The following is a 43410-nucleotide window of genomic DNA, read 5'->3' as shown; positions in this document are numbered from 1 at the left end:
TCCAGCGCGGAGACCGCTCGCACCCACCCCTCCGCGTCCCGCTCCAGGACGTGCACCTGCGCGACGCGGCGCCGCCCGCTCCGGTCCCGTACGAGATGCAGCACCACCGACACCGCGGCCGCCAACTGGCTGTGCAGCGCCGCACGGTCGAGTCCGGCCGCCGTCCCCAACGCCTCCAGCCGGACCGGGACGTCGCTCGCCGCGTTGGCGTGCACCGTGCCGCAGCCGCCTTCGTGCCCGGTGTTCAGCGCGGCCAGGAGGGCGACCACCTCGGCGCCGCGCACCTCGCCGACCACGAGCCGGTCGGGCCGCATCCGCAGCGCCTGACGCACCAGGTCGTCCAGGGCGACGGCGCCGGCCCCCTCCTGGTTCGCGGGTCGCGCCTCCAGCCGCACCACGTGCGGGTGCTCCGGCCGCAACTCGGCCGAGTCCTCGGCCAGGACGATCCGCTCCCGCGGCCCGACGAGCCCGAGCAGCGCACTCAGCAGCGTCGTCTTGCCGCTGCCCGTGCCGCCGCTGATCAGGAACGAGAGCCGCGCGTCGAGCAGTGCCCGCAGCACCCGGTCCCCGCCCGGCGGCACCGTCCCCGCGGCCACCAGTTCCTCCAGGGTGAAGGCCCGGGGACGGACGACCCGCAGGGACAGGCACGTGCAGCCCACCGCGATCGGTGGCAGCACCGCGTGCAGCCGTGTCCCGTCGGGCAGCCGCGCGTCCACCCAGGGCCGGGCGTCGTCCAGGCGCCGCCCCACCACGGCCGCGAGGCGCTGCGCCAACCGCCGTACCGCGGCGGCGCTTTCGAAGGACACGTCGGCCGGTTCGAGGCCGCCGCCCCGGTCGACCCACACCCGGTCGGGCGCGGACACCAGGACGTCCGTCACCGAGGGGTCGGCGAGCAGCGGCTCCAGCGGGCCCGCGCCCACCAGTTCGGACCGCAACCGGCCGGACACGCCCAGGACTTCCGCGTCGCCCAGGATCCGGCCCTGGGCCCTGAGCGCCTCGGCGACCCGCGCGGGTGTCGCCTCCGCCCCGTTCTCCGCGAGCCACTGCCGGACGCCGTCCAGCATCCGCGCGCCGACCACCGCACCCGCGACGCCTCCCGCCGCCGGGGCCACCGGCCCCCTCACCGCACTCATACGCCCCCTCCCTCAGCTGCCGGCATCCGCTCCCAGAACCCGGCGCAGAACTTCCCCAACGGCCCACCCAGCCGAGGTCCGGGCCCGACCCCCGACCTCGGCTTCGATCCCGAACCGGAAGCCGAACCCGGCCCCGCACCGGATCCAGCACCCGCACCCGCACCGAAGGCCCGCCCCGCCGACACCCCGCTGTCCAGCGGCAGTTCACCGGCGAGCGGCAGCCCCATCAGGCGGGCCACCTCGTCCGCGTCGAGCTCTGCCGAACCGCGCACGGGCGCCGTCACCACCCGCAGGTCCCGCACGACCATCCCCACCGCGCCGGCCACCCGCCGGGCCGCCGCGACGGCGCGCAGCTCCGGTGGCACCAGGAGCAGCGCCAGGTCGAGCTGGGCCAGTGCCTCGACCGAACCGGCGTCGACCCGGCGCGGCAGGTCCACCACGACGGCGCCGCCCCTGCGCCGCCCCGCGGCGAGCACCGCCCGTACGGCTTCGGGCGGCACCGTGGCCAGGTCACCGCGGTCCCAGCTGAGCAGCCTGAGGTCGTGCAGACGCGGCAGCGACTCCTCCAGGGCGGTGCTCCCGACCCGCCCCCGTGACTGGGCGAAGGCCGGCCAGCGCAGTCCGTCCGCCGCTTCGGCGCCGAGCAGCACGTCCAGGCCGCCGCCGAGCGGGTCCGCGTCGACCAGGAGGGTGCGCCGCCCGGCCCGCGCGGACGCCACCGCCAGGGCGCAGGCCAGCGTGGAGGCCCCGGCACCGCCCCGGCCGCCGATGACTCCGACGGTCAGCGCGGGCCGCCCCACGCCCTCGACGACATCGGCGATCCGGTCCATCAGCCACTGCTCGCCGTCCGGGAGCATCAGCACGTGGTCGGCGCCGATCTCGACGGCCCGCTTCCACACCCCGGAATCGTCCTGATCACGGCCGACGAGGACGACGCCCCGCCGCCGTGGCACCCCGCGCAGCCGTCCCGCGGCATCGTCCCCGACCAGCACGAGGGGAGCCGCCTCCCAGCCCCCTCTGCCCTCCGGCGCCCCGTGCCCGACCTCGGGCCGCACGCCCGCCGCCGCGCACAGCCGCAGCAGGTCGTCCAGCAGTCCCACGTCCTCCGTCACGATCAGCGGTGCGCGCCGCACGCCCCGCGCGTCACACGCCATGGCTCCCGTCACGATCCGTCCCCCTCTCGACCCGCTCGCCCGCGGCGCGGGCGATCCGACGCACCGCGAAGTCGCCGGCGCCGAAGCGCCGAATACCGGCCGCGCCTTCGCGTGTCGGCCAAAACGAACCGGCCATGAACGCCGGTCCGGACTTCGCGTGCGGAATCACCGTGCAGCGATCCCGGAAATCGTGTGGATCTTGGTCAATAACTGTGGACGCGAGAAGGGTTGTGAATATCCCCGTGCCCCATACCGGTGAGCCCTGGGGACAGGGCCCGAACCTCCGCAGAGCAGCCCTTCGGTCACGCACCGTGACGGATCGGCGACGGGCGGGCAGCGGCCCGCGGACCCGGAATCAGGGGCGAAGAGGCAACAAAAAAGGACCCGAAAACGGGTCCGGACATGCGACGACCCCCGCCGGGGGGGAGAGCGGGGGTCGTCCCCACGGTCCGACTCGGGGGGGGAGGAGCCAGACCGGGTTAGCACGGTCGCGAACGATCCGTGACTTCCATGGTGTACCCGAGAGCCTTCTCAGGCAAACCCACGCGCCCCAGCTTACGCCGAATGGTGGGCGCCTATGCTCGGGCTCGTGGAAAACCACTCCTTGACCCACTCCATGGCTCACTCGATGCCGCGCACAGCGGCGTTCTTTGACCTGGACAAGACGGTCATCGCAAAGTCGAGCACGCTCACGTTCAGCAAGTCGTTCTACCAAGGCGGGCTGATCAACCGCAGGGCCGTGCTGCGCACCGCCTACGCGCAGTTCGTCTTCCTGGCCGGCGGCGCCGATCACGACCAGATGGAGCGGATGCGCCAGTACCTCTCGGCGCTGTGCCGCGGCTGGAACGTGCAGCAGGTGAAGGAGATCGTCGCCGAGACGCTGCACGACCTGATCGACCCGATCATCTACGACGAGGCGGCGTCCCTCATCGAGGAGCACCACACCGCGGGCCGGGACGTCGTCATCGTCTCGACCTCGGGCGCGGAGGTCGTCGAGCCGATCGGTGAGCTCCTGGGCGCGGACCGGGTGGTCGCCACGCGCATGGTCGTCGGGGACGACGGCTGCTTCACGGGCGAGGTGGAGTACTACGCGTACGGGCCGACCAAGGCGGAGGCCGTCAAGGAGCTGGCGCTGTCCGAGGGGTACGACCTCGCGCGCTGCTACGCGTACAGCGACTCGGCGACGGACCTGCCGATGCTGAGCGCCGTCGGACATCCGTACGCGGTCAATCCGGACCGGGCGCTGCGCCGCGAGGCGCTCGCGCGCGAGTGGCCGATTCTGGACTTCCACAAGCCGGTCAGGCTCAAGCAGCGGCTGCCGAACCTCTCCTCGCCGTCCCGCCCGGCCCTGGTCGCGGCGGCCGCGGTCGGTGCGGCGGCGGCCACGGCCGGCCTGGTCTGGTACGCCAGCCGGCGCCGGGCCCTCACCGCCTCCCGCTGACTCCCCCCACACGGGCGCCCGTTTCACCCGTGTTTGAACCTAAAAGTAAAGAAGTGCAGCCAGGGCTTCCGCTTCCCTCAGGGGAGGAGTACAAAGGAGTCAACGGCCCGCGAGACCAAGGACATCCGAGAGGATCACCTTCAAACGCAACCAAGGCCCCACGGACCGAAGCATGAACACCAGGCACCCACGCGACGTCGACCCGTCGATTACGGGCCAGCCGCACCAGGTGACGGGCGAAGCTCCCGACCTGATGGGCAACTTTTCGAGGACGCTTGGTAACCCGGTGGACATGCCAGCGGCGGTACGAGAACTCGTACCGCCGCAACCCTGTTCGGGGTCCTTTCAGGCAGCGCCGCGCTGCAGCGCCTCGCACACCGCGGTCGACTCCCTGACGCCCAGCTCGACAGCCTTGCCGCAGTGGGCGATCCAGGCGGCCATCCCCTCCGGCGTACCGGAGACGTAGCCCTCGAGCGCCGCCGCGTACGCCGCGCGCCCCTGCTCCGCGTGGCCCACCTCGGCGGGGCAGATCGACTTCGGGTCGAGGCCGCTGCCCACCAGGACGATGCGCTCGGCGGCGCGCGCGACCAGCCCGTTGTGCGAGCCGAACGGGCGCAGTGCGAGCAGTTCGCCGTGCACGACGGCGGCGCTCACGAGGGCGGGCGCCTTGCTCCCCGCGATGATCAGCTGCGCGAGCCCGTCGAGCCGGCCCGCGACCTCGTCCGCGTCCGGCACCGGCAGCTCCACGAGCGGCTCGTCGACCGGCTCGCCCGCCTTGCGCGGCCGGCCCACCGTGTCGTCCTGGGCGGCGGCCGCCACCAGGTGCAGCCGCGCGAGCACCCGAAGGGGCGACTGCCGCCAGATGGACAGGAGTTGACCCGCCTCCGCGGTCAGCCGCAGGGCCGCGCCGACCGTGCGGGCCTCCGCGTCGCCGTCGCCGCCGCTGAAGTCGCTGCGCCTGCGCACCTCTTCGAGCGCCCAGTCGGCACCCGAGAGCGCCGCGCTGCCGCGCGCGCCGCGCAGGGCGGCCTCGGAGGTGACCTCGGTGCTGCGGCGCCGCATGACCCGGTGCCCGTAGACGCGGTCCACGGCCTTGCGCACGGAGTCCACGGAGTCGGCCACGCCCGGCAGGGTCCCCAGGGTGGCGAGGGGATCGGCTGTCGTACTCATGAGTACGACATTACGGGCCGTGGGGCGCCGCCCCACGAAGGAGTGGTCTTCTTCACGTCGACGGGGCACGGAAGGTGACCTCACCACTACCCTTAGTGAACATGAAGATCGCTTTCGTAGGGAAGGGCGGCAGCGGGAAGACCACGCTGTCCTCCCTGTTCATCCGCCATCTCGCCACCACCGGCTCCCCGGTCGTCGCCGTGGACGCGGACATCAACCAGCACCTGGGCGCCGCGCTCGGGCTCGACGACGAGGTCGCCGCCGAACTGCCCGCCATGGGCGCCCGGCTGCCGCTCATCAAGGACTATCTGCGCGGCTCGAACCCGCGGATCGCCTCGGCCGACACGATGATCAAGACGACTCCCCCCGGGGAGGGCTCGCGGCTGCTGCGGGTGCGCGAGAACAATCCGGTGTACGACGCCTGCGCCCGCAGTGTGGAACTCGACGGCGACGCCGTGCGTTTGATGGTCACCGGGCCGTTCACCGAAGCCGACCTCGGTGTCGCCTGCTACCACTCCAAGACGGGAGCGGTGGAGCTGTGTCTGAACCATCTGGTCGACGGCCGCGACGAGTACGTGGTGGTCGACATGACAGCGGGCTCCGACTCCTTCGCGTCCGGCATGTTCACCCGCTTCGACGTGACGTTCCTCGTCGCCGAGCCGACGCGCAAGGGGATCTCGGTCTATCGCCAGTACAAGGAGTACGCACAGGACTTTGACATCAGCCTGAAGGTCGTGGGGAACAAGGTGCAGGGCGAGGACGACCTCGACTTCCTCCGCTCCGAGGTCGGGGACGACCTGCTCACGACCGTCGGGCACTCCGACTGGGTGCGCGCGATGGAGAAGGGGCGCCCGCCGCGCTTCGACCTCCTCGAAGAGGCCAACAGGGCGTCCCTGCAAGCACTCCAGGCCGCCGCCGACGCCACGTACACGGCCCGCGACTGGGAGCGCTACACGCGCCAGATGGTCCACTTCCACCTGCGGAACGCACAGAGCTGGGGGAACGAGAAGACCGGGGCCGACCTGGCTTCCCAGGTCGACCCCGACTTCATCCTGCGCGAGAGCGTCGCCGCAACGGCCTGACGCGGGCTACGACTTGGTGGCCGGTGCGCCCGGCACCCCCTTGGGGGCCGGGGCCGGCTCGCCGGTCAGGAAGGACGCCCAGCCCTGCCCGGGCGCCTTGCCGACGCCGAGCGTGGTCAGCTTGTGCAGCATCTTGGGGTCCTGCGCGTCGAGCCAGTCGGCGAGCTGCCGGAAGGAGACGCAGCGGACCTCGGGCTTGTTGCAGACCGTGTGGACGGTCTCCTCGATGGCCCGCATGTAGGTGCCGCCGTTCCACGACTCGAAGTGGTTGCCGATGATCAGCGGCGCGCGGTTGCCCTGGTAGGCGCGGTCGAAGCCCTGGAGCAGGCCGTCGCGCATCTGGTCGCCCCAGTACGCGTGCTTGTCCGGGTCGCCCTGTGACGTGGTGCCCGACTGGTTGACCATGAAGTTGTAGTCCATGGTCAGCGTCTCGAAGGCGCGGCCCGGGACCGGCACGAGCTGCATGGACAGGTCCCACAGGCCGTTCTTCTTCTTGGGCCAGATCTGGTCGTTGACCCCACTGGTGTCATAGCGGAAGCCCAGGTCGTGGGCCGCGCGCATGAAGTTCTTCTGGCCTTCGAGGCAGGGGGTGCGGGCGCCGATGAGCTCCTTGTCGTAGTCGAAGGGCAGCGGCGCCGCGTTCTTCAGGCCCGTGTTGGTCTTCCACGCCTTCACGAACGACTTGGCCTGCTGGATCTCGCTCTTCCACTCGGCGACCGACCACTGGCCGACGCCCCCGCCGCTGCCGCAGAAGTGGCCGTTGAAGTGGGTGCCGATCTCGTTGCCCTCGAGCCAGGCGCCGCGCAGCTGGTCGACGGTGTCCTTGATTCCGCGGGCGTCGTTGAAGCCGATGTCCGAGCGGCCCGGCGAGTGCTGCGGCGGGTGGTACTGGCTCGCCTTGCTCTCCGGGAGCATGTACACGCCGCTGAGGAAGTACGTCATCGTCGCGTTGTTCCTCTTGGCGACCTTGCGGAAGTGGGAGAACAGCTTCTGGCTGTCCTCGCCCGCGCCGTCCCAGGAGAACACCACGAACTGCGGCGGCTTCTGCCCCGGTCTGAGGCGCTCGGCTCTCGGCAGGTGCGGCTGCCGGCCGGTGTACGCGGTCGAGCCGTCGCCGATCAGCCGGACCACGCTGCCGGGGGCGGCCGGTGCCGCCTTCTTCGGGCCGGGGGCGCCCTGCGGGGGTGTCGATCCGGAGTCGCCGCCGGCGCAGCCGGCGAGGACCGCGGAGCAGGCCGCGGCGGCGATGACGCCCGCGACGAGCCGCCGGGTGGCGTGGCTGGCGGACCTGGGGGTGGCGGCCATCTTCCGCCCACCTTCTTCCTGGGTGTCGGCTTACCGGACGATGAATGCGAGGAATGCCCGCTATGCGCGAGCGGCGGCGCCCAACGTCGCACGCGGTCCGCGCGGAATTTGTCCGACAAGCCGACCAGGATTCCTATTCACTCCCAGGGGTGAATCATTGCCCCATTTGCCCCGATAATCCGTCCAGAGACTTTACTCTGCATTACGATCCATTTACCGAACGTTACCGAGCGTTGATCTTCATCCCGCCGCTGCACGCCGTGAACCACGGCCGCGATCGACCCCACCCACCACCCAGGGGTCCTCCCACATTCCGCGACCGCGCTGCACCCCGGAGGAGACGGGAACCATGTCAGCCTGCGTACCCACCCGCGCCAGTGACTCCGACCGGTCGGACGAGCCCACAGCGGCCGTCCGCAACGCCCACAGTCCGCCACCGGCGCCCCGCCGCCGCTTCCGCATCGCGGGCGCCGACCTGTCCGCGTCCGTCGCGGTCTTCCTGATCGCCCTGCCCCTGTCCCTCGGCATCGCCCTGGCGACCGGCGCGCCCCTGGAGTCCGGGCTCGTCGCCGCGGCCGTCGGCGGACTCGTCGCCGGTTTCCTGGGCGGCTCCCCGCTCCAGGTCAGCGGCCCCGCCGCCGGCCTCACCGTGGTCACCGCCGAGCTGATCCAGCGCTACGGCTGGCGCACCACCTGCGCGATCACCGTGATGGCGGGGATCGCCCAACTCGGCCTCGGCTGCCTGCGGGTGGCCCGCACGGCACTCGCCGTCAGCCCCGCCGTCGTGCACGGCATGCTCGCCGGCATCGGCGTCACCATCGCCGTCGCCCAGCTGCACATCGTGCTGGGCGGCACCCCCGAGAGCTCGGTGCTCGACAACCTCCGGGCGCTGCCCGCCCAAGTGGCGAACATCCACCCGGCCGCCTTCGCCATGAGCGCCCTCACCCTCGCTGTACTCTTCGCCTGGCCCCGCATCCCCGGGCGCGTGGGCCGCGGCACCCGCAAGGTCCCGGCCGCCCTCGTCGCCGTGACCGCCTCGACCGCCACCGCCGCGCTGCTCGGCCTGAGCCTGCCCGAGGTCGATCTGCCGTCCTGGAGCAGCCACGCCCTCGCCGGGCTGCCCGACGGACCGGTGCTCGGGATCGCCGCGGCCGTCCTGACCACCACCCTGGTGTGCAGCGTGCAGTCGCTCCTCGGAGCCGTCGCCGCCGACAAGCTGGCCACGGGGCGGCCCGACCTGCCGCCCGAGATGCGCCGCTCGAACCTGGACAGGGAACTGCTGTCGCAGGGCGCGTCGAACATCGTCTCCGGATCGCTCGGCGGGCTGCCCGTCGCCGGCGTCGCGGTACGCACCACGGCGAACATCAACGCGGGCGCGGCGAGCGGGAACTCCTCGATGCTGCACGGCGTTTGGGTGGTAGCGGCCACCCTGCTCCTGGTCCCCGTCCTGGAGCTCATCCCGCTCGCCTCGCTCGGCGCCCTGGTGATGGCGGTCGGCATCCAGATGGTGTCGCTGAACCACATCCGCACGGTGACCCGCCACCGCGAGGTGCTGGTGTACATCGTGACCACCCTCGGCGTCGTCCTGTTCGGCGTGCTCCAAGGGGTCGGGCTCGGTGTCGCGGTCGCCGTCGGCGTCGCCCTGCACCGCCTCGCGCGCACCCGCATCACGCACGAGACGGATGCGCGCGGCGTCCATCACGTGCGGGTGCGCGGCCAGTTGACGTTCCTCGCCGTGCCCCGGCTCAGCCGCGCCCTGCACCAGGTACCCCAAGGGGAGGACTGCGTCGTGGAGCTGGACGGGTCGTTCATGGACCACGGCGCGTTCGAGGCGCTGCAGGACTGGCAGAAGTCGCACGCCGCGCAGGGCGGCCAGGTCGAGGTGACCGGGCGCGGCGGGGCACGGATCGCCGAGCCGGCGAGCGCGAGCCACTCGTGCTGCCGCCCGTGGACCCCGTGGCGCAACCACCACTGTGACGACCGGCCGCAGGCGCCCGCGCCCGAGAGCGCCGAGCCGGTGGCACAGCGGCGCGGCAGCCATCAACTGGCCAGCGGGATCAGCGCGTTCCAGCGGAACACGGCGCCGCTGGTGCGCGGCGAGCTGGCCCGCCTGGCCCGCGAGGGTCAGCAGCCCACCCAGCTCTTCCTCACCTGCGCCGACTCCCGGCTCGTCACCTCGATGATCACGTCGAGCGGCCCCGGCGACCTCTTCGTCGTACGGAACGTGGGCAATCTCGTGCCGCTGCCCGGCGCCGAGAGCGGGGACGACTCGGTCGCCGCCGCCATCGAGTACGCCGTCGACGTGCTGAAGGTGCAGTCGATCACCGTGTGCGGGCACTCCGGGTGCGGGGCCATGCAGGCCCTGCTCAGCAGTCCGCCGACCGGCGCCGGGGCGCTCACCCCGCTCAAGCGGTGGCTGCGGCACGGGCTGCCGAGCCTGGAGCGGATGGGCGACAAGGGGCTGCCGTGGGCCCGGCTCGCGGGCCGGGCGCCGGCCGACGCGGTCGAGCAGCTCTGTCTGACCAATGTGGTCCAGCAGCTGGACCACCTGCGCGCCCACGAGTCGGTCGCCAGGGCACTGGAGCAGGGCGCGCTGGAGCTGCACGGGATGTACTTCCACGTCGGTGAGGCCCAGGCGTATCTGCTCGACGACTGCGATCCGGTGTTCGGGCAGGTCGCGGCCGCCACCCACGAGGACACGCGGGCCTGAACCGACCCTCCTCCGCATCCGTGCCAAGAATGAGAGCGTGTGGCTCCCGGCTCGCCGGGAGCCACACGCATGAGAACCGGCACACAGGTCTAAACCAATTGTCGGGCACCCCTTGTCACCAGGGGTCGAGGTCTGATGAGCTGTGGCCTGGGACACAACGGACACCCTGGGAATGGGAGAAGCGTCGTGAGCAACGAAAGCCTGGCCAACCTTCTTAAGGAGGAGCGACGCTTCGCGCCGCCCGCTGACCTGGCCGCGAACGCCAACGTCACGGCCGAGGCGTACGAGCAGGCCAAGGCTGACCGGCTCGGTTTCTGGGCCGAGCAGGCCCGCCGCCTCACCTGGGCGACCGAGCCGACCGAGATCCTGGACTGGTCGAACCCGCCGTTCGCCAAGTGGTTCGCCGACGGCAAGCTGAACGTCGCGTACAACTGCGTCGACCGGCACGTCGAGGCGGGCAACGGCGACCGCGTCGCCATCCACTTCGAGGGCGAGCCGGGCGACAGCCGCGCCATCACCTACGCCGAGCTGAAGGACGAGGTCAGCCGGGCCGCGAACGCGCTGACCGAGCTGGGCGTCCAGGCCGGCGACCGGGTCGCCGTCTACCTGCCGATGATCCCCGAGGCCGTCATCTCGATGCTGGCCTGCGCCCGCATCGGCGCCGCGCACTCCGTGGTCTTCGGCGGCTTCTCGGCCGACGCCATCGCCACCCGCATCCAGGACGCGGACGCCAAGGTCGTCATCACGGCCGACGGCGGCTACCGCCGCGGCAAGCCGTCCGCGCTGAAGCCGGCCGTCGACGACGCGCTCACCCGCGTGGACGGCGTCGCCAAGGTGCTCGTCGTCCAGCGCACCGAGCAGGACGTCGCCTGGACCGAGGGCCGCGACCTGTGGTGGCACGAGGTCGTCGGCCGCCAGTCCGCCGACCACACGCCGCAGGCCTTCGACGCCGAGCAGCCGCTCTTCATCCTCTACACGTCGGGCACGACGGGTAAGCCGAAGGGCATCCTGCACACGTCCGGCGGCTACCTGACGCAGGCCAGCTACACGCACCACGCCGTCTTCGACCTCAAGCCGGAGACCGACGTCTACTGGTGCACGGCCGACATCGGCTGGGTCACGGGCCACTCGTACATCACGTACGGGCCGCTCTCGAACGGTGCGACGCAGGTCATCTACGAGGGCACCCCGGACACCCCGCACCAGGGCCGGTTCTGGGAGATCGTGCAGAAGTACGGCGTCTCGATCCTCTACACGGCGCCGACCGCGATCCGCACGTTCATGAAGTGGGGCGACGACATCCCCGCGAAGTTCGACCTGAGCAGCCTGCGCGTGCTGGGGTCCGTGGGCGAGCCGATCAACCCCGAGGCGTGGGTCTGGTACCGGAAGAACATCGGCGCCGACACCTGCCCCGTCGTGGACACCTGGTGGCAGACCGAGACCGGCGCGATCATGATCTCGCCGCTGCCGGGCGTCACCGAGACCAAGCCGGGCTCCGCCCAGCGCGCGCTCCCGGGCATCTCCGCGACCGTCGTCGACGACGAGGCGAACGAGGTGCCGAACGGCGGCGGTGGCTACCTGGTGCTCACCGAGCCGTGGCCGTCGATGCTGCGCACCATCTGGGGCGACGACCAGCGGTTCATCGACACGTACTGGTCCCGCTTCGAGGGCAAGTACTTCGCCGGTGACGGTGCCAAGAAGGACGAGGACGGCGACATCTGGCTGCTCGGCCGGGTCGACGACGTGATGCTCGTCTCCGGGCACAACATCTCGACCACCGAGGTCGAGTCGGCGCTCGTCTCCCACCCGGCCGTCGCCGAGGCCGCCGTGGTCGGCGCGGCCGACGAGACGACCGGCCAGGCGATCGTCGCCTTCGTGATCCTGCGCGGCAGCGCGAACGCGGAGGACGCGTCGCTCGTCGCCGACCTGCGCAACCACGTGGGTGCCACCCTCGGCCCGATCGCCAAGCCGAAGCGGATCCTGCCGGTCGCCGAGCTGCCCAAGACGCGGTCCGGCAAGATCATGCGCCGGCTGCTGCGCGACGTCGCGGAGAACCGGGCGGTGGGCGACGTCACCACGCTCGCCGACTCCTCCGTGATGGACCTGATCCAGGCGGAGCTCCCTGCGGCGTCCAGCGAGGACTGATCCGGCCACCTGACACGGCCTCCGCACACCTGTGACGGGCACTCGGCGAACGCGCCGGGTGCCCGTTTCGTGCGTATCGTGAAGATCACCAGGTACGCCGTGCGTACACCCGGTAGGGTGAAGGGCGCGTCAAGGACGCGACAGGAAGTCCACAGGGTGTGCCGGGAAGTCTGGTCGGCGGTGTCTACAGCCGTATCTGACCGGAGGTCGCACGACGTGAGCGCGCCGAAGAAGAACGACCGCAAGGTGCTCGGCAGGCTGTCCCTGCCCGAGCGCAACTTCGTGGCCGACGCCCTGCGCACCGAGACGGTCGGCGGCGTACTGCTCCTGGTGGCCGCCGTCGCCGCGCTCGTCTGGGCGAACATCCCCGCCCTGCGGCACAGCTACGAGGCCGTCAGCGACTTCCACCTCGGACCCGCCGCGCTCGGTCTCGACCTCTCGGTCGCGCACTGGGCCGCCGACGGACTCCTCGCGATCTTCTTCTTCGTCGCCGGCATCGAGCTCAAGCGCGAACTCGTCGCCGGTGACCTGCGCGACCCCAAGGCCGCCGCCCTGCCGGTGGTCGCCGCGCTCTGCGGCATGGCCGTGCCCGCGATCGTCTACGTCGTGGTGAACACGGCCGGCGGCGGGTCGATGGACGGCTGGGCCGTGCCGACCGCCACCGACATCGCGTTCGCGCTCGCCGTGCTCGCCGTCATCGGTACATCGCTGCCGGGCGCCCTGCGCGCCTTCCTGCTCACCCTCGCCGTCGTCGACGACCTCTTCGCGATCATGATCATCGCGATCTTCTTCACCAGCGAGCTCAACTTCGCGGCGCTCGGCGGCTCCGTCGTCGGCCTCGCCGTCTTCTGGCTGCTGCTCAGGAAGGGCGTGCGCGGCTGGTACGTCTACGTGCCGCTCGCCGTCACCATCTGGGCGCTGATGTACAACTCCGGCATCCACGCCACCATCGCCGGTGTCGCCATGGGCCTGATGCTGCGCTGCACCCGGCACGAGGGCGAGGAGCACTCCCCGGGCGAGCACATCGAGCACCTGGTCCGGCCGCTCTCCGCGGGGCTCGCGGTACCGCTGTTCGCCCTGTTCAGCGCCGGTGTGGTCGTGTCGGGCGGCGCGCTGGGAGACGTGTTCACCCGGCCGGAGACGCTCGGTGTCGTGCTCGGCCTCGTCGTCGGCAAGGCGGTCGGCATCTTCGGCGGCACCTGGCTGACGGCCCGGTTCACCAAGGCGTCGCTCTCCGACGAGCTGGCCTGGCCGGACGTCTTCGCGGTCGCCTCCCTCGCCGGCATCGGCTTCACCGTCTCCCTCCTCATCGACGAACTCGCCTTCAGCGACGACCCCGTGCTGACCGCCGAGGTCAAGGCGGCCATCCTGATCGGCTCGCTGATCGCGGCCGTGCTCAGCGGCGTCCTGCTGAAGGTGCGCAACGCCAAGTACCGCGCCCTGTGGGAGCACGAGGAGCGCGACGAGGACGCCGACGGCATCCCCGACGTCTACGAGCAGGACAAGCCGGACTACCACCTCCGGATGGCCGAGATCTACGAGAAGAAGGCCGCGGAGCACCGCAGGCTTGCCGAAGTGGCGGCCGGGGCAAGCGACGAGGACGAGCGTCCGGCATGATCTGACACCAGGACAGGACGTGCGGACTCGTACGGACTGCTCCTTCAGATGGCCCTCCACAGGAGAACAGGGAGAAAGCGATGAGCGCACCCGACGGCAGCCCGGTCGGCGCCGAACGCAGCATCGGCCAGCTGTTCGCCTCGGCGACGACCGAGATGTCCGCGCTGGTGCACGACGAGATCGCCCTCGCGAAGGCGCAGCTCAAGCAGGACGTGAAGAAGGGGGCGGTGAGCGGCGGCGCGTTCTCGGCGGCGCTGATGGTGCTGGTGTTCTCGCTGCCGATGCTGAGCTTCGCGCTCGCCTACGGCATCCGGACCTGGTCGCACTGGAACATGGCGATCTGCTTCCTGCTCTCCTTCGCCGCGAACGTGCTGGTCGCCGCGGTCCTCGCGCTGATCGGCACCGTCTTCGCCAAGAAGGCCAAGAAGGGCAAGGGCCCGCAGAAGGTCGCCGCCTCGGTCAAGGAGTCGGCGGGCGTACTGCAGAACGCCAAGCCGCACCCCCGTCAGGTGACGCCGGGCGACCGTGTCCCCGAGGCCATCGAGGCTGTGGCACGCTCGTCTTCATGACGGACCCCGCCACCCCTTCGGCTCAACCGCCCTCCTCGGTCGTACGACTTGATGGTCCCTGGACCCATCGGGACGTCGCGGCCAACGGCGCGCGCTTCCACATCGCCGAGATGGGGGACGGCCCGCTGGTCCTCCTCCTGCACGGCTTCCCGCAGTTCTGGTGGTCGTGGCGGCACCAGCTCGTCGCGCTCGCCGACGCCGGGTTCCGGGCCGTCGCGATGGACCTGCGCGGCGTGGGCGGCAGCGACCGTACGCCACGGGGTTACGACCCGGCGAACCTCGCGCTCGACATCACGGGCGTCGTCCGCTCCCTCGGCGAGCCGGACGCCGCGCTCGTCGGGCACGACCTCGGCGGCTACCTCGCGTGGACCGCGGCGGTGATGCGGCCCAAGCTGGTGCGGCGGCTCGCGGTGTCGTCGATGCCGCATCCGCGGCGCTGGCGCTCGGCGATGCTCGCGGACTACCGGCAGACGCGCTCGGGTTCGTTCGTCTGGGGCTTCCAGCGGCCGTGGCTGCCGGAGCGTCAACTGGTGGCGAACGACGGCGCGTTGGTGGGCGACCTGGTCCGCGACTGGTCGGGCCCGCGCCAGCCCGACGACAAGACCGTCCAGACGTACCAGCAGGCTATGTGCATCCCGTCGACCGCACACTGCTCGATCGAGCCGTACCGCTGGATGGTGCGGTCGCTCGCGCGGCCGGACGGAATCCAGTTCAACCGGCGGATGAAGCGCCCGGTCCGGGTGCCGACGCTGCACCTGCACGGCTCGCTCGACCCCGTGATGCGCACCCGCAGCGCGGCCGGCTCCGGCGAGTACGTCGAAGCGCCGTACCGCTGGCGCCTGTTCGACGGCCTCGGACACTTCCCGCATGAGGAGGACCCGGTCGCCTTCTCCACCGAACTGGTCAACTGGCTGAAGGATCCCGAGCCCGATCGGTGAGCATCCGTGAGCTCTCGGTGAGCTTCGGGTGAGTGACCGGTATGCGGGCGGGAACGTCTGTCCTACGAACAGCCAAATGCCTGGCGCATACGCCAATTGGGGGCCGTGGGGGCGGTTACCGACCATGAGGCACGGGCACACGTCGGTGTATGGGCTGGACGCACGACTACAGTGACGCAGCACGCAATCGCCGCCCAGCGATGACGCTGGGCTCTCCCCAGAGGGGGGCGCCGCAGGAGCACGTGGCGCACGATCCCCGGCTGGGCATTCCGCGCATCCTGCGCCGTCGGGCCCGGTGGGTCTCGGCGCGGCTGCGCCACACAAGTCGCGGCTGAGACTCCGCCCCGCCCCAGGCCCTAGAGCGCGCAGGCGTCCGTGTCCACCTGCTGGACCGCCGAGCGGCCCTGGGTGATGTCGGTGCGGATCTCGTCCCCGGTCAGTGCGTACCCCGTGTCCGCGTTGTCCAGGGACTTGGCGAAGACGACGCCGTAGACCCTGCCGTCGGGGGTGAGCAGCGGTCCGCCGGAGTTGCCCTGACGGACCGTCGCGTACAGCGAGTACACGTCGCGCTGGACCGTGCCGCGGTGGTAGATGTCCGGGCCCGACGCGTCGATCCGGCCGCGCACGCGCGCGGGGCGGACGTCGTACGCGCCGTTCTCCGGGAAGCCCGCGACGATCGCGTCGCCGGCACGCTCCGCGTCGGTCTGCGTGAACTGGAGCGGGGGCGCCTTCAGCGCGGGCACGTCCAGGACCGCGATGTCGCGCTTCCAGTCGTAGAGCACGACCTTCGCGTCGTACTTGATGCCCTCGCCGCCTATCTGGACGGTGGGCTCGTCGACGCCGCCGACCACGTGCGCGTTCGTCATCACGCGGCGGTCGGAGAAGACGAAGCCGGTGCCCTCCAGAACCTTGCCGCAACTGGGCGCCTGGCCCACGACCTTGACGATGGACCGCTTGGCGTTCGACGCGACCCGGCTGTTCGCCAGGGCCGGGTCGGGCGGCCGGACCTCGGTGATCGGCTCGTTCGCGAACGGGCTGAAGACCTGCGGGAACCCGTTCTGCGCGAGGGTGGAGGAGAAGTCGGCGAACCAGGTGTCCGCCTGCGCGGGCAGCGCCCTGGAGACCCCGAGCAGCACCTTGGAGCTGCGGACCTCCTTGCCGAGCGTGGGCAGCGTGGTGCCGGCGAGGGCGGAACCTATCAGCCAGGCGACCAGCAGCATCGCCGCCACGTTCACCAGCGCGCCGCCGGTCGCGTCGAGCGCGCGGGCCGGGGACCAGGTGATGTATCTGCGGAGCTTGTTCCCCAGGTGGGTGGTGAAGGCCTGGCCGACCGAGGCGCAGACGATCACCACGACCACGGCCACGACCGCGGCGGTCGTGGTGACCTCCGCGTCGTCGGTGGCCGCGCCCCAGATGACGGGCAGCGCGTAGACCGCGACGAGGCCGCCGCCGAGGAAACCGATCACCGACAGGATGCCGACGACGAAACCCTGGCGGTAACCGACGATCGCGAACCACACGGCAGCGGCGAGCAGCAGGATGTCCAGCACGTTCACCGATTCAAGCCTCGCCTAACGTCTCGCTTCGCCACTTCCGGCCGGGGCCCGGGGGTGCCCGGGGCGACACGGCACGGGGGCCAGCCTGTCATGACCGCCAGTCGAGCGGCACCGTGTTCTCCCTGTCCCAGGGGCGCTCCCAGCCCGCGTAGTGCAGGATCCGGTCGATCACGCCGGCCGTGAAACCCCAGACCAGCGCGGATTCCACGAGGAACGCCGGGCCCTTGTGACCGCTCGGGTGGACCGTCGTCGCCCGGTTCGCCGGGTCCGTGAGATCGGCCACGGGGACCGTGAAGACCCGGGCCGTCTCCGCGGGGTCGACGGCGGCGACGGGGCTCGGCACCCGCCACCATCCCAGTACGGGCGTGACGACGAATCCGCTCACCGGGATGTACAGCTTCGGCAGCACGCCGAAGAGCTGGACGCCGCGCGGATCGAGGCCGGTCTCCTCCCAGGCCTCCCGCAGGGCGGCTCTCAGCGGGCCGTCGGCGCGCGGGTCGCCGTCCTCCGGGTCGAGGGCGCCGCCGGGGAACGACGGCTGGCCCGCGTGCGATCTGAGCGAGCCGGAGCGCTCCATCAGCAGCAGCTCGGGGCCGCGCTCGCCCTCGCCGAACAGGATGAGGACGGCGGACTGCCGGCCCGCTCCGTCCTTCGGCGGCAGGAAGCGGCTGAGCTGGTCCCCGCTGACGGTCTCGGCGGCACGGGCCACCGGGGCCAGCCACTGCGGCAGGCCCTCCGTGCGCAGCGAGACGTCCGCGTCCGCGGCTCCGCCGCCTCCCGGCCCGCCGGACCCGCTCGGCCCGCCGGTCCCGCTCGGCCCGCCGGACCCGCTCGTTCCGCCGATCTCGCTCACGTGCTTCATCGCCGCCCCCGTCCCTGTCGTGATGGGCCCAACGCCCGACCGCCCCCCGTTCGTTCCCCCGTCACCCGATCGTGCCGCCCAGCGGCGGGGCCGGGATGCCGCCCGCGTCCAGGTACGACTGCGGGGGCCTGAGGCGCTGGCCGGGGAAGCCGCCCTTCTCGTACTTGAGCAGCTTCTTCGCCTTCTCCGGGTCCGTCTCGCCCTCCCCGTACGCCGGGCAGAGCGGGGCGATCGGGCAGGCGCCGCAGGCCGGCTTGCGGGCGTGGCAGATGCGGCGGCCGTGGAAGATCACGTTGTGGCTGAGCTGCGTCCAGTCGCTCTTCGGGAAGAGCGCGCCGACGGCCTTCTCCACCTTGTCCGGGTCGGTCTCCTCGGTCCACTTCCAGCGGCGGACGAGCCGGCCGAAGTGGGTGTCGACGGTGATGCCGGGACGTCCGAACGCGTTCCCCAACACCACGAAGGCCGTCTTGCGGCCCACGCCCGGCAGCTTGACCAGGTCTTCGAGGCGGCCCGGCACCTCGCCGCCGAAGTCCTCGCTCAGCGCCTTCGCGAGGCCCATGATCGACCGCGTCTTGGCGCGGAAGAAGCCGGTCGGCCTGATCAGCTCCTCGACCTCCTCCGGGTTGGCCGCGGCCAGGTCCTCCGGGGTCGGGTACTTGGCGAACAGGCCCGGGGTCGTCTGATTGACCCTCAGGTCCGTCGTCTGGGCGGACATCACCGTGGCCACGAGCAGCTGGAAGGGGTTCTCGAAGTCCAGCTCCGGGTGCGCGTACGGATACGCCTCCGCGAGCTCCCGGTTGATCTTCCGGGCCCGCCGGACGAGCGCCGTGTGACTCTCGGGCTTGGCGGAGGCGGCTTTCCTGGCCGGGGCCTTCTTGACCGGAGCCTTCTCGACCGACGCCTTCTCGACCGGAGCCTTCTCGGTCGACGCCTTCTTGGCCGGAGCCTTCTTGGCCGGCGCCACCCGCTCGGCGGCGGACTTCTTCGCGGCAGGCATGGACCGGGCCGCCTTTCCCTCGACGGACACGGGGCTGCCCCGCAGGTGTTCGCCCACAGCGGAATCGTGGTCGGCCGACACCGCCCCGACCCCCTTCGCCTGCGCTACCACCGGCTTTTTGGACACCCGTCCAGCCTAGAGCCAGGCACTGACATCCGCCCCGGAGCCACTGGATCGGCCCCCGATTGGCCCCCTCCCCCTCGGGTTGTGACGCAGGTGCGGCAGACTTGTGCCTGAGTGACTGATCACACTGTTTGGACCGTCCGGCAAAATGGGGAGCGGGAAATACCCTCCCGGGTCGATTTCGATCGATCCCCACAGTGCAGGCGACATAGGAGAGAAACTCGTGGACGACGTTCTGCGGCGCGCCCCGCTCTTCGCGGCGCTCGATGACGAGCAGGCCGCGGAGCTCCGCGCCTCCATGAGTGAGGTGACCCTCGCGCGCGGCGATGCCCTGTTCCACGAGGGGGACCCCGGGGACCGCCTCTACGTGGTCACCGAGGGCAAGGTGAAGCTCCACCGCACCTCCCCCGACGGCCGGGAGAACATGCTGGCCGTGCTCGGCCCCGGCGAGCTCATCGGAGAGCTGTCGCTCTTCGACCCGGGCCCCCGCACGGCGACCGCCAGCGCGCTGACCGAGGTGAAGCTGCTCGGCCTCGGCCACGGCGACCTCCAGCCCTGGCTGAACGCACGCCCGGAGGTGGCCGCCGCCCTGCTGCGCGCCGTCGCCCGCCGGCTGCGCAAGACGAACGACCAGATGTCCGACCTGGTCTTCTCCGACGTGCCGGGCCGTGTCGCCCGCGCGCTGCTCGACCTGTCGCGCCGCTTCGGCGTGCAGTCCGAGGAGGGCATCCACGTCGTGCACGACCTGACGCAGGAAGAGCTGGCCCAGCTGGTCGGCGCCTCCCGCGAGACGGTCAACAAGGCGCTCGCGGACTTCGCGGGCCGCGGCTGGCTCCGCCTGGAGGCCCGCGCCGTGATCCTGCTGGACGTGGAGCGCCTCGCGAAGCGCTCCCGCTGAGGGTCAGCCCAGACGCACACAGCCGCACACAGCCGCACACCGACGGGTCCCGCCACCACGCGTGGCGGGACCCGTCGGCGTCGACGCGCGGAAATGCCGTGCCCTGCGCGGCACTTCCCTGCACAGTTGCCCCATGGCCAACCTGACCCGCGGGCTCGACGCCCAGGGATACATCGCGCGCGAGGGCTCCCTCGCCCGGATCGGCGAACCGTTCCGTCCCGTCGTGGCCGCCGCCCGCGACCGGCTGCTCGACGTCTTCGGGGCACGCATGACGGGCGCCTACCTCTACGGGTCCGTGCCGCGCGGCACCGCCCGCCCCGGCCGCTCCGACCTCGATCTGCTGCTGGCCCTGCGCGCCGAGCCCACCGAGGCCGACCGGGCCGACGCCCGGATGCTCGACGAGTCGCTGGACAAGGAGTTCGCGCAGGTCGACGGCGTGGGCACGCTGCTGTACAGCAGGGAGCGGGTGCTCAGCGCGCTGGAGACGTACGACCTGGGCTGGTTCGTCGCCTGTCTGTGCACGCCCCTGCTCGCCGAGGACCTCGCCGAGTACCTGCCGCGCTACCGGCCCACGTCCCTGCTGGCCCGGGAGACGAACGGGGACCTCGCCCTGTTCCTGCCGCGCTGGCGCGAGCAGATCGCCGCGGCCGCCCCCGACGACCTGCGCGGCCTCCAGCGCCGCACCGCCCGGCACCTCGTCAGGACCGGCTTCACCCTCGTCATGCCGCGCTGGAACGGATGGACCAGCGATCTTGTCGAGATGGCCGAGGTGTTCGGGGAGTACTACCCGCGGTGGGCGGGGCGGATGCGGGCCACGGCCGCCGCCGCGCAGGACCCCACCGGCGACCTCGACGCACTGCACACGTACACCGAGGAGATCGGGCCGTGGCTCGCGGCGGAGTACGCGCGCGTGCACGGCATCAAGAATCCGCGGCCCTGAGGGCCCGAGGGGGAGGACCCACCCGTGTCACAGTCACCATCGCCGTCCGCTTCGCCGTCGACGGCCGACCTGGCGGTCCGTTTCGAGGCGGAGCGCGGACGGCTGCGGTCCGTCGCGTACCGCATGCTCGGATCACTGAGCGAGGCGGAGGACGCGGTCCAGGAGGGGTGGCTGCGGCTGCAGCGCGCCGACAGCGACGACGTGCGGAACCTGGGCGGCTGGCTGACCACCGTCGTCGGCCGGATCTGCCTGGACATGCTGCGCACCCGCACGGCGCGCCGTGAGGACCCCCTCGATCCCGGCACCGGCGAGATCCACGTCCCCGACCCGGTGATCCGCCCCGCCGACGCCGGCGACCCGGTCACGGAGGCCGAGCTGGCGGACTCGGTGGGCCTGGCGCTGCTCGTCGTCCTGGACACGCTGGCACCGGCGGAGCGGCTGGCGTTCGTGCTGCACGACATGTTCACGGTGCCGTTCGAGGAGCTCGCGCCGATCGTGGAGCGCACCCCGGCGGCGACCCGGCAGCTGGCGAGCCGGGCGCGGCGCCGGGTGCAGGGCGCCACCGTGCCGCAGGACACCGATCTCGCCCGGCAGCGCGTCGTCGTCGACGCCTGGCTGGCCGCCTCGCGGGCCGGTGACTTCGAGGCGCTGCTCGAACTCCTCGACCCGGACGTCCTGTTGCGGGTCGACGCGGGGCCCGGCGCGGCGACCAAGCTGGTCCGCGGCGCCCTGGAGGTCGCCGGTCAGGCCGCGTTCTACGGCAGGATGGCGCCGGCCTCGTACGCGGCGCTCGTGGGCGACGCGCTGGGCATCGTGGCGGCGCCGGAGGGCCGCGTCACCTCGATCCTCGGCTTCACGTTCCGCGACGGCAAGGTCGTCGGCGTCGACATCATCGCCGACCCGGAGCGCCTCGCCGCCACGCCCCTCGGCTGGCCCCGCCCCTAGATCAGCCCGTGTTCGCGCAGGTAGTCGAGCTGGGCCAGGACGGACAGCTCGGCCGCCGGCCACAGGGACCTGTCCACGTCGGCGTACACGTGCGCGACGACGTCGGACGACGTCAGGTGGCCGTCCTCGACGGCGGTCTCGACCTGGGCGAGCCGGTGGGCGCGGTGCGCGAGGTAGAACTCGACGGCGCCCTGGGCGTCCTCCAGGACCGGGCCGTGGCCGGGCAGCACCGTGTGCACCCCGTCGTCGACCGTCAGGGAGCGCAGCCGACGCAGCGAGTCGAGGTAGTCGCCGAGGCGGCCGTCGGGGTGCGCGACCATCGTCGTGCCCCGGCCGAGGATCGTGTCGCCGGTCAGCACGGCCCCGTCGGCGGGCAGGTGGAAGCAGAGCGAGTCCGAGGTGTGGCCGGGCGTGGGCACGACCCGCAGTTCGAGCCCGCCGGTCGTGACGACGTCGCCCGCCGCGAGCCCCTCGTCGCCGAGCCGCAGCGCCGGGTCGAGCGCCCGCACCTTCGTCCCGGTCAGCTCCGCGAACCGGCCCGCGCCCTCGGCGTGGTCGGGATGGCCGTGGGTGAGGAGGATCAGCCCGATCCGGCGGCCCGCGGCCTCCGCGACGCCGATCACGTTCTTCAGGTGGTCGTCGTCCAGCGGCCCCGGGTCGATGACGACGGCCAGCTCGCTGTCCGGCTCGGCGAGGATCCAGGTGTTCGTGCCGTCGAGGGTCATCGCGGACGCGTTGGGCGCGAGCACGTTGACGGCGCGGGCGGTGGCGGGGCCGGAGAGCACCCCGCCGCGGGGCTGCCCCGGCAGGGCGGCTGCTTCGGTCATCGTCCGGCTCCCCCGGCGGTCGGAATGTGCTTGGTGAACTCGTCGTGTCCCGGCCAGGACAGCACCAACTCGCCGTCCGCCAGGTGCGCCTGCGCCAGTACGGGGGTCAGATCGCGCCGGGTGGAGCCGTCGAGGGCGTCCCGTACCCGGGAGTGCTCGGCCAGCGTGCGCAGCGTCGCGACGGTGGGCGGCATCATCGTCAACTCGCCCCGGTCGTACGCCGCCACGGCCCGCTCGGGCCTGATCCACACGGTGCGGTCCGCCTCGGAGGAGTCGTCGCTGGTGCGCTGGCCCGCCGGGAGGGCGGCCGCGAAGAACCAGGTGTCGTAGCGGCGCGGCTCGAACTCGGGGGTGATCCAGCGCGCCCACGCGGCCAGCAGGTCGGAGCGGAGCACCAGGCCGCGGGCCTCCAGGAACTCGGCGAAGGACAGGTCCCGGTCGATCAGTGCCTGCCGGTCGGCCTGCCACCGCTCGCCCGTGGTGTCGTCGACGACGGTGTCCGGGGTCGGCCCGGCGAGCAGCACGCCCGCCTCCTCGAACGTCTCGCGCACGGCGGCGCAGACGATCGCCTGGGCGTCCTTCTCGGGGACGCCGAGCCGCTCGGCCCACTCCTGCCGCGCCGGCCCGGCCCAGCGGACCTGCCGGTCGTCGTCGCGCGGGTCGACGCCGCCGCCCGGGTAGGCGTAGGCCCCGGCGGCGAAGGCCATCGAGGCGCGTCTGCGGAGCATGTGCACTTCCGTGCCGTCCGGGGACGCGTCCCTGAGCAGCATCACCGTGGCCGCGCGGCGGGGCGTCGCGGGGGTGAGCGTGCCGGCGGCGAGGGCGCGGATGCGGTCCGGCCACTCCGGCGGGTACCACTGGCCGTTGGACATGGCCGGAGGCTATCTCGTGTCACCCGGATGTTCGAGAGGCCGCCCGAATCGAAGATCGGACGGCCTCACGGACGGCGGTGGCTCAGGCCTCGGGGGTGAGCTCCACCTGGAACTCGACCTCGACCGGCGCGTCCAGCGGCAGCACCGCGACGCCGACGGCGCTGCGGGCGTGCACGCCCTTGTCGCCGAGCACCTCGCCGAGCAGCTCGCTGGCGCCGTTGATGACACCGGGCTGCCCGGTGAAGTCGGTGGCGGAGGCCACGAAGCCGACGACCTTCACGACGCGCGCGATGCGGTCCAGGTCACCGGCGACGGACTTCACGGCGGCCAGCGCGTTCAGGGCGCAGGTGCGGGCCAGGTCCTTGGCCTCCTCGGCCGTGACCTCGTCGCCGACCTTGCCCGTCAGCGGCAGCTTGCCGTCGACCATCGGGAGCTGCCCCGCCGTGTACACGTACACGCCGGACCGCACGGCCGGCTGGTACGCGGCGACCGGCGGGACGACGGGCGGCAGCGTCAGCCCGAGCTCCGCGAGCCGCGCCTCGACCTGCCCGCTCATGCCTGCTTCTCGCGCTTCAGGTACGCCACCAGCTGCTCGGGGTTGTTCGGCCCCGGCACGACCTGGACGAGCTCCCAGCCGTCCTCGCCCCAGGTGTCCAGGATCTGCTTCGTCGCGTGCACCAGGAGCGGCACCGTCGCGTATTCCCACTTCTTAGCCATGGGGCCGACTGTAGCGGCCTGATCGACCTGCGGCGTTCCGGAGGCTCCTGCGTGATCCGGGCACGTACTGGTTAGGCTCGAATACGTGAGCAGGCTCCAGGTCGTCAGCGGCAAGGGCGGTACCGGAAAGACCACGGTCGCCGCCGCACTCGCGCTCGCCCTCGCGACGGAGGGCAGGCGCACGCTCCTTGTGGAGGTGGAGGGCAGACAGGGCATCGCACAGCTCTTTGAGACCGAGGCACTTCCCTACGAGGAGCGGAAGATCGCCGTCGCGCCGGGCGGGGGTGAGGTGTACGCGCTGGCCATCGACCCCGAGCTGGCGCTGCTCGACTACCTCCAGATGTTCTACAAGCTGGGCGGCGCGGGCCGCGCCCTGAAGAAGCTGGGCGCGATCGACTTCGCCACCACGGTCGCACCGGGCCTGCGGGACGTGCTGCTGACCGGCAAGGCGTGCGAGGCGGTCCGGCGCAAGGACAAGCAGGGGCGGTACGCGTACGACCACGTCGTGATGGACGCGCCGCCGACCGGGCGGATCACCCGGTTCCTGAACGTGAACGACGAGGTCGCCGGACTGGCCAAGATCGGCCCGATACACAATCAGGCACAGGCCGTCATGCGGGTCCTCAAGTCCCGTGAGACCGCCGTGCACCTGGTGACCCTCCTGGAGGAGATGCCGGTGCAGGAGACCCTCGACGGGGTCGCCGAACTGCGCGCCGCGAACCTCCCGGTGGGAAGGATCATGGTGAACATGGTGCGGCCCGCGCTTCTCGGGGAACCCGCCCTGGCCCTGACCCGGGACACCGGGATCCGTCCGGCCGTCGTCGAGGCGCTGACCGCGGCGGGCATCGGCAGCGCGAAGCGGCTCGCCGGGCCGCTGCTCACCCAGGCCGGGGAGTACGCGGAGCGGTACGCCCTGGAGCGCGCCCAGCGCGAGCAGCTCGCCGCGGCGGGCCTCCCGCTGCACGAACTGCCGCTGCTCACCGAGGGGCTGGACCTCTCCGGGCTGTACACGCTCGCCGAGGAGCTGCGGCGGCAAGGGATTTAGGGACCGCTCCAGGACAGGACGCCATTCATGACAGGACGCCATTCATGACGCTGGATCCGCAGGCCCCGCTCGACGTCGATCCGCTGCTCGACGACCCTGCCACCCGCATCGTGGTCTGCTGCGGCAGCGGCGGCGTCGGCAAGACGACGACCGCGGCCGCCCTCGGCCTGCGCGCGGCCGAGCGCGGCCGCAAGGTCGTCGTCCTCACCATCGACCCGGCGCGCCGGCTCGCCCAGTCCATGGGCATCGACTCGCTGGACAACACCCCGCGCCGGGTCAAGGACATCGATGACGCCGCGGGCGGCGAGCTGCACGCGATGATGCTCGACATGAAGCGCACCTTCGACGAGATCGTCGAGGCGCACGCGGACGAGGAGCGCGCGAAGGCGATCCTCTCCAACCCCTTCTACCAGTCGCTCTCGGCGGGCTTCGCGGGCACGCAGGAGTACATGGCGATGGAGAAGCTGGGCCAGCTCCGCTCGCGCGACGAGTGGGACCTGATCGTCGTGGACACCCCGCCGTCCCGCTCCGCGCTCGACTTCCTGGACGCGCCGACCCGGCTCGGCTCGTTCCTGGACGGGAAGCTGATCCGGCTCCTGATGGCGCCGGCGAAGGTCGGCGGGCGCGCGGGCATGAAGTTCCTGAACGTCGGGATGTCGATGATGACCGGCACGCTCGGCAAGCTGCTCGGCGGTCAACTCCTGCGCGACGTCCAGACGTTCGTGGCCGCGATGGACACCACGTTCGGCGGTTTCCGGACCCGCGCAGACGCCACGTACAAGCTGCTGCAGGCGCCCGGCACCGCGTTCCTCGTGGTCGCCGCGCCCGAGCGGGACGCGCTGCGCGAGGCCGCGTACTTCGTGGAGCGGCTGGCGGCGGAGCGGATGCCGCTGGCCGGTCTCGTGCTGAACCGGGTGCACGGCAGCGGTGCGGGACGGCTGTCCGCCGAGCGCGCCCTGGCGGCCGCGGAAAATCTTGACGAGCGCCGCATTGTGGATCAGACGGGCGGGAAGGAAGAGGTTCGTACCGCTCCCGCGCCAGGCTCCCCCGCCGTAGCGGAGGCCCCTTCGGACCCCACCACCGAGCAACTGACCGCGGGACTGCTGCGGTTGCACGCCGAGCGCATGCAGGTGGTCGCCCGCGAACAGCGCACGCGTGACCGCTTCACCGCTCTCCACCCCGAGGTCGCCGTGACGGAGGTCGCGGCCCTGCCGGGCGACGTGCACGACCTGGCAGGTCTCAGGGACATCGGACATCGGCTCGCGGCCGGTGGCAATCCGGCCGGAGCATCGTGAGCCGTACGTACGTCGGCTGGTGACGCGCGCCGTCTACCCGACGGCCGCGTACCTCTCGTACGTCTCGTCGTCCTCGAGCTCGACGGGCAGCAGCCCCGTGTCGCGCTCGTACTCCGTCCGCGCCGTCTCAAGCAGACGGCGCCATGAGGTGACGGTCGGACGCCTGCGCAGCAGTGCGCGACGCTCCCGCTCCGTCATGCCACCCCACACGCCGAACTCGACGCGATTGTCGAGCGCGTCCGCCAGGCACTCGGTCCGCACGGGACATCCCGTGCACACCGCCTTCGCCCGGTTCTGCGCTGCTCCTTGAACGAACAGTTCATCCGGATCGGTAGTGCGGCAGGCCGCCTGCGCACTCCAGTCGACTACCCAGCCCATACCGGCGCCGTCCTCTCCCGAATCGAGGCTCCCCCACGGCGGCAGCGGCATATTCACCGCCGCCAGTTGAGGACGTTACGGAAGGTGGGCACAGCGCAACACCCCCTTCGGGCCCAATCTTGAATGGCCCGAACGGACTATGCGTAAGCGGCAGATCACCCGACGGAGTGACCGAGGGACATGCGTAATAACCCCGGCAAACCGGGACAGTTCACTTGAGCCACAACGGGCGTCGGGTGACACACGAGGCGGATTCGGACACCCTCCGAGCCCCGCGCGAGAGGTCCGCGGAGGGGGACGGGAATGACTACAAGAGGCACTTCGACAAGCTTCGACGAGCCGGGAAAAGTGCCGGGAACGTTTCGGGGGCGTCCCACGTCTTGATACGAGACCGCACTGCTGTGACAGTTGAGTGCAGCTTAGGCCAAGGCATATACGCCTGTCCGGAGAATCAGAACGTAGGCTGCCCCCCATGGGAAAGAAGCGCTCGGCCGGTAACGGCGGCGGTATGTCGCCGGCCCAACAGGCCGCCAAGTTCCTCGGTGTCAGCGTGCTCTCGGGAGCCGTGCTCGCCGGAATCGCGCTGCCCGCCGCGGGCGCGCTCGGCCTCGCGGCCAAGGGTTCCGTCGAGGGGTTCGACGAGATCCCCGCCAACCTGAAGACCCCGCCGCTGAGCCAGCGCACCACGATCCTGGACAGCCAGGGCGGGAAGATCGCGACCGTCTACTCGCGCGACCGCACGGTGGTCCCCCTCGATCAGATCTCGCCGTACATGCAGAAGGCGCTCGTCGCGATCGAGGACTCCCGGTTCTACGAGCACGGGGCGGTCGACGCGAAGGGCATCCTGCGCGCGATCAACGCGAACGCGCGGGACGGCGGCGTCTCCCAGGGCGCCTCCACCCTCACCCAGCAGTACGTGAAGAACGTCTTCATCGAGGAGGCCGGCGACGACCCCACCAAGGTCGCGCAGGCCACCCAGCAGACGATCGGCCGCAAGGTCCGCGAGCTCAAGTACGCGATCCAGGTCGAGGACGAGCTGGGCAAGAAGAAGATCCTCGCCAACTACCTGAACATCACGTACTTCGGGCAGCAGGCCTACGGCGTCGAGGCGGCCGCGCAGCGCTACTTCTCCAAGCACGCCAAGGACCTGAACGTGCAGGAGTCCGCGCTGCTCGCGGGCATCGTGCAGTCGCCGAGCCGCTACGACCCCGTCAACGACGAGGCCGAGGCGAAGAAGCGGCGCAACGTCGTGCTGCAGCGCATGGCCGAGGTGCACGACATCTCGCAGGCCGAGGCGGACAAGGCCAAGGAGACACCGCTCGGCCTGAAGGTCAGCAAGCCGCAGAACGGCTGCATCACCGCGGTCAAGGGCGCGGCCTTCTTCTGCGACTACGTCAAGCAGGTCTTCCTCAACGACCCGGTCTTCGGCGAGACGAAGGAAGCCAGGGCCAAGGTGTGGAACCGCGGCGGCCTGACGGTGAAGACCACCCTCGAACCGCAGTCGCAGGACTCGGTCCAGGCGGCCATAAGCGAGAACGTCTACAAGTCGGACAAGGTCGCGACGGCCGTCACCCTCGTCGAGCCCGGCACCGGCAAGATCCTCGGCATGGGCCAGTCGAAGCCGTACGGCTACGACAAGAACGAGACGGAGTACAACTACTCCGTCAACGCCAAGTACCACGGCTCGAACTACGGCTTCCCGACCGGTTCGACGTTCAAGCCGTTCCTGGCGGCGGCGGCCCTGGAGAAGGGCACGCCGGTCACGCAGGAGTACCCGGCGCCGTACGAGATGCCGTACCCGAGCTCGGTGCAGACCTGCAGCGGCAAGCCGTGGGTGAACTCGCGGACCAACCCGGCGATGGTGGAGAACGAGAACGAGTCGGAGGTCGGCCCCTATCGCCTCAAGGAGGCGATGGAGAAGTCCATCAACACGTACTTCGTGCAGATGGTCGCCGACACCGGTATGTGCCCGGTCGTCCAGATGACCGACAAGCTGGGCGTGGTGCAGGGCAACGGCACCAAGGTCGACGAGGTGCCCTCGTCGATGACGCTCGGCTCGACGGGTCTGTCGCCGCTGACGATGGCGTCCGCGTACGCGGCGTTCGCCAACCGCGGCACGTACTGCACGCCCGTCGCCATCGATTCGATCACCGACCCGCAGGGCAAGGCGCTCGACGTGCCGAAGACGAAGTGCTCGCGCGCCATGTCGACGGAGACCGCCGACAAGATCAACACCCTGCTCAGCGGCGTGACCGACTCCGGTACGGGTCAGCAGGCCGGCCTGCAGAGCCGGGCCAACGCGGGCAAGACCGGTACCACCGACGCCCGGAAGAACGCCTGGTTCGTCGGCTACACGCCGAACCTGTCCGGTGCCGTCTGGGTCGGCAGCCCGCAGCAGAACGTCGAGATGGTGAACATCCCCATCGGCGGCCGGTTCCACGACAAGGTCTACGGCGCCGACACCCCGGGCCCGATCTGGCGCAGCGCCATGACCGGCGCCCTGGCCGGCAAGCCCGCGCCCGGCTTCAACCTGGTCGACATCCCCAACCCCGACAAGAAGGACAAGGACAAGGACAAGGGCCGGGACAAGGGCCGCGACGACGGCAAGCCCGGTGACGACGGCGGCGACGGAGGCGACGGGGGCGACGACCCGCTGCCCGGCATCTCGATCCCGCCGGACCTGATCGGCGGCAACAACGGGAACGGGAACGGCGGCGGCTGGGGCCGCTGACCCTCCCCGCGCACGTGAACCATGCGAAAGGGGCGCTCCCCGGCGGGGAGCGCCCCTTTCACGTACCCGACGGATGTGTCCGCCGGGTGCCCGGTCTCAGCCCGCGAGCAGGCGCTTCACCGTCGCGGCGACCCGGCCGCCGTCGGCACGGTCCGCGACCTTGGGCTTCACGATCTTCATGACCTGGCCCATGGCCTTGCCGCCCTCGGCACCCGCCGCCCTGGCCTCCTCGACGGCCTGCGCGACGATCTGCTCCAGCTCGGCGTCGGTCAGCTGCTGCGGCAGGTACTCGGCGAGCACCTCGCCCTCCGCCTTCTCCTGGGCGGCGGACTCGGCGCGCCCGCCCTTCTCGAAGGCCTCGGCCGCCTCGCGGCGCTTCTTCGCCTCCTTGACGATCACCGCCTGCACCTCGTCATCGGAGAGCTCGCGCTTCTCCTTGCCCGCGACCTCCTGAGTGGTGATCGCGGCGAGGGTCATCCGGAGCGTCGAGGAGCGCAGCGCGTCGCGCCCCTTGATCGCGGCGTTGAGGTCGTCCTGCAGCTTGGACTTGAGCGTGGTCATGACTTGATTGTCGCAGGTGCCGGGGTGGCGGCGCCCGCCGATTTCCGGGGCCCGGCCCGTCTGACACGATGGGCCCATGCGCGCGCGATACGGGATTCCCCTGAAGGTGACGGCCGGAGTGATGGCGGCGGGCGCCGCCGGAGTGGCCTACGCGGCGGGCTTCGAGGCCCGCTCCTTCCGACTGCGACGGGTGACGGTCCCGGTCCTGCCCGCGGGCATGCGCCCGCTGCGCATCCTCCAGGTCTCCGACATCCACATGGTCGGCGGCCAGCGCAAGAAGCAGCGCTGGCTGCGCTCGCTCGCCGGACTGCGCCCCGACTTCGTCATCAACACGGGCGACAACCTCTCCGACCCGGAGGGCGTCCCCGAGGTGCTCGACGCGCTCGGCCCGCTGATGGAGTTCCCCGGCGCGTACGTCTTCGGCTCGAACGACTACTACGGCCCCAAGTTCCGCAACCCCGGCCGGTATCTGCTGGAGAAGGTCTCCGGCAAGCACGGCCTGAACGGCCAGGGACCGGCCGTCGGCGTCCCCCGCAACCCGTGGGAGGGGCTGCGCGACGGCTTCGACGAGGCGGGCTGGCTCAACCTCACCAACACCCGCGGCACGCTCAAGGTGGCCGGCGTCGAGATCGGCCTCACCGGCCTGGACGACCCGCACATCAAGCGCGACCGGTACGCGGAGGTGGCGGGCGGCCCGCTGTCCGGCCCCGACTTCTCGATGGGCGTGGTCCACGCCCCCTACCTGCGCGCCCTGGACGCCTTCGCCTCCGACGGCTATCCGCTGATCCTCGCCGGGCACACCCACGGCGGCCAGCTCTGCATCCCCTTCTACGGCGCCCTCGTCACCAACTGCGACCTGGACACGGACCGCGTGAAGGGCCTGTCCACGCACGAGGCGGCGGGCCGCACCTCGTACCTCCACGTCTCGGCGGGCTGCGGCACGAACCGCTACACGCCGGTCCGCTTCGCCTGCCCGCCGGAGGCGAGCCTGCTGACGCTGACACCGGCACAGCCCCGCAAGTAGCCCCTCCCGGAAGCGGCCCCGCCCCGCCGGACCGGGCCCGGGATCCGGGCCCCCGAAAACCGGATTTCGTCTCAGGCCGCCGGTCCGCTAAAGTAATCGATGTCGCCGCGACCTGCAGAACAGCAGAGAGCGGAGCAACGACATCGGGGTGTAGCGCAGCTTGGCAGCGCGCTTCGTTCGGGACGAAGAGGTCGTGGGTTCAAATCCCGCCACCCCGACAGCCAGAACAGCAGGTGAGGCGCCTACCGGATTCGGTAGGCGCCTCACCTGTTTCTGTGTGGGCCCCGTCCGGCCCGCCGGACCGTACCGGGCCGGCGGGGTCCGGCCGCTACGGGCCCGGTCTTCGGGTGCCGGGCACCCCCACGCCCTCCAGATAGGCGTACGCCGCCGCTTCCTCGTCCGGGGAGACGCGGGCGAGGCGGGTGGCGGCACGCCAGCGGAGGTCGGGGGTGCGGGTGGCGTCGGAGACCAACGTCCGCAGGGCGTCGCGGACTTGGTCGTGGTGGTCGGGGCCGCAGGCCAGCACCTCCGACACGACGTCGTCGGCCGTCCGGTCCAGGTCCGCGAGGTTGCGGGCCGGGTCGGCGAGCAGGTCGCGCAGCGCGCTGTCGACGAGGGCCGCCCGGGCCCGGGCGGGCGCCGCCGTCAGTGCGTCGGCCGGCAGCCGGACCGGGACGCCGCGGTCCGCCAGGTCCCGTACGACGTCGGCGGTCTCCGCGTCGCAGCCCAGCGCGAGCAGCGCCCGTACGAGGGTGAGGGCCGCGCCGCCGCGGTCGGTCGCGGCCACCGTGCGCAGCCGGTCGACGGCCTCGGCGCGCTCCGCCGGGCCGAGCAGCGCGTACCCGGCGGCGCAGAGCCCGACCGCGAGCGCGCCCGCCGTGCGGAACGCCTCCCGCGCGGCCGCCCCGTGCGCCGCCGGGTCGAGCAGCGCCAGTGCGATCAAGGTGGCCGTGCGGCCCTGCTCGGGGTGGTCGGTGTGGCCGAGCGGGGCCCAGGCGCGGGCCGTGGGGTCGGTGGTCCAGTCGGCGCGGTAGCCGGCGAGCTGGGCCTCGGCCGTGTCCCGCACGTCCGGCATCAGCTCCGCTATCAGCGCGGCGGTGGGGGGCCGCTCCTCGTACCCGTGCGTGAACAGGTGGCGCAGCACCTGCCCGATCCCCGTCCACCGCAGTCCGCCCGGTTGCAGACCGGCGAGCCGGTCGCGGGCGGCGGCCAGGGCCGCCCCCGCGTCGTTCACCGGTCCCTGTGGCAGCAGCATCACGACCGGACACAGTCCCTCGTGCCCATTGCCGCTGCTCGTCGTACTCGTCAACGTCCCTCCCCGGCCGTCACGTTCACGTACGGGGAGGGACGCTATCGGGTTCGATCACCGGCTCGTCAGGCCGCGAACATCCCCGGCTCGTACGAACCCCCGGGGTTGTGGACGATCACGTTCATCCGGGTGGCCGCGTTGATCAGGGAGACCAGGCAGACCAGCGCCCCGGTCCGGTCGTCGTCGAAGTGCTTGCGGACCTCGGCCCAGGTCTCGTCGGAGACGCCGTGGTCGCCGAGGCGGGTGCCCTCCTCGGCGAGCGCCAGTGCGGCCCGCTCGGCCGCCGTGAAGACGGTGGTGTGGCGCCAGGCCGCCACCAGGTTGATGCGCAGCGCGCTCTCGCCCGCGGCCGCGGCCTCCTTGGTGTGGATGTCCACGCAGAAGCCGCAGCCGTTGAGCTGGCCGACCCTCAACTCCACCAGTTCCCGCAGGGACTTCGGGAGATCGGAGTCGTCCAGCGCCAGCGAGACGTTGTAGAAGCGCTTGGCGATCTTCGCGGCGGTCGGGCTGTCGGCGAGCAGGTTGAAACGGGGTTCCACAGTCATGATGCGGCCCTCCTCGGGGCAGGTCGTGCTCGGTGGTGGGTGACTGACGAACACGAGATGCCGGTGGGCGCGGTCCTGTGACCGGGCTGCCGTGTGACGTACGCCACCGCGGGCGGGTGTCACAGGACGGGGGCGGGCGGCATCTCGTGTGCGACCGCGCAGGGCAGGGCGAGCAGGCAGGAGCTGACCGGACATGACCGACGGGACCGGACGGACACCGACCGAGGCGTTCGTCGCCCACCGCAATCTGCTGTTCACCGTCGCCTACGAGATGCTCGGCTCGGCCGCCGACGCCGAGGACGTCCTCCAGGAGGCCTGGCTGCGCTGGGTGGGCGTCGACCACGCCGCGGTGCGGGAGCAGCGCGCGTACCTGGTCAGGATCGTCACCCGGCAGGCGCTGATGCACCTGCGCACGCTCGGCCGCCGCAAGGAGTCCTACGTCGGGCCCTGGCTGCCCGAACCGCTGCTGACCTCGCCGGACGTCGCCGAGGACGTCGAGCTGGCGGACAGCGTCTCGATGGCGATGCTGCTGGTCCTGGAGACGCTGGCGCCGGCCGAGCGGGCCGTGTTCGTGCTGCGCGAGGTGTTCGCGCTCGACTACGCGGAGATCGCCGAGGCCGTCGACAAGACCCAGGCCGCCGTGCGCCAGATCGCCCACCGGGCGCGCGCCCACGTCGCCGCGCGCCGCCCGCGCGGGTCGGTGTCCGCCGCCGAGAACCGGCGCACCGTGGCGGCGTTCCGCGGCGCGGTCGAGACCGGCGACCTGCAGGGACTGCTGGACGTCCTCGCGCCGGACGTCGTGCTGCTGACCGACGGCGGCGGGGTCGTCCGGGCGGCGCTCGCACCCGTCGTGGGAGCCGGGCTCGTGGCGGAGGTGCTGGGCAACATCGCCTCGACGACGCTGCACCCGACGCTGATCAACGGCGACCCGGCGCTGCTCGTCCGCCGGGGCGGCGAGGTCGACACCGTCATCGCGATGCGCATCGACGACGGCCTGATCACCGGCCTGTACGCCGTCCGCAACCCGGAGAAGCTGTCCCGCGTCGAGCGGGAGAACCCGGTCGGCCGCTGAGCTCCCGGCCGGGTAACGGTCCCGGTACGAAGCACGGGCGGAGCTGGTCACGGGGCGGCGGCCGGTGTGGGGTGGGGCCATGATCCTCTTGGGCCGAGCCGTTCCCCGCGCCGCCGTCGCCACCGCCGGGCTGTTGTGCTGCGGTGCGCTGGTCACCGGCTGCGGGGCCGAGAGCGGCGGGGGCGGCGACGCCCGCCCCAGCGGAAAACCCACCGCGTCGCCCGCCGCGCTCCCCGTCTGGAAGGGCGCCACCGCGCCCGTCCCCCGCGGCGACGGCAGCAAGCTGGGCTCCGACCTGAACGGCGACGGGTACGGCGACCTGCTGCTGTCGACCGGGCAGAACGGCATGGGGGCGTTCGCCGTGGTCTACGGCTCGAAGGACGGCCTCGACCCGGCCACCCGGACCGTCTTCACCGACGCGGGCCCGGCCCCCCGCAGCACCGGTGACCTGGACGGCGACGGCTACGCGGACCTCGTCGTCACGCCCCGCACCGCGCCCGGCATCGTCTGGGGCGGCCCCGGCGGCCCGGACCCGGCGGCCGCCGCCACCCCGCTGCCCGAGCCCGGCGGCCGGGACTTCCTCAGCGCCGCCGTCACGGCGGGCGACTTCGACGGCGACGGCCACACGGACCTGGCGCTCCGGGCGGTCGACGACGCGGAGGGCTCGTCCCGCCGCATCGAGGTCCGCTACGGACCGTTCGGCCGCGACGGCGCGGCGGCCCGCACCGACACCTCGTACCAGCTGCCGCCCGGCAGCTACGGCAACGTCAGCAGGCTCATCGCCGCCGATGTGAACGGCGACGCCGCCACCGACCTGGTCGCCACCCCCGACTCGGACGGCGAACAGGTGAGGTCCGTGCTCATGTTCGGGGCCCGGCAGGCCGGCGGCCGCTTCCCGGCCGCCGAGCACACACTGCCCCTCGGCTCCGCCGTCACCGCCGGTGACTTCGACGGCGACGGCCTGGACGACCTCGCCGTCGGTGACGACGGCAGCCGCAACACCGAGGACGACGGCGGCGGCGGGCGGGTCGACCTCGCCCCGATCGTCGTGGCCCACGGCGCCCGCGGCTCGTTCGACGAGCCGGCCACCCGCGCCGTCCCGGGCTCCGACGGGCTCGGCCTGCGGCTGGCCGCGGCCGATCTGGACGACGACGGGAAGGCCGAGCTGATCACCCAGTACGCCTCGGACCTCGATGCGATCATGCCCGCTGACCTGAGGGGCGTCGTGGTGCTGCGCGGCACGGACGACGGGCCCGGCGGCGAGATCCGCACGCTCGATGTCTCCGGTCCCGAGCGGTACGCGGGCCGGAAGCTGAAGCCGTACGACCGGCGCGTGTGGGTGTCGGCCGGCGGCAGCTACGGCCCCGGGGGCAGCGGCCAGGTCGTCATTTCCTGGGGCTACAAGTCGGCTCCGGCCCAGTGGTGGGTGATCGGGGACCTCGCCGGCCAGAAGGGCTTCGTGCTGCCCGCTGCTACCCTGGAACACGCAAGCGAAGGGGAGTAGCCCCGCGAACCGGTCGTCGACACACTGGAACCCCCGGGTTCCCGGTGGCCGGGCCCGGCCGGAGACGGCGTGGGCGGGCGAGACCTTCGACCAGGCAGCCTGCCCATGTGCCGCTGCCGGGTCGAGTGGTCCCCGGAGCGGGCGGGTACTCGGGTCCGGCTACGGCCCGTACAGAGAGACCCCCGATGCATCTCGATCCCGTGGCGATCGTCACCGCCTTCGGCCTGATCTTCCTCGCCGAACTCCCGGACAAGACCATGTTCGCCTCCCTGGCCATGGGCACCCGGATGAAGCCCCTCTACGTGTGGTTCGGCACGTCCGCGGCGTTCGCGGTGCACGTCGCGATCGCCGTCGGCGCCGGCTCCCTGCTCGGTCTGCTGCCGGGCTGGATCGTGAAGCTGGTCTCCGGGCTGCTGTTCCTGTTCGGCGCCTTCATGCTGCTGCGCGGCGGGGACGACGACGGGGACGAGGACGCGGCGGGCGCCAAGATCGTCACCGGTTTCTGGCCGGTGTTCGGCACCGCCTTCATGGCCGTCTTCATCGGTGAGTGGGGCGACCTCACCCAGATCACCACCGCCAACCTGGCCGCCACCAACGGCTCCTGGTCGACCGCCATCGGCTCGTTCCTCGCGCTGATCTCGGTCTCCGGACTCGCCCTGGTCGCGGGCCGTTTCATCGCCAAGAAGGTGCCGCTGAAGACCGTGCAGCGCATCGGTGGCGTGTGCATGCTGGCGCTCGCCGTGTGGTCGTTCGTGGAGATCTTCGCCTGACCGGTCGGCTGAGCCGCACACCCCTTGTGGATACAGGAATGTATCGAATACGTTCCTGTATCCGACCGGGGAGGCGAGGATGGCGGCCACCGTCACCAAGAGGCGGGCGCGCACCCGCCAGCGGCTGCTCGACGCGGCCCTGCACGTGTTCGCCGAGGAGGGCTTCGGCCGCTCCACCGTCGAGCAGGTCTGCGACCGCGCCGGGTTCACGCGCGGCGCTTTCTACTCGAACTTCTCCTCCCTGGACGAGCTGTTTCTCGCCTTGTGGGAGGAGCGCTCGGCGCGGATGCTCGACGATGTGCGGGATGCTCTCGCCGGTATCGATCCGGACGACCCCGAGGCCGCCGTACGGGCCGCGATCGACGCGACGCCCGTGGACGACGCCTGGTACCGCATCACCGCCGAGTTCACCGCGCACGCGCTGCGCACCCCGGGCCTGCGCCGGGTGGTGGCGGCCCGCGAGGAAGCGATCAGGGACGCGATCCTGCCGGTGTTCGTGACCGCCCTGGGGCGGCTCGGGCGGCAGGTCACCGACGAGCGCGCGCTGGGCGACGCGCTGGTGGCCGTGCACGACGGGACCGCCGTGCAGGTACTGCTCCAGCCCGAGGACGAGGGCGCCCGGACGCGCCGGCAGGCCCTCTTCATGAACGTACTCAGCGCCTACAGCACACCGAGGGAGATCTCGTGAGTGACGCCAGTGCCGATGTCATCGTCGTGGGGGCCGGGCTCGCCGGGCTCGTCGCCACGTACGAACTCACCCGCGCGGGCAGGCGAGTGGTGCTCGTCGACCAGGAGAACGAGGCGAACCTCGGGGGCCAGGCGTTCTGGTCGCTCGGCGGTCTCTTCCTCGTCGACAGCCCCGAGCAGCGGCGGATGGGCATCAAGGACAGCTACGAGCTGGCCCTCGCCGACTGGCTCGGCTCCGCCGGCTTCGACCGCGAGACCGAGGACCGCTGGCCGCGCAAGTGGGCCGAGGCGTACGTGCAGTTCGCGGCCGGCGAGAAGCGCGACTACCTGTACGGGCTCGGGCTGAAGGTCACCCCGAACGTGGGGTGGGCCGAGCGCGGCTCGGGGACCGCGACCGGGCACGGGAACTCCGTGCCGCGCTTCCACATCACGTGGGGCACGGGCCCGGAGGTCGTGCGCGTCTTCCGCGAGCCCGTCCTGGAGGCCGCCTCGCGCGGGCTCGTCACGTTCAAGTACCGCCACCAGGTGGACGAGTTGATCGTCGAGGACGGGGCCGCGGTCGGCGTGCGCGGCTCGCTCCTCGCGCCGTCGGACGAGGCCCGCGGCGTCGCCTCCTCGCGCGAGACCGTCGGCGACTTCGAACTGCGGGCGCAGGCCGTCGTCGTCACGTCCGGCGGGATCGGCGGCAACCACGAACTGGTCAGGAAGAACTGGCCCGTCGACCGGATGGGCGCCGCTCCCGGGTCGATGGTCACGGGCGTGCCCGCGTACGTCGACGGGCGGATGATCGAGATCACCGAGGGCGCGGGCGCCTCCGTCGTCAACCGCGACCGCATGTGGCACTACACGGAGGGCCTCAAGAACTGGGACCCGATCTGGCCGGGCCACGGCATCCGGATCATCCCCGGCCCGTCGTCGCTGTGGCTGGACGCCGAGGGCAGGCGGCTGCCCGCGCCGCTGTTCCCCGGCCACGACACCCTCGCCACGCTGAAGCACATCACCGCGGGCGGGCACGACCACACGTGGTTCGTGCTGACCCGGGCCATCGTGGAGAAGGAGTTCGCGCTCTCCGGCAGCGAGCAGAACCCCGACATCACCGGCAAGGACCTGAAGCTGGTGCTCCAGCGGGTGAAGAAGGGCGCGCCGGGCCCGATCCAGGCGTTCCTCGACCGGGGCGAGGACTTCGTCGTCCGGCGCACCCTGCGCGACCTCGTCGCCGGGATGAACAAGCTGACGCCCGACACCCCGCTCTCCTACGAGCAGGTCGAGCGCGAGATCGTCGCCCGTGACCGGGAGATCGAGAACGGCTACTCCAAGGACATGCAGCTGATGGCCGTGCGCAACGCCCGGTCGTACTTCCCCGACCGCCTCACCCGCGTCGCCAAGCCGCACCGGCTGCTCGACCCGGCGCAGGGCCCGCTGATCGCCGTGCGGCTGCACGTGCTGACGCGCAAGACGCTCGGCGGTCTGGAGACCACGCTCGACTCGCAGGTCGTGCGGTCCGACGGTTCGGTCTTCGACGGGCTCTACGCGGCCGGGGAGGTAGCCGGGTTCGGCGGCGGCGGCGTGCACGGCTACAACGCCCTGGAGGGCACCTTCCTCGGCGGCTGCATCTTCTCCGGCCGGGCCGCGGGCCGCGCGCTCGCCAGGAGCCTGGCGTGACGGGCACGGCGCTGGTCACCGGCGCCTCCTCGGGGATCGGGGCCGCCGTGGCGGCGGCGCTGGTGCGGCGCGGGTACCGGGTGTACGGCACGAGCCGGAACCCGGAGAAGGTCAACGCGCCGGTGGCCGGGGTGACGTACCTCGCGCTCGACCTGTCCGACGAGGCGAGCATCGAGGCGTGTGCCGCGGCGGCGGGCGAGGTGGACGTGCTCGTGAACAACGCGGGCGAGTCGCAGAGCGGGCCGTTCGAGGAGCTGCCGATGGACGCGATCCGGCGGCTGTTCCAGCTGAACGTGTTCGGGGCGGTGCGGCTGAGTCAGCTGGTGCTGCCGGGGATGCGGGCGCGGGGGCGCGGGCGGGTGGTGATGATCGGGTCGATGCTGGCCAGCTTCCCGCTCGCGTACCGGTCGTCGTACGTCGCGTCGAAGGCGGCGATCAAGGGGTTCGCGAGTGCGGCGCGGCGGGAGTACGCGCCGTACGGGGTCGGCATCACGACGGTGGAGCCGGGGTCCATCGCCACCGGGATCAGTGAGCGGCGCACGCAGTACGTGGCCGCCGACTCGCCCTTCCGGAGTGCCTACGACACGATGCTCGCGGCGCTCAACTCCAATGAGGCGAAGGGGATCTCTGCCGAGAAGGTCGCGGCGAAGGTGGTCGTGGCGATCGAGGCGGGGCGGCTGCGGCCGTTCTACGCGGTGGGGAGCGGGGCGCCGTTCGTCTTCGCTCTGCGGCGGGTGCTGACGCGGGGGGCGAGTGAGCGCATGGTGGCTCGTCGGCACGGGCTGCGGTAGTCCGGGGTCGCCGTTCCGCCGTTGCGGGTTCCGGGTTCGTCGGCGGGTGCGGGCCGGTGGGGCTTCTCGCGCAGTTCCCCGCGCCCCTGAGATGCGCACCTTCGGTGCGACATCTCCCCGACGGGGGAAGGCTGCGCGCCAGCGCATGCCTTCAGGGGCGCGGGGAACTGCGCGACCAGCCCCACGCACCCGCGCACGAACGCCCCTACTCCGCCGGAGGCTTGCGGTCGCCGTGGCCGGGCCACCAGGCCGCGTGGCCGATGAGGGCCGTCAGGGCGGGGGTGAAGACCATCGCCATCACGAACGCCGCGATCACGATGCCGAAGGAGAGCGCGAACCCCATCTGGGAGAGCGTGGAGTTGCCGGCCAGCATCAGCGTGGCGAACGTACCCGCGAGGATCACGCCCGCCGAGGCGATCGTCGGGCCCGAGTGCCGCACCGCCGTACCCGCCGCGTCGTGCGGATCCCGCCCGGCCCTGGCCTCCTCGCGGAGCCGGGACACCATCAGGATGTTGTAGTCCGTGCCGAGCGCGACCACGAACAAGTACATGATCACCGGCAGCATGAACATCAGGCCCGGCTGGCTGCCGATCCGGGTGAAGAGGAACGACGTCGCGCCGAGCGTCGCGCCGAAGCCGAGCGCCACCGACACCATCAGGTACCAGGGCGCGACCAGGCTGCGCAGCAGCAGGCCGAGGATGACCATGATGCAGAGCGCGGCGACGGGGAAGACCACCGAGTAGTCGCGGTCGACCGCCTTGTTGATGTCGACGTAGACCGCGGTGATCCCGCCGACCGCCGCTTCGGTGCCCTCGGGGGCGGCCGAGTGGGCGGCCGGGCGCAGGTCGTCCTTGACGGTGGCCATCGCCGCCTCGGAGGCCGGCGGATCGTCCAGGACGACGCTGTACGCCGCGGCGGTGCCGTTCGTGCTGAGCGTGGCGGCGCCGACCGTGCCGACCCCGTCGACGTCCGCGAGGGACGCGCGGAACGCGGCCGTCTGCCGCGGGGTCAGGGGCGTCTCCGACGTCGAGGTCAGATACACGCTCGTCGGGTCGGTGGTGCCCGCGGGGAAGCCCTTCTCCAGGCTCTCCAGCGCGACCATCGACTCCTTCGTCCTGGGCAGCGAGGACGTCGCGAGGTCGAAGTTGGCCCGGTAGCCGAGGGCGCCGAGGGCGAGGACGGCCATGACGAGCGCCGACAGCACGGCCCAGACGGCGGGGCGGCGGGCGATGGCCCCGCCCAGCCGGGCGAAGCCGGTGCCCTGCGGCTCGCGCTGCCAGGACCTGGACGGCCAGAAGACCTTGGTGCCGAGGAGCGAGACGACCGCGGGGACCAGGGTCAGGCCCGCGCACAGCGTCACGAACACGGCGATGGCGAGCGCCGGGCCCATCGACTTGAGCATGCCGAGCGTGGAGAGCGCCAGCGCCGCGAAGGCGACGATGACCGCGCCGGCCGCCGAGGTGATGGCTTCGCCGACCCGTTCCACGGCGTGCACCATGCCCTGTTTGGGATCCTCGCCCGCCCGTAGTGCCTCCCGGTACCGGAAGAGCAGGAACAGGATGTAGTCCGTGCCGACGCCGAACAGGACGACGGTGAGGAGTTCCTGGATCGACGAGTCCGCCTTCATGTCGAACGCCTTGTTGGCGGACGCGATCAGGCCGGTGGCCAGCGGGGAGATGAGGCCGATCAGGACGACGGGGAGCAGCGCGATGATCGGGCTGCGGAAGATGATCAGGAGCAGCACGACGATGATGACGATCGTGCCGACGCCGACGAGCAGGCCGGCCCGCTCGGACGCCTCCGACTCGTCGAGCGCGGTCGCCGCGGATCCGGTGATGCCGGCCTTCAGGTCCGTGCCCTCGACCTCCTGCTGGAGGTCGGTGCGGAGCGTCTTGACCGCGTCCTGCTCGGAGGTGTCGGCGGGGTCGGTGAGCTTGGGCATGGCGACCATCGACGTCTGGACCAGGCCGTTGGGCGACGGCTTGCCGGGGACGACGGCCTCCACCTTCGGAATGTCCTTGGCCGCCAGCTCCCGCGACACGCGCACCACGTCGGCCGAGTCCGCGACGGTCAGCCGCTCGCCGTCGGAGCGCTGGAAGACGATGACCGCGCCGATGTTCTGCTGCTGCGGGAACTCCGACTCCTGGATGTCGGACGCCTTGATGGACTCGTAGGTGTCGGGCAGGAAGCTGGCCTCGTCGCTGCTGGACGTCAGCTTCGGCGCGAGCGAGATCACCGCCGCGGCCACCACGACCCAGCCGAGGATCACCCACCAGGGCCTGCGGACCACGAACCGACCGAGTGCTGCGAACATCCCTCATGCCTCCCGTCGCCGCCCCCGGGTCACCCAGTCAGCCTCACCCGCACCCCGCTGACCTGCCACTCGGGACCGTCCCGACGTGCGCGTTCCGTGCGGGCACCGGATGCTGGGAACCGCCTGTCCGCCGACCGTGCAACCGATCGTGTCCGGGAGAGCGATGACCCACGAACCGCCCGGTGGCCGACCCTCCTGGGGGCGGCCCAGGACCGTCGTGGCCGTGCTGGCCGTGGTGCTCCTCGTGGTCGCCGTCGTCTCGACGGCGACCATGGACCACCCCATGCAGGACCTCCTGGGGACGGGGCTGCGCTCGACCCTGGCCCTGCTGTGCGGCGTCGCGGGCCTGTGCCTGCTCGCGGCCGCGCTGCTGTGGCCGACGGCCGACCGGCCCCGCTCGCTCGCCCTGATGAGCGGCATCGTCAGCCTGGTGTGCCTGGCCGCCACGGTGCTGATCTGGGTGTGCGTGTCCGTCGACGACCAGCTGCACTCGATCCCCGGCACGGCCGTGTCCACGTCGGCGCAGGCCGAGAAGGCGCTGGTCCAGCAGGGTCTCGCGGCCGGCCGTACGGCGATCCCGACCGGCGTGATGATCGAGACGATGCAGTACACGAGCAGCAACAACGTGAAGCTCACCGGCTACATCTGGCAGCGGCTGCCCAAGGACCACGCCGAGGACGCGGAGATCGACCTGCCGAACGCGGTCGAGGGCGGCGTCGGCGAGGAGATCTACCGGGACCCGGCGCCGGGCGGCAAGGAAGTCGTCGGCTGGAAGCTGAACACCACGGTCCGGGAGTACTTCGACTACAGCAACTACCCGCTGGACCGCCAGGTGGTGTGGCTGACGATGTGGCCCCAGCACTCCGCGGTGAACACCCTGGTCCCGGACTTCGCCGCGTACCCGCCGTGGCAGACCCACGACGGCTACGGCGTCTACCACGACCTGGTCAGCGGCGACTGGCAGCAGCAGTTCTCCACGTTCAGCGTCGGGCACGGCACCGCGCACACCAACTACGGGCGCCCCGGCCTCGCGGTCGACAACAAGATCCCGCAGCTCACGTACTCGATCGGCGTGACCCGCGCGTTCCTCAGCCCGCTGCTCAACCGGCTGGTCCCGCTCGCCGTGATCGCGATGCTGGTCTTCGCCTCCCTGTTCGTGGTCACGAAGGACTCCGACCGGCGCTCGCTGTCCGGCTTCAGCACCTGGGCCGTGATCGGGTTCTGCGGCTCGATGATGCTGGTGGTGTCGGTGCAGCACAGCTCGCTGCGGTCCGACACAGGGTCCGGCGGCGTGGTCTACGCCGAGTACTTCTACTTCATCCTGTACCTGGTCATCGGCCTGGTGGCGCTGAACGCGGTGGAGCACACCGCGGAGAGACGGATCCGCCTCGTGGACTGGCGGGGCAACACCGCGGCCCGGCTGCTGTACTGGCCCGTGACGTGTCTGCTGCTGTTCGCGGTGACCGCGGTGGTCTTCGTGGTCACGTCGACGACGTAGCGGGCGGGCCCTAGCGGGAGACCGTCCACGTCACGCTGTTCGAGGCCGCCTCGCGGATCGCCGGGTCGCGCAGCGCCGCGCTGCGGTCGACGGCCGTCGCGGTCACCTTGTGCGTGCCCTTCCTGACCCCCAGCGCCGTGGCGTTCAGGACCTTCCGGCCCTGCGCGGACGGCACCTCGACGCCGTCCACGGACCAGGACACGGACACGTCGGACAGCCCGTC

Annotated in this window: 39 protein-coding genes and 1 tRNA gene (1 of these 40 running past the window's edge); 23 read left to right on the top strand and 17 right to left on the bottom strand. The window is 71.8% G+C overall.

What is annotated here, in order from left to right:
• Positions 1 to 1133 (bottom strand): TadA family conjugal transfer-associated ATPase (locus RBJ77_RS47040; RefSeq protein ID WP_372350582.1); only part of this gene is annotated, 1133 nt, incomplete at its 3' end.
• Positions 1130 to 2299, bottom strand: coding sequence for a septum site-determining protein Ssd (ssd, locus tag RBJ77_RS47035; protein ID WP_372350581.1), 1170 nt, complete (start codon positions 2297 to 2299; stop codon positions 1130 to 1132). The genes RBJ77_RS47040 and ssd, both read right to left, overlap by 4 nt.
• A 565-nt stretch (positions 2300 to 2864) precedes the next feature.
• Between ssd and RBJ77_RS47030 the strand changes: the two genes are divergently transcribed.
• Positions 2865 to 3728, top strand: coding sequence for an HAD family hydrolase (locus tag RBJ77_RS47030; protein WP_372350580.1), 864 nt, complete (start codon positions 2865 to 2867; stop codon positions 3726 to 3728).
• Positions 3729 to 4073: 345 nt separating this feature from the next.
• On the opposite strand, the gene RBJ77_RS47025 is transcribed toward RBJ77_RS47030, so the two are convergent.
• Positions 4074 to 4898, bottom strand: coding sequence for a Fic family protein (locus tag RBJ77_RS47025; RefSeq protein ID WP_255980530.1), 825 nt, complete (start codon positions 4896 to 4898; stop codon positions 4074 to 4076).
• A 101-nt stretch (positions 4899 to 4999) separates the two neighbouring features.
• Between RBJ77_RS47025 and RBJ77_RS47020 the strand changes: the two genes are divergently transcribed.
• Positions 5000 to 5980: an ATP-binding protein gene (locus RBJ77_RS47020; protein ID WP_372350579.1), complete on the top strand. Its 981-nt coding sequence runs from the start codon at positions 5000 to 5002 to the stop codon at positions 5978 to 5980.
• Positions 5981 to 5986: 6 nt separating this feature from the next.
• Here the strand turns inward: RBJ77_RS47020 and RBJ77_RS47015 are convergent, their stop codons facing one another.
• On the bottom strand, positions 5987 to 7285 hold the full coding sequence (locus tag RBJ77_RS47015) for a hypothetical protein (protein ID WP_372350578.1): 1299 nt from the start codon (positions 7283 to 7285) through the stop codon (positions 5987 to 5989).
• Positions 7286 to 7634: 349 nt separating this feature from the next.
• On the opposite strand from RBJ77_RS47015, the gene RBJ77_RS47010 reads away from it, so the two are divergent.
• The 6 genes from RBJ77_RS47010 to RBJ77_RS46985 all read left to right on the top strand — a co-directional run bounded on the left by RBJ77_RS47010 (position 7635) and on the right by RBJ77_RS46985 (position 15599).
• Positions 7635 to 9995, top strand: coding sequence for a bifunctional SulP family inorganic anion transporter/carbonic anhydrase (locus tag RBJ77_RS47010; protein ID WP_372350577.1), 2361 nt, complete (start codon positions 7635 to 7637; stop codon positions 9993 to 9995).
• 135 nt (positions 9996 to 10130) lie between these two features.
• Positions 10131 to 12140 (top strand): acetate--CoA ligase, encoded by a 2010-nt coding sequence (gene acs / locus RBJ77_RS47005; protein WP_372350576.1) that lies wholly within the window; start codon positions 10131 to 10133, stop codon positions 12138 to 12140.
• Positions 12141 to 12356: 216 nt separating this feature from the next.
• Positions 12357 to 13757: a Na+/H+ antiporter NhaA gene (nhaA, locus tag RBJ77_RS47000; protein ID WP_372350575.1), complete on the top strand. Its 1401-nt coding sequence runs from the start codon at positions 12357 to 12359 to the stop codon at positions 13755 to 13757.
• A gap of 80 nt (positions 13758 to 13837) precedes the next feature.
• Positions 13838 to 14326 (top strand): phage holin family protein, encoded by a 489-nt coding sequence (locus RBJ77_RS46995; protein WP_372350574.1) that lies wholly within the window; start codon positions 13838 to 13840, stop codon positions 14324 to 14326.
• The gene (locus tag RBJ77_RS46990; protein WP_372350573.1) at positions 14323 to 15264 is read left to right on the top strand and encodes an alpha/beta fold hydrolase; all 942 of its coding nucleotides are present in this window, start codon (positions 14323 to 14325) and stop codon (positions 15262 to 15264) included. The genes RBJ77_RS46995 and RBJ77_RS46990 overlap by 4 nt, the downstream gene beginning before the upstream one ends.
• 149 nt (positions 15265 to 15413) lie before the next feature.
• Positions 15414 to 15599 (top strand): hypothetical protein, encoded by a 186-nt coding sequence (locus RBJ77_RS46985; RefSeq protein WP_255980546.1) that lies wholly within the window; start codon positions 15414 to 15416, stop codon positions 15597 to 15599.
• 21 nt (positions 15600 to 15620) lie between these two features.
• On the opposite strand, the gene RBJ77_RS46980 is transcribed toward RBJ77_RS46985, so the two are convergent.
• The 3 genes from RBJ77_RS46980 to nth form a co-directional block, all read right to left on the bottom strand.
• On the bottom strand, positions 15621 to 16820 hold the full coding sequence (locus tag RBJ77_RS46980) for a MarP family serine protease (protein WP_372350572.1): 1200 nt from the start codon (positions 16818 to 16820) through the stop codon (positions 15621 to 15623).
• An 88-nt stretch (positions 16821 to 16908) separates the two neighbouring features.
• Positions 16909 to 17682: a CoA pyrophosphatase gene (locus RBJ77_RS46975; RefSeq protein ID WP_372350571.1), complete on the bottom strand. Its 774-nt coding sequence runs from the start codon at positions 17680 to 17682 to the stop codon at positions 16909 to 16911.
• 61 nt (positions 17683 to 17743) lie between these two features.
• Entirely contained in the window at positions 17744 to 18679 is a 936-nt protein-coding gene (gene nth / locus RBJ77_RS46970) for an endonuclease III (protein WP_372350585.1), read from the bottom strand.
• Positions 18680 to 19025: 346 nt separating this feature from the next.
• Between nth and RBJ77_RS46965 the strand changes: the two genes are divergently transcribed.
• The 3 genes from RBJ77_RS46965 (at position 19026) to RBJ77_RS46955 (ending at position 21585) form a co-directional block, all read left to right on the top strand.
• Complete coding sequence (locus RBJ77_RS46965; protein WP_016642758.1) at positions 19026 to 19700, top strand: Crp/Fnr family transcriptional regulator; 675 nt, start codon at positions 19026 to 19028, stop codon at positions 19698 to 19700.
• Positions 19701 to 19833: 133 nt separating this feature from the next.
• On the top strand, positions 19834 to 20640 hold the full coding sequence (locus tag RBJ77_RS46960) for a nucleotidyltransferase domain-containing protein (RefSeq protein WP_372350570.1): 807 nt from the start codon (positions 19834 to 19836) through the stop codon (positions 20638 to 20640).
• A gap of 24 nt (positions 20641 to 20664) precedes the next feature.
• Positions 20665 to 21585 carry a sigma-70 family RNA polymerase sigma factor gene (locus RBJ77_RS46955; protein WP_372350569.1) on the top strand — a complete coding sequence of 307 codons (921 nt, stop codon included), beginning with the start codon at positions 20665 to 20667 and terminating at the stop codon, positions 21583 to 21585.
• Here RBJ77_RS46955 and RBJ77_RS46950 read toward each other — a convergent pair.
• From RBJ77_RS46950 to RBJ77_RS46935, 4 genes are all read right to left on the bottom strand, one after another.
• The gene (locus tag RBJ77_RS46950) at positions 21582 to 22412 is read right to left on the bottom strand and encodes an MBL fold metallo-hydrolase (protein ID WP_372350568.1); all 831 of its coding nucleotides are present in this window, start codon (positions 22410 to 22412) and stop codon (positions 21582 to 21584) included. The two genes, RBJ77_RS46955 and RBJ77_RS46950, sit on opposite strands and share 4 nt — an antisense overlap.
• A complete protein-coding gene (locus RBJ77_RS46945; protein ID WP_372350567.1) occupies positions 22409 to 23284 on the bottom strand; it encodes an NUDIX hydrolase in 876 nt (291 codons plus the stop codon). Before RBJ77_RS46945 ends, RBJ77_RS46950 begins: the two co-directional genes overlap by 4 nt.
• A gap of 82 nt (positions 23285 to 23366) precedes the next feature.
• Complete coding sequence (locus RBJ77_RS46940) at positions 23367 to 23840, bottom strand: RidA family protein (protein ID WP_372350566.1); 474 nt, start codon at positions 23838 to 23840, stop codon at positions 23367 to 23369.
• Positions 23837 to 24001, bottom strand: coding sequence for a DUF4177 domain-containing protein (locus RBJ77_RS46935; RefSeq protein WP_073494871.1), 165 nt, complete (start codon positions 23999 to 24001; stop codon positions 23837 to 23839). Before RBJ77_RS46935 ends, RBJ77_RS46940 begins: the two co-directional genes overlap by 4 nt.
• 85 nt (positions 24002 to 24086) lie before the next feature.
• On the opposite strand from RBJ77_RS46935, the gene RBJ77_RS46930 reads away from it, so the two are divergent.
• Complete coding sequence (locus RBJ77_RS46930; RefSeq protein WP_372350565.1) at positions 24087 to 25046, top strand: ArsA family ATPase; 960 nt, start codon at positions 24087 to 24089, stop codon at positions 25044 to 25046.
• A gap of 44 nt (positions 25047 to 25090) precedes the next feature.
• Positions 25091 to 26341 carry an ArsA family ATPase gene (locus RBJ77_RS46925; RefSeq protein ID WP_372350564.1) on the top strand — a complete coding sequence of 417 codons (1251 nt, stop codon included), beginning with the start codon at positions 25091 to 25093 and terminating at the stop codon, positions 26339 to 26341.
• A gap of 33 nt (positions 26342 to 26374) precedes the next feature.
• Here RBJ77_RS46925 and RBJ77_RS46920 read toward each other — a convergent pair whose 3' ends face one another.
• Complete coding sequence (locus RBJ77_RS46920) at positions 26375 to 26719, bottom strand: WhiB family transcriptional regulator (RefSeq protein ID WP_255975015.1); 345 nt, start codon at positions 26717 to 26719, stop codon at positions 26375 to 26377.
• Between the two features lie 472 nt (positions 26720 to 27191).
• Between RBJ77_RS46920 and RBJ77_RS46915 the strand changes: the two genes are divergently transcribed.
• Positions 27192 to 29450 (top strand): transglycosylase domain-containing protein, encoded by a 2259-nt coding sequence (locus tag RBJ77_RS46915; protein WP_372350563.1) that lies wholly within the window; start codon positions 27192 to 27194, stop codon positions 29448 to 29450.
• 96 nt (positions 29451 to 29546) lie between these two features.
• Here the strand turns inward: RBJ77_RS46915 and RBJ77_RS46910 are convergent, their stop codons facing one another.
• Complete coding sequence (locus RBJ77_RS46910; RefSeq protein ID WP_372350562.1) at positions 29547 to 30011, bottom strand: GatB/YqeY domain-containing protein; 465 nt, start codon at positions 30009 to 30011, stop codon at positions 29547 to 29549.
• A gap of 76 nt (positions 30012 to 30087) precedes the next feature.
• Between RBJ77_RS46910 and RBJ77_RS46905 the strand changes: the two genes are divergently transcribed.
• Positions 30088 to 31035, top strand: a complete 948-nt coding sequence (locus RBJ77_RS46905; protein ID WP_372350561.1) for a metallophosphoesterase — start codon at positions 30088 to 30090, stop codon at positions 31033 to 31035.
• A 144-nt stretch (positions 31036 to 31179) separates the two neighbouring features.
• A tRNA-Pro gene (locus RBJ77_RS46900) sits at positions 31180 to 31253 on the top strand.
• Positions 31254 to 31363: 110 nt separating this feature from the next.
• On the opposite strand, the gene RBJ77_RS46895 is transcribed toward RBJ77_RS46900, so the two are convergent.
• Together RBJ77_RS46895 and RBJ77_RS46890 are read right to left on the bottom strand one after the other, a co-directional pair.
• Positions 31364 to 32290 (bottom strand): hypothetical protein, encoded by a 927-nt coding sequence (locus tag RBJ77_RS46895; protein WP_372350560.1) that lies wholly within the window; start codon positions 32288 to 32290, stop codon positions 31364 to 31366.
• Between the two features lie 119 nt (positions 32291 to 32409).
• Complete coding sequence (locus RBJ77_RS46890; protein WP_372350584.1) at positions 32410 to 32883, bottom strand: carboxymuconolactone decarboxylase family protein; 474 nt, start codon at positions 32881 to 32883, stop codon at positions 32410 to 32412.
• Between the two features lie 199 nt (positions 32884 to 33082).
• Here RBJ77_RS46890 and RBJ77_RS46885 point away from each other — a divergent pair, with 199 nt between their 5' ends.
• The 6 genes from RBJ77_RS46885 to RBJ77_RS46860 all read left to right on the top strand — a co-directional run bounded on the left by RBJ77_RS46885 (position 33083) and on the right by RBJ77_RS46860 (position 39375).
• Entirely contained in the window at positions 33083 to 33961 is an 879-nt protein-coding gene (locus RBJ77_RS46885) for an RNA polymerase sigma-70 factor (RefSeq protein WP_372350559.1), read from the top strand.
• A 79-nt stretch (positions 33962 to 34040) separates the two neighbouring features.
• Complete coding sequence (locus RBJ77_RS46880) at positions 34041 to 35465, top strand: FG-GAP repeat domain-containing protein (protein WP_372350558.1); 1425 nt, start codon at positions 34041 to 34043, stop codon at positions 35463 to 35465.
• A gap of 185 nt (positions 35466 to 35650) precedes the next feature.
• On the top strand, positions 35651 to 36235 hold the full coding sequence (locus RBJ77_RS46875) for a TMEM165/GDT1 family protein (protein WP_372350557.1): 585 nt from the start codon (positions 35651 to 35653) through the stop codon (positions 36233 to 36235).
• Between the two features lie 79 nt (positions 36236 to 36314).
• Positions 36315 to 36923 carry a TetR/AcrR family transcriptional regulator gene (locus RBJ77_RS46870; protein ID WP_372350556.1) on the top strand — a complete coding sequence of 203 codons (609 nt, stop codon included), beginning with the start codon at positions 36315 to 36317 and terminating at the stop codon, positions 36921 to 36923.
• Positions 36920 to 38584, top strand: a complete 1665-nt coding sequence (locus RBJ77_RS46865; RefSeq protein ID WP_372350555.1) for an FAD-binding dehydrogenase — start codon at positions 36920 to 36922, stop codon at positions 38582 to 38584. The genes RBJ77_RS46870 and RBJ77_RS46865 overlap by 4 nt, the downstream gene beginning before the upstream one ends.
• On the top strand, positions 38581 to 39375 hold the full coding sequence (locus RBJ77_RS46860; RefSeq protein ID WP_372350554.1) for an SDR family oxidoreductase: 795 nt from the start codon (positions 38581 to 38583) through the stop codon (positions 39373 to 39375). The genes RBJ77_RS46865 and RBJ77_RS46860 overlap by 4 nt, the downstream gene beginning before the upstream one ends.
• 205 nt (positions 39376 to 39580) lie before the next feature.
• Here the strand turns inward: RBJ77_RS46860 and RBJ77_RS46855 are convergent, their stop codons facing one another.
• Positions 39581 to 41689, bottom strand: a complete 2109-nt coding sequence (locus RBJ77_RS46855) for an MMPL family transporter (RefSeq protein WP_372350553.1) — start codon at positions 41687 to 41689, stop codon at positions 39581 to 39583.
• 163 nt (positions 41690 to 41852) lie between these two features.
• Here RBJ77_RS46855 and RBJ77_RS46850 point away from each other — a divergent pair, with 163 nt between their 5' ends.
• Positions 41853 to 43187, top strand: a complete 1335-nt coding sequence (locus tag RBJ77_RS46850; RefSeq protein WP_372350552.1) for a hypothetical protein — start codon at positions 41853 to 41855, stop codon at positions 43185 to 43187.
• 10 nt (positions 43188 to 43197) lie between these two features.
• Here the strand turns inward: RBJ77_RS46850 and RBJ77_RS46845 are convergent, their stop codons facing one another.
• Positions 43198 to 43410, bottom strand: the 3' end of a protein-coding gene (locus RBJ77_RS46845) for a M64 family metallopeptidase (RefSeq protein WP_372350551.1). 1107 nt of this gene lie beyond the right edge of the window; only the last 213 of its 1320 coding nucleotides appear in the window; its start codon lies off the right edge, out of view; it ends in the stop codon at positions 43198 to 43200.

The sequence above is a fragment of the Streptomyces sp. KL116D genome, assembly GCF_030766975.1.
Taxonomy (GTDB): Bacteria; Actinomycetota; Actinomycetes; order Streptomycetales; family Streptomycetaceae; genus Streptomyces; species Streptomyces longispororuber_A.
The sequence above is the reverse complement of the archived record's forward strand: the minus strand, read 5'-3'. Positions and strand labels throughout refer to the sequence as shown.

What these genes read in the sequence shown, in the direction of transcription:
- RBJ77_RS46960 (WP_372350570.1), top strand. Translation starts at nt 19,834, where the DNA reads ATGGCCAACCTGACCCGCGGGCTCGACGCCCAGGGATACATCGCGCGC.
- RBJ77_RS46855 (WP_372350553.1), bottom strand. Translation starts at nt 41,689, where the DNA reads ATGTTCGCAGCACTCGGTCGGTTCGTGGTCCGCAGGCCCTGGTGGGTG.
- RBJ77_RS47015 (WP_372350578.1), bottom strand. Translation starts at nt 7,285, where the DNA reads ATGGCCGCCACCCCCAGGTCCGCCAGCCACGCCACCCGGCGGCTCGTC.
- RBJ77_RS46920 (WP_255975015.1), bottom strand. Translation starts at nt 26,719, where the DNA reads ATGGGCTGGGTAGTCGACTGGAGTGCGCAGGCGGCCTGCCGCACTACC.
- RBJ77_RS46945 (WP_372350567.1), bottom strand. Translation starts at nt 23,284, where the DNA reads ATGTCCAACGGCCAGTGGTACCCGCCGGAGTGGCCGGACCGCATCCGC.
- RBJ77_RS46990 (WP_372350573.1), top strand. Translation starts at nt 14,323, where the DNA reads ATGACGGACCCCGCCACCCCTTCGGCTCAACCGCCCTCCTCGGTCGTA.
- RBJ77_RS46925 (WP_372350564.1), top strand. Translation starts at nt 25,091, where the DNA reads ATGACGCTGGATCCGCAGGCCCCGCTCGACGTCGATCCGCTGCTCGAC.
- RBJ77_RS46985 (WP_255980546.1), top strand. Translation starts at nt 15,414, where the DNA reads ATGGGCTGGACGCACGACTACAGTGACGCAGCACGCAATCGCCGCCCA.
- RBJ77_RS46940 (WP_372350566.1), bottom strand. Translation starts at nt 23,840, where the DNA reads ATGAGCGGGCAGGTCGAGGCGCGGCTCGCGGAGCTCGGGCTGACGCTG.
- acs (WP_372350576.1), top strand. Translation starts at nt 10,131, where the DNA reads ATGAGCTGTGGCCTGGGACACAACGGACACCCTGGGAATGGGAGAAGC.
- RBJ77_RS47020 (WP_372350579.1), top strand. Translation starts at nt 5,000, where the DNA reads ATGAAGATCGCTTTCGTAGGGAAGGGCGGCAGCGGGAAGACCACGCTG.
- RBJ77_RS46895 (WP_372350560.1), bottom strand. Translation starts at nt 32,290, where the DNA reads ATGCTGCTGCCACAGGGACCGGTGAACGACGCGGGGGCGGCCCTGGCC.
- RBJ77_RS46995 (WP_372350574.1), top strand. Translation starts at nt 13,838, where the DNA reads ATGAGCGCACCCGACGGCAGCCCGGTCGGCGCCGAACGCAGCATCGGC.
- RBJ77_RS46935 (WP_073494871.1), bottom strand. Translation starts at nt 24,001, where the DNA reads ATGGCTAAGAAGTGGGAATACGCGACGGTGCCGCTCCTGGTGCACGCG.
- RBJ77_RS46870 (WP_372350556.1), top strand. Translation starts at nt 36,315, where the DNA reads ATGGCGGCCACCGTCACCAAGAGGCGGGCGCGCACCCGCCAGCGGCTG.
- RBJ77_RS47025 (WP_255980530.1), bottom strand. Translation starts at nt 4,898, where the DNA reads ATGAGTACGACAGCCGATCCCCTCGCCACCCTGGGGACCCTGCCGGGC.
- RBJ77_RS47030 (WP_372350580.1), top strand. Translation starts at nt 2,865, where the DNA reads ATGCTCGGGCTCGTGGAAAACCACTCCTTGACCCACTCCATGGCTCAC.
- RBJ77_RS46850 (WP_372350552.1), top strand. Translation starts at nt 41,853, where the DNA reads ATGACCCACGAACCGCCCGGTGGCCGACCCTCCTGGGGGCGGCCCAGG.
- RBJ77_RS46915 (WP_372350563.1), top strand. Translation starts at nt 27,192, where the DNA reads ATGGGAAAGAAGCGCTCGGCCGGTAACGGCGGCGGTATGTCGCCGGCC.
- RBJ77_RS46875 (WP_372350557.1), top strand. Translation starts at nt 35,651, where the DNA reads ATGCATCTCGATCCCGTGGCGATCGTCACCGCCTTCGGCCTGATCTTC.
- RBJ77_RS46975 (WP_372350571.1), bottom strand. Translation starts at nt 17,682, where the DNA reads ATGAAGCACGTGAGCGAGATCGGCGGAACGAGCGGGTCCGGCGGGCCG.
- nth (WP_372350585.1), bottom strand. Translation starts at nt 18,679, where the DNA reads ATGCCTGCCGCGAAGAAGTCCGCCGCCGAGCGGGTGGCGCCGGCCAAG.
- RBJ77_RS47010 (WP_372350577.1), top strand. Translation starts at nt 7,635, where the DNA reads ATGTCAGCCTGCGTACCCACCCGCGCCAGTGACTCCGACCGGTCGGAC.
- RBJ77_RS46910 (WP_372350562.1), bottom strand. Translation starts at nt 30,011, where the DNA reads ATGACCACGCTCAAGTCCAAGCTGCAGGACGACCTCAACGCCGCGATC.
- RBJ77_RS46905 (WP_372350561.1), top strand. Translation starts at nt 30,088, where the DNA reads ATGCGCGCGCGATACGGGATTCCCCTGAAGGTGACGGCCGGAGTGATG.
- RBJ77_RS46885 (WP_372350559.1), top strand. Translation starts at nt 33,083, where the DNA reads ATGACCGACGGGACCGGACGGACACCGACCGAGGCGTTCGTCGCCCAC.
- RBJ77_RS46880 (WP_372350558.1), top strand. Translation starts at nt 34,041, where the DNA reads ATGATCCTCTTGGGCCGAGCCGTTCCCCGCGCCGCCGTCGCCACCGCC.
- RBJ77_RS46950 (WP_372350568.1), bottom strand. Translation starts at nt 22,412, where the DNA reads ATGACCGAAGCAGCCGCCCTGCCGGGGCAGCCCCGCGGCGGGGTGCTC.